This window comes from Ensifer sp. M14, assembly GCF_003355565.1.
Lineage (GTDB): Bacteria > Pseudomonadota > Alphaproteobacteria > Rhizobiales > Rhizobiaceae > Ensifer.
Genome location: NZ_QJNR01000004.1, coordinates 1,606,505 through 1,663,109, shown reverse-complemented (window position 1 = coordinate 1,663,109; position 56,605 = coordinate 1,606,505). Strand labels below are relative to the sequence as shown.

Annotated in this window: 48 protein-coding genes and 4 pseudogenes (2 of these 52 cut by a window edge); 32 read left to right on the top strand and 20 right to left on the bottom strand. The window is 62.1% G+C overall.

Annotated features, from left to right (window positions below):
• Positions 1-2,415, bottom strand: the 5' portion of a protein-coding gene (locus BLJAPNOD_RS07880) for an FAD-dependent oxidoreductase (RefSeq protein ID WP_115419418.1). Its footprint begins 27 nt before the window's first position; only the first 2,415 of its 2,442 coding nucleotides appear in the window; it begins with the start codon at positions 2,413-2,415; the stop codon falls past the left edge of the window.
• A 95-nt stretch (positions 2,416-2,510) separates the two neighbouring features.
• Here BLJAPNOD_RS07880 and BLJAPNOD_RS07875 point away from each other — a divergent pair, with 95 nt between their 5' ends.
• Positions 2,511-3,446 (top strand): LysR substrate-binding domain-containing protein, encoded by a 936-nt coding sequence (locus tag BLJAPNOD_RS07875; protein WP_077502610.1) that lies wholly within the window; start codon positions 2,511-2,513, stop codon positions 3,444-3,446.
• Here the strand turns inward: BLJAPNOD_RS07875 and BLJAPNOD_RS07870 are convergent.
• The 8 genes from BLJAPNOD_RS07870 to BLJAPNOD_RS07835 all read right to left on the bottom strand — a co-directional run bounded on the left by BLJAPNOD_RS07870 (position 3,443) and on the right by BLJAPNOD_RS07835 (position 10,699).
• Positions 3,443-4,726, bottom strand: coding sequence for an FAD-binding oxidoreductase (locus BLJAPNOD_RS07870; RefSeq protein ID WP_115419417.1), 1,284 nt, complete (start codon positions 4,724-4,726; stop codon positions 3,443-3,445). The genes BLJAPNOD_RS07875 and BLJAPNOD_RS07870 overlap by 4 nt on opposite strands.
• A gap of 78 nt (positions 4,727-4,804) precedes the next feature.
• Positions 4,805-5,695, bottom strand: a complete 891-nt coding sequence (gene purU, locus BLJAPNOD_RS07865) for a formyltetrahydrofolate deformylase (RefSeq protein WP_244610896.1) — start codon at positions 5,693-5,695, stop codon at positions 4,805-4,807.
• A 25-nt stretch (positions 5,696-5,720) separates the two neighbouring features.
• Entirely contained in the window at positions 5,721-6,860 is a 1,140-nt protein-coding gene (locus BLJAPNOD_RS07860; protein ID WP_115419416.1) for an aldo/keto reductase, read from the bottom strand.
• A gap of 41 nt (positions 6,861-6,901) precedes the next feature.
• Positions 6,902-7,636, bottom strand: a complete 735-nt coding sequence (locus BLJAPNOD_RS07855) for an aspartate/glutamate racemase family protein (RefSeq protein WP_077502614.1) — start codon at positions 7,634-7,636, stop codon at positions 6,902-6,904.
• Between the two features lie 86 nt (positions 7,637-7,722).
• The gene (locus BLJAPNOD_RS07850; RefSeq protein WP_115419415.1) at positions 7,723-8,562 is read right to left on the bottom strand and encodes a transporter substrate-binding domain-containing protein; all 840 of its coding nucleotides are present in this window, start codon (positions 8,560-8,562) and stop codon (positions 7,723-7,725) included.
• Positions 8,563-8,589: 27 nt separating this feature from the next.
• Positions 8,590-9,252: an amino acid ABC transporter permease gene (locus tag BLJAPNOD_RS07845; protein ID WP_077502616.1), complete on the bottom strand. Its 663-nt coding sequence runs from the start codon at positions 9,250-9,252 to the stop codon at positions 8,590-8,592.
• Complete coding sequence (locus tag BLJAPNOD_RS07840; RefSeq protein ID WP_115419414.1) at positions 9,252-9,896, bottom strand: amino acid ABC transporter permease; 645 nt, start codon at positions 9,894-9,896, stop codon at positions 9,252-9,254. Before BLJAPNOD_RS07840 ends, BLJAPNOD_RS07845 begins: the two co-directional genes overlap by 1 nt.
• Entirely contained in the window at positions 9,893-10,699 is an 807-nt protein-coding gene (locus BLJAPNOD_RS07835; protein ID WP_115419413.1) for an amino acid ABC transporter ATP-binding protein, read from the bottom strand. The genes BLJAPNOD_RS07840 and BLJAPNOD_RS07835 overlap by 4 nt, the downstream gene beginning before the upstream one ends.
• Before the next feature lie 726 nt (positions 10,700-11,425).
• On the opposite strand from BLJAPNOD_RS07835, the gene BLJAPNOD_RS07830 reads away from it, so the two are divergent.
• From BLJAPNOD_RS07830 to BLJAPNOD_RS07795, 8 genes are all read left to right on the top strand, one after another.
• The gene (locus BLJAPNOD_RS07830; protein ID WP_115419412.1) at positions 11,426-13,105 is read left to right on the top strand and encodes an EAL domain-containing protein; all 1,680 of its coding nucleotides are present in this window, start codon (positions 11,426-11,428) and stop codon (positions 13,103-13,105) included.
• 139 nt (positions 13,106-13,244) lie between these two features.
• On the top strand, positions 13,245-13,763 hold the full coding sequence (locus BLJAPNOD_RS07825) for a ubiquinone biosynthesis methyltransferase UbiE (RefSeq protein WP_077502619.1): 519 nt from the start codon (positions 13,245-13,247) through the stop codon (positions 13,761-13,763).
• A complete protein-coding gene (locus tag BLJAPNOD_RS07820; protein ID WP_115419411.1) occupies positions 13,760-14,938 on the top strand; it encodes a class I SAM-dependent methyltransferase in 1,179 nt (392 codons plus the stop codon). Before BLJAPNOD_RS07825 ends, BLJAPNOD_RS07820 begins: the two co-directional genes overlap by 4 nt.
• Positions 14,935-17,295, top strand: coding sequence for a SpoIIE family protein phosphatase (locus BLJAPNOD_RS07815; RefSeq protein WP_115419410.1), 2,361 nt, complete (start codon positions 14,935-14,937; stop codon positions 17,293-17,295). Before BLJAPNOD_RS07820 ends, BLJAPNOD_RS07815 begins: the two co-directional genes overlap by 4 nt.
• 4 nt (positions 17,296-17,299) lie before the next feature.
• Positions 17,300-17,860 carry an ATP-binding protein gene (locus tag BLJAPNOD_RS07810; protein ID WP_077502622.1) on the top strand — a complete coding sequence of 187 codons (561 nt, stop codon included), beginning with the start codon at positions 17,300-17,302 and terminating at the stop codon, positions 17,858-17,860.
• Between the two features lie 13 nt (positions 17,861-17,873).
• Positions 17,874-18,212 carry a hypothetical protein gene (locus BLJAPNOD_RS07805; protein ID WP_077502623.1) on the top strand — a complete coding sequence of 113 codons (339 nt, stop codon included), beginning with the start codon at positions 17,874-17,876 and terminating at the stop codon, positions 18,210-18,212.
• Positions 18,213-18,662: 450 nt separating this feature from the next.
• The gene (locus BLJAPNOD_RS07800) at positions 18,663-19,289 is read left to right on the top strand and encodes a hypothetical protein (RefSeq protein ID WP_115419409.1); all 627 of its coding nucleotides are present in this window, start codon (positions 18,663-18,665) and stop codon (positions 19,287-19,289) included.
• A 341-nt stretch (positions 19,290-19,630) separates the two neighbouring features.
• Positions 19,631-20,563: a substrate-binding domain-containing protein gene (locus BLJAPNOD_RS07795; protein ID WP_077502625.1), complete on the top strand. Its 933-nt coding sequence runs from the start codon at positions 19,631-19,633 to the stop codon at positions 20,561-20,563.
• A 161-nt stretch (positions 20,564-20,724) separates the two neighbouring features.
• On the opposite strand, the gene BLJAPNOD_RS35910 is transcribed toward BLJAPNOD_RS07795, so the two are convergent.
• Positions 20,725-21,330, bottom strand: coding sequence for a hypothetical protein (locus tag BLJAPNOD_RS35910; RefSeq protein WP_244610895.1), 606 nt, complete (start codon positions 21,328-21,330; stop codon positions 20,725-20,727).
• Between BLJAPNOD_RS35910 and BLJAPNOD_RS35905 the strand changes: the two are divergent.
• The 3 genes and pseudogenes from BLJAPNOD_RS35905 to BLJAPNOD_RS07775 all read left to right on the top strand — a co-directional run.
• Positions 21,265-21,402, top strand: a pseudogene (locus tag BLJAPNOD_RS35905) (helix-turn-helix domain-containing protein); the annotation flags it as partial. The gene BLJAPNOD_RS35910 and the pseudogene BLJAPNOD_RS35905 overlap by 66 nt on opposite strands.
• A 23-nt stretch (positions 21,403-21,425) precedes the next feature.
• Positions 21,426-21,968, top strand: a complete 543-nt coding sequence (locus tag BLJAPNOD_RS07780) for an MFS transporter (RefSeq protein ID WP_147294534.1) — start codon at positions 21,426-21,428, stop codon at positions 21,966-21,968.
• Between the two features lie 586 nt (positions 21,969-22,554).
• Positions 22,555-24,000 (top strand): MFS transporter, encoded by a 1,446-nt coding sequence (locus BLJAPNOD_RS07775; RefSeq protein WP_115419406.1) that lies wholly within the window; start codon positions 22,555-22,557, stop codon positions 23,998-24,000.
• Between the two features lie 335 nt (positions 24,001-24,335).
• Here the strand turns inward: BLJAPNOD_RS07775 and ggt are convergent, their stop codons facing one another.
• Positions 24,336-26,081 carry a gamma-glutamyltransferase gene (gene ggt, locus BLJAPNOD_RS07770; RefSeq protein ID WP_115419405.1) on the bottom strand — a complete coding sequence of 582 codons (1,746 nt, stop codon included), beginning with the start codon at positions 26,079-26,081 and terminating at the stop codon, positions 24,336-24,338.
• Between ggt and BLJAPNOD_RS35330 the strand changes: the two genes are divergently transcribed.
• The 3 genes from BLJAPNOD_RS35330 (at position 26,080) to BLJAPNOD_RS07755 (ending at position 28,208) form a co-directional block, all read left to right on the top strand.
• On the top strand, positions 26,080-26,244 hold the full coding sequence (locus tag BLJAPNOD_RS35330) for a hypothetical protein (protein WP_158556103.1): 165 nt from the start codon (positions 26,080-26,082) through the stop codon (positions 26,242-26,244). The two genes, ggt and BLJAPNOD_RS35330, sit on opposite strands and share 2 nt — an antisense overlap.
• A 254-nt stretch (positions 26,245-26,498) precedes the next feature.
• The gene (locus tag BLJAPNOD_RS07760; RefSeq protein WP_077502631.1) at positions 26,499-26,840 is read left to right on the top strand and encodes a GFA family protein; all 342 of its coding nucleotides are present in this window, start codon (positions 26,499-26,501) and stop codon (positions 26,838-26,840) included.
• 171 nt (positions 26,841-27,011) lie between these two features.
• A complete protein-coding gene (locus tag BLJAPNOD_RS07755) occupies positions 27,012-28,208 on the top strand; it encodes an aromatic ring-hydroxylating dioxygenase subunit alpha (RefSeq protein ID WP_115419403.1) in 1,197 nt (398 codons plus the stop codon).
• A gap of 103 nt (positions 28,209-28,311) precedes the next feature.
• On the opposite strand, the gene BLJAPNOD_RS07750 is transcribed toward BLJAPNOD_RS07755, so the two are convergent.
• Complete coding sequence (locus BLJAPNOD_RS07750; RefSeq protein WP_115419402.1) at positions 28,312-29,724, bottom strand: aminotransferase; 1,413 nt, start codon at positions 29,722-29,724, stop codon at positions 28,312-28,314.
• A 287-nt stretch (positions 29,725-30,011) separates the two neighbouring features.
• Between BLJAPNOD_RS07750 and BLJAPNOD_RS07745 the strand changes: the two genes are divergently transcribed.
• The 3 genes from BLJAPNOD_RS07745 to BLJAPNOD_RS07735 are packed head-to-tail and all read left to right on the top strand — an operon-like array spanning position 30,012 to position 32,837.
• Positions 30,012-30,935: an ABC transporter permease gene (locus BLJAPNOD_RS07745; protein ID WP_115419401.1), complete on the top strand. Its 924-nt coding sequence runs from the start codon at positions 30,012-30,014 to the stop codon at positions 30,933-30,935.
• Positions 30,932-31,756, top strand: a complete 825-nt coding sequence (locus BLJAPNOD_RS07740; RefSeq protein WP_115419400.1) for an ABC transporter permease — start codon at positions 30,932-30,934, stop codon at positions 31,754-31,756. The genes BLJAPNOD_RS07745 and BLJAPNOD_RS07740 overlap by 4 nt, the downstream gene beginning before the upstream one ends.
• Positions 31,757-31,763: 7 nt before the next feature.
• On the top strand, positions 31,764-32,837 hold the full coding sequence (locus tag BLJAPNOD_RS07735) for an ABC transporter ATP-binding protein (RefSeq protein ID WP_115421184.1): 1,074 nt from the start codon (positions 31,764-31,766) through the stop codon (positions 32,835-32,837).
• 42 nt (positions 32,838-32,879) lie between these two features.
• On the opposite strand, the gene BLJAPNOD_RS07730 is transcribed toward BLJAPNOD_RS07735, so the two are convergent.
• The 3 genes from BLJAPNOD_RS07730 to BLJAPNOD_RS07720 are packed head-to-tail and all read right to left on the bottom strand — an operon-like array spanning position 32,880 to position 35,512.
• Positions 32,880-33,962 (bottom strand): extracellular solute-binding protein, encoded by a 1,083-nt coding sequence (locus tag BLJAPNOD_RS07730; protein ID WP_115419399.1) that lies wholly within the window; start codon positions 33,960-33,962, stop codon positions 32,880-32,882.
• A gap of 40 nt (positions 33,963-34,002) precedes the next feature.
• Positions 34,003-34,662 (bottom strand): TetR/AcrR family transcriptional regulator, encoded by a 660-nt coding sequence (locus BLJAPNOD_RS07725; RefSeq protein ID WP_115421183.1) that lies wholly within the window; start codon positions 34,660-34,662, stop codon positions 34,003-34,005.
• 40 nt (positions 34,663-34,702) lie between these two features.
• Positions 34,703-35,512 (bottom strand): class I SAM-dependent methyltransferase, encoded by an 810-nt coding sequence (locus BLJAPNOD_RS07720; RefSeq protein ID WP_115419398.1) that lies wholly within the window; start codon positions 35,510-35,512, stop codon positions 34,703-34,705.
• 146 nt (positions 35,513-35,658) lie between these two features.
• Here BLJAPNOD_RS07720 and BLJAPNOD_RS07715 point away from each other — a divergent pair, with 146 nt between their 5' ends.
• Genes BLJAPNOD_RS07715 through BLJAPNOD_RS07700 form a run of 4 tightly spaced genes read left to right on the top strand, consistent with a single transcriptional unit; the run spans position 35,659 to position 40,300 of the window.
• A complete protein-coding gene (locus tag BLJAPNOD_RS07715; protein ID WP_115421182.1) occupies positions 35,659-37,278 on the top strand; it encodes an NAD(P)/FAD-dependent oxidoreductase in 1,620 nt (539 codons plus the stop codon).
• Positions 37,265-38,821 (top strand): NAD(P)/FAD-dependent oxidoreductase, encoded by a 1,557-nt coding sequence (locus tag BLJAPNOD_RS07710; RefSeq protein WP_115419397.1) that lies wholly within the window; start codon positions 37,265-37,267, stop codon positions 38,819-38,821. The genes BLJAPNOD_RS07715 and BLJAPNOD_RS07710 overlap by 14 nt, the downstream gene beginning before the upstream one ends.
• The gene (locus BLJAPNOD_RS07705; RefSeq protein WP_115419396.1) at positions 38,818-40,038 is read left to right on the top strand and encodes an aminomethyltransferase family protein; all 1,221 of its coding nucleotides are present in this window, start codon (positions 38,818-38,820) and stop codon (positions 40,036-40,038) included. The genes BLJAPNOD_RS07710 and BLJAPNOD_RS07705 overlap by 4 nt, the downstream gene beginning before the upstream one ends.
• 10 nt (positions 40,039-40,048) lie before the next feature.
• Positions 40,049-40,300, top strand: coding sequence for a hypothetical protein (locus tag BLJAPNOD_RS07700; protein ID WP_115419395.1), 252 nt, complete (start codon positions 40,049-40,051; stop codon positions 40,298-40,300).
• Between the two features lie 108 nt (positions 40,301-40,408).
• Here BLJAPNOD_RS07700 and BLJAPNOD_RS35155 read toward each other — a convergent pair whose 3' ends face one another.
• The 3 genes from BLJAPNOD_RS35155 to BLJAPNOD_RS07690 form a co-directional block, all read right to left on the bottom strand.
• Complete coding sequence (locus BLJAPNOD_RS35155; protein WP_147294533.1) at positions 40,409-40,750, bottom strand: hypothetical protein; 342 nt, start codon at positions 40,748-40,750, stop codon at positions 40,409-40,411.
• A gap of 8 nt (positions 40,751-40,758) precedes the next feature.
• On the bottom strand, positions 40,759-42,021 hold the full coding sequence (locus BLJAPNOD_RS07695; RefSeq protein WP_115419394.1) for a serine hydrolase: 1,263 nt from the start codon (positions 42,019-42,021) through the stop codon (positions 40,759-40,761).
• 224 nt (positions 42,022-42,245) lie between these two features.
• Positions 42,246-43,736, bottom strand: coding sequence for a sensor domain-containing diguanylate cyclase (locus BLJAPNOD_RS07690; RefSeq protein ID WP_077502643.1), 1,491 nt, complete (start codon positions 43,734-43,736; stop codon positions 42,246-42,248).
• A 262-nt stretch (positions 43,737-43,998) separates the two neighbouring features.
• Between BLJAPNOD_RS07690 and BLJAPNOD_RS07685 the strand changes: the two genes are divergently transcribed.
• From BLJAPNOD_RS07685 to BLJAPNOD_RS07665, 5 genes are all read left to right on the top strand, one after another.
• Positions 43,999-45,132, top strand: a complete 1,134-nt coding sequence (locus BLJAPNOD_RS07685) for a PspA/IM30 family protein (RefSeq protein ID WP_115419393.1) — start codon at positions 43,999-44,001, stop codon at positions 45,130-45,132.
• A 5-nt stretch (positions 45,133-45,137) separates the two neighbouring features.
• Entirely contained in the window at positions 45,138-45,785 is a 648-nt protein-coding gene (locus BLJAPNOD_RS07680; RefSeq protein WP_077502645.1) for an OB-fold-containig protein, read from the top strand.
• Positions 45,782-47,452 carry a flotillin domain-containing protein gene (locus BLJAPNOD_RS07675; RefSeq protein ID WP_077502646.1) on the top strand — a complete coding sequence of 557 codons (1,671 nt, stop codon included), beginning with the start codon at positions 45,782-45,784 and terminating at the stop codon, positions 47,450-47,452. Before BLJAPNOD_RS07680 ends, BLJAPNOD_RS07675 begins: the two co-directional genes overlap by 4 nt.
• A gap of 191 nt (positions 47,453-47,643) precedes the next feature.
• On the top strand, positions 47,644-48,450 hold the full coding sequence (locus BLJAPNOD_RS07670) for an alpha/beta hydrolase (RefSeq protein WP_115419392.1): 807 nt from the start codon (positions 47,644-47,646) through the stop codon (positions 48,448-48,450).
• Positions 48,451-48,593: 143 nt separating this feature from the next.
• On the top strand, positions 48,594-49,601 hold the full coding sequence (locus BLJAPNOD_RS07665) for an alpha/beta hydrolase-fold protein (protein ID WP_115419391.1): 1,008 nt from the start codon (positions 48,594-48,596) through the stop codon (positions 49,599-49,601).
• A 98-nt stretch (positions 49,602-49,699) separates the two neighbouring features.
• Here BLJAPNOD_RS07665 and BLJAPNOD_RS07660 read toward each other — a convergent pair whose 3' ends face one another.
• A complete protein-coding gene (locus BLJAPNOD_RS07660) occupies positions 49,700-50,260 on the bottom strand; it encodes a type 1 glutamine amidotransferase domain-containing protein (RefSeq protein ID WP_077502649.1) in 561 nt (186 codons plus the stop codon).
• A gap of 148 nt (positions 50,261-50,408) precedes the next feature.
• Positions 50,409-50,846: a hypothetical protein gene (locus BLJAPNOD_RS07655; RefSeq protein WP_115419390.1), complete on the bottom strand. Its 438-nt coding sequence runs from the start codon at positions 50,844-50,846 to the stop codon at positions 50,409-50,411.
• A 329-nt stretch (positions 50,847-51,175) separates the two neighbouring features.
• On the opposite strand from BLJAPNOD_RS07655, the gene hpaE reads away from it, so the two are divergent.
• The 5 genes and pseudogenes from hpaE to hpaH all read left to right on the top strand — a co-directional run.
• Positions 51,176-52,804, top strand: a complete 1,629-nt coding sequence (gene hpaE, locus BLJAPNOD_RS07650) for a 5-carboxymethyl-2-hydroxymuconate semialdehyde dehydrogenase (protein ID WP_343215795.1) — start codon at positions 51,176-51,178, stop codon at positions 52,802-52,804.
• Between the two features lie 40 nt (positions 52,805-52,844).
• Positions 52,845-53,722: pseudogene (locus tag BLJAPNOD_RS07645) on the top strand (VOC family protein).
• A 45-nt stretch (positions 53,723-53,767) separates the two neighbouring features.
• Complete coding sequence (locus BLJAPNOD_RS07640; RefSeq protein ID WP_077502651.1) at positions 53,768-55,180, top strand: pyridoxal-dependent decarboxylase; 1,413 nt, start codon at positions 53,768-53,770, stop codon at positions 55,178-55,180.
• A gap of 58 nt (positions 55,181-55,238) precedes the next feature.
• Positions 55,239-56,089: pseudogene (locus BLJAPNOD_RS07635) on the top strand (fumarylacetoacetate hydrolase family protein).
• Between the two features lie 2 nt (positions 56,090-56,091).
• Positions 56,092-56,605 (top strand): annotated as a pseudogene (gene hpaH / locus BLJAPNOD_RS07630) (2-oxo-hept-4-ene-1,7-dioate hydratase) (it continues 288 nt past the right edge of the window).

Sequence of the window (56,605 nt, the reverse complement as noted above, 5' to 3'; positions counted from 1 at the left end):
ATCGTAGGGCGATTCCGCGATGACGCGGGCCTTGCGCCGCACGCCGAGGATCGGGACCTCGAGTTCCGTGCCCGGAACGCCAAGCTCGACCGGCAGCAATGCGAAGGCGACGTCGTGGCCGAGCGTATAGGCGTAGCCACCCGAGGTGATGCGCCCGACAAGCTTGCCCTGATGATAGACGCCTTCGTAGATCAGCGAACTTGCGCCATCGGTGTCGATCGCGATGGTGAAGGAGCGACGGGCGATGCCCTCTTCCTTCGCCTTTACCAGCGCATCGCGACCGATGAAGCAGCCCTTGTCGAGGCGCACGAAGCGATCGAGGCTGCTTTCCCAGGCGCTGAGTTCCGGGTTCATGTCGCGGTACATCGCCCTGTAGGATTTCTCGAGGCGCAGCGATTCCAGCGCCTGCAGCCCGATCAGCCGGAGGCCATGTGCCTCACCGGCGGCAAGCAGCGCATCGAGCAGGTGCCGCTGGTAGCTGAGCGGATGATAAAGCTCCCAGCCAAGCTCGCCTTCGTAGTTGACCCGCAGCAGCCGGACGTCGCTTGCGAGCCCCACCGTGCCCGACTGCACGCCGAACCAGGGGAAAGCCTCGTTGGAGAGATCGATTTCCGTCAGGGATTGCAGCACCTCGCGCGCCTTCGGCCCGACGATGGTGAAGCAGCCGCGATCATTGGTGACGTTGCGAAGCTGGACGCTGCCATCCCCAGGCAGCAGCTTCGACAGATCATCGAAATTCCAGCGCTCAGCCCGCGGCGTCGAGATCAGATAGAACAATCCGTCATCGAGACGGGCGACCACATATTCCGCCTGCACCCCGCCCGTCTTCGTCAGGTGATGGCTGAGGTTGACGCGCCCTGTTTTCGGCAGGCGGTTGGCAAGGATGCCATCGAGCCAGGCTTCGGCGCCCGCACCGCTCACTTCGAACTTGGTCATCGGCGTCATTTCGACGAGACCGACGGCATTTCTGACCGCGTGGACTTCCTCGCCGACATATTTGCCCTTCTCGGTCCAGCGCCAGCTGTACTGGTCCTTGGCCTCCACACCTTCTGGCGCGAACCAGTTGGGCATTTCCCAACCGTTGAGAACACTCCAGACAGCGCCCTTTTGCGTCAGGCGGTCATAGGAGGGAGCCGTCTTCTGCGGGCGGGCAGCGGGCATATCCTGGCCGGGATAGTGCTGTTCGGCATGGGTGCCCCAGGCCTCGCGCACCTTTTCGCGTGTCCAGTTCTTGTTGGCGTAATCGCCGAAGCGGCGCGGGTCGAGCTCGGAGGTGTCGAGGCTGTTGCCGCCTTCGACGATGCGCTCGGAGAGGTAATAGCCGATCGCCCCGCCCCAGAGGATGCCGCCTGGCACGCCTTCGGCGATCCAGACATTGTCGAGACCCCAGGCCGGCCCCACCAGCGGCAGTTCGTCGGCGGTCATCTGGAAGGGACCACGGACATTGGCCTTGATGCCGACGCGGCCGAGCGCCGGGACGAGATCCATCGCCCGCTCCCAGTTCCAGGAAACGGAATCGAAATCCTCCTCAAGCAGGTCGGCGCCGAACCATTCCGGCACGCCGTTTTCGGCAAAGAGCTTCAGATGCTCGGTCTTCTCATAGGGACCGAACATCAGGCCGTCGCCTTCTTCGCGAAGATAGCCCTCGAACCCCTCGTCACGCAGGATCGGCATTTCGGGCAGGCCCTGGCGCTTGCGCTCGATCACCTCGGGAACGGCATCGGTGATCCAGTATTGGTGGACGATCGGGATCGCCGGGATTTCGAGGCCGAGCATCGCGCCGGTCTGTCGGGCATAGTTTCCGGTCGCCGAAATGATGTGCTCGCAGATGATCTCGCCCTGATTGGTCTTGATCTTCCACTCGCCGCTCGGCATGCGCTCGAAACCGCACACTTCCGTGTTGAGATAGATCTTCGCGCCGCGATCCCGGGCACCCTTGGCCATCGCCTGGGTGACGTCGGCCGGCGCGATGTGCCCGTCGTCAGGATGGTAGAGCGCGCCCAGCATCTCCTTGTTGTTCTCAAGCAGCGGCCAGAGGTCGCGGGCTTCGGCCGGCGAAACCAGTTCGGCCCGAATGCCCTGTACCTCGGCAACACTCATGTAGCTCTTGTACTCGTCGAAGCGGTCGCGGGTATTGGCGATGCGCAGCTGGCCGCATTTGTGCCAGCCGACGTGCTGCCCGGTTTCGGCTTCGAGACCCTCGTAGATCTCGATGGTCTTGGCGATCATCCGGCCGATATTGATCGAGCGGGCATAGGACGGGATGAGGCCGGCGGCGTGCCAGGTCGAGCCGGCGGTCAGCTGCGTGCGCTCCAAGAGCGCAACATCTGTCCAGCCGCGCTTCGTCAGACCGTAGAGAATGGCTGCACCGACGCAACCGCCGCCGATGACTACGGCCCGAGCATGAGTTTGCATGAAGAGGTTCCCTTATGTGGAATTTTCAGCAACTTACAAACGGCCGCCGCGCTTGTAATCTTGCTAAAAACTATCCGGGGGCATAACCTCAGTTTATGCATAGACTTCGCTCGCTCGTCCCCTCCGCCAACTATCTCTTCGTTTTCGAGGCCGCCGCCCGGCGGCAGAGCTTTACCGGCGCGGCAGAGGAGCTGAATGTCAGCCAGCCGGCCGTCAGCAAGACGATCCGGCTTTTGGAGGAGGCAACCGGGCTCAAACTCTTCCGTCGCGAACACGCCCGGCTGGAGCTGACCGCCGAGGGCAAGCGGCTCTACAAGGAAACCCAGGAAGCCTTCGATCACCTGCACATGGTGATCTCGTCGCTGAGGCAAAAACACTCGCGCGACATCGTGCGCGTCTCGTTCTCCGCATCTTTCGTGCAACTGTGGCTGCTGCCGCGGCTGAAAGCTTTCAAGGCCCAGCATCCCGACATAGCCTTGCGCATCGCCGAAAGCAGCCGCGACGATCAGGACCTGCTGGAAGAAGACATCGATCTCTCCGCCCGGCTCGGGACCGGCAAATGGCCGGGTATCCACGCCTGGCATTTCGTCACCGAGGAAGTGTGGCCGGTCTGCAGCCCCGCCTATCTGAAAGAGCACGGTCCGATCGAGACGCCGGCGGATTTGCTGAACCACACGCTCCTGCATTTCGAGGAACGGCATCGCTCACGCGTGGGCTGGCGGGAGTATCTCGAGCGCAACGAGGTCTCGGCCGCCAAGCTGACGCAGGACTTCGTCTTTACCGATGCGCTGAACTCGATCGAGGCGGCCGTGCACGGCCAGGGGGTCGCGCTCGGCTGGAAACATCTGGTGCACGACCATCTGAAGGCCGGCAAGCTCGTCTGCCCCATCCGGGCAAGCTATCTCACGGGACAGAGCATCCACATCGTCATGCCGGCCCAGCGCCCGCCGAAGCGGGGCACCGAGATCTTCCGCGACTGGCTGATGGAGCAGAATGCCGACGCCGATATTTTCGCGGACGCGGCTGTTTAGAAACGCTCGCCGACGAAGTGGGCGACCTGGGCTCCGGCCTCGTAGTAGGCCTCCTTCAAACGCCGCATCGGCGGATCGCGCGGGTCGCTGAGCGGTAACGGCAGCTCCGCCTCGGCGATCTCTCCCAGGATATGGCGCGCCAGAACACGGCCGAACACCGTACCAGGCGCAATCCCGCGACCGTTATAGCCGGAGAAGCCGACGACATTCGGCGCGAAGCGGTGGAAGCGCGGCAGCGCATTGGTGGTCATGCCGATCTGGCCGTACCATTCGCACTCGAAATCGACCTTGCCCAGCTGCGGGAAAAGCCGGGCGAGCGAGCGCCGGGCCCAGGCCTTGTGGACGGCGGCACCGCCATTGCGCAGGGCGCCGACGCTGCCGAACACCAGCCGGCCGGCCTTGTCCATGCGAAAGGACGACAGGATCTCCTTGGTATCCCAGACACCCTCGCGGTTGGGCAGAATGCTCGAGAGAAAGTCAGGCGCAAGCGGTCGGGTCGCGAGATTGAAATAGGGCAGATAGACCTGTTCGGTGCGCACCTGTTCCCATGGGCCGGTGCTATAGGCATCGGTCGCAACGATGATCCAGTCCGCCGTCACCGACGCCCTGTCCGTCGCCACCTTCCAGCGGCTGCCGACCCGATCCGTCGAGACGACCCGGCTCGATGTATGCAGGGTAACGCCGGCCCGCTGGGCCGCGTGCGCCAGACCGCGGACATAGGCAAGCGGCTGCAATGTGCCCGCCCGCCTGTCCAGCAGTGCGCCGGCATAGGCTGTCGTGCCGATGCGCGCAGCCGTCTCAGCCGCATCGAGAAGCTCGACCGGCGCACCGCGCTTTTGCCATTGCGACGCCCGGTCCGCGATCTCTTTCAGCCCGGCGTCACCGACGGCGCAGTGTAGCGTGCCGTTGCGTTCGAGTTCACAGGCGATGGCGTGCTTGTCGATCAGCTCCATCACCACGCGCGGCCCATTGCCGAGCATATCGAGAAGCCGCTCGCCGTGAACCTCCCCGAGTTCGCCCGGCAAATCGTCGGGCATCACCCACATGCCGGCATTGATCAGCCCGACATTGCGACCCGCACCACCAAAGCCGATCTCCGCCCCCTCAAGCAGGATGACCCTCCGGCCGGCCTCCGCCAGATGCAGCGCCGCCGAAATACCCGTAAAACCGCCACCGACGACCACCACATCGGCGGAAGCGTCCGTTGCGAGCGGGCCGGTCATCGGCGGCGGCGGCGCGGTCTTTTCCCAAAGTCCATGGGAGCGGGGATCATTCAGCATCGGTCCAGTCCTTCGTGCGGGTCCTGGCTTCGTCTCTGCCCGCAGATTCTATCGATCACGACAATGATAACGTCGCCGTCACTGTGTAAAGACCACGGTCCTGTGGCCGTTGAGCATTACGCGGTTTTCCAGATGCATCTTTACCGCTCGGGCGAGAACACGGCTTTCGATATCGCGGCCGGTGGCGACGAAATCTTCGGCGCTCATCGCGTGGGTGACCCGCTCCGTCTCCTGCTCGATGATCGGACCTTCGTCGAGGTCAGGCGTGACGTAATGGGCGGTCGCGCCGATCAGCTTGACGCCGCGAGCATGCGCCTGGTGGTAGGGCTTGGCCCCCTTGAAGGACGGCAGGAACGAGTGGTGGATGTTGATGATCCGGCCATAGAGCCGCTTCGACAAATTGTCGGAAAGCACCTGCATGTAGCGGGCGAGGATGACGAGGTCAGCCTCCGTTTCGCGCGCGAGATCGATCAGCCGCTGCTCCTGTTCGGCCTTGTTGTCCTTCGTCACTTTCCAGTGGTGATAGGCGATGCCTCCGAGGTCGGCGGTCCTGGCGCTGTCGTCGTGGTTGGAAACGATTGCAACGACCTCGGCATTCAGCCAGCCAACGCGGATCTGGTAGAGAAGATGCAGCAGCGCATGGTCGAACTTCGAGACCATGACGATGATTTTCGGCCGACGGGTCGCGTCGGCAACCGCGGCCCTCATGCCGAAGCGATCGATCGCCGGTTTCAGCGCCCGCTCGATGCCATCTCGCGACATGCCGGAGGGTCCGGTGAAGCCGATGCGCATGAAGAAGCAATTGGTCTCCACATCGCGAAACTGATTGCTTTCGGCAATGTTGCCGCCGATGGCGGCAAGCTCGGTCGTCACGGCCGCGACAATGCCGGGCTGGTCATCGCAGGCGAGCGTCAGGATGAACGAGGCGGCAGTGCCTGTTGATGTCAGATTGGCGGGCATCACGGTCATGCCTCTTTCCTTTCGCGGTAACGGTTCAGGTCTTGGATTTCGGCTGGCCGAAGACATAGTCGGCGACCCTGGGCAGAAAGGTCTCGCTATAGTACCCGCGCGGCTTCTCGCCGACGGCCACCCCGGCATTGAGAATGCCGGCCTGGTAATCGTCGGCAAAAAGCGAATAGGGGTAGACGGGTTCGACAGCGCTTGCCGAATTCAGGTGTTGGCGCAGTTCGAGAGGAATCGAAAAATCCAGTGCGGCCAGATTGTCGTCGAGCTGTTCGATCCGGCTGGCGCCGATGATGGCGGCGCCGACCCCCTGCTGGGTCACCACCCAATTCAACGCGACCTGCGCCATGCTGTGGCCGGTCTCGGCAGCGACCGCCTCGAGTGCGGCTACAATCCGCATGTTGCGCTCGGTAAAGAGGCCGAGCCCGCTGCCGGAGGCGTCGAGCGAAAGCCGCCCCGCCGCCTCTCGGCCGGCGCGATACTTGCCGGAGAGCAGTCCCATCGTGAGCGGGCTCCAGGCGGTGATGCCGAGACCGAGCGTCTGGGCGAGCGGCACGAACTCGTTCTCGATGCTGCGTTCGGCCAGAGAATAGGGAAGCTGCAGGCAGATCGGCGGCGTGAGCGCATGCGCTTCTGCCCAGGTCTGGGCGCGCGCCGCATACCAGCCGGGCACGTCAGAAAGTCCGGCATAGCGGATCTTGCCGGCGCGCACGAGATCGTCGAACGTCCGCATGACCTCTTCCACCGGCGTGATCCGGTCCCAGGTGTGCAGCAGATAGAGGTCGATGTAATCCGTCTTCAGCCGCCGCAGCGAGGCGTCGACGGCGCGCATCAGGTTCTTGCGGCCGTTGCCACCAGCATTTGGGTTGCCGGGCTGCAGGCTGTTGGAAAACTTGGTCGAAATCACCACCTGGTCGCGAACGCCGGCATCGGCCACGAATTTGCCGATCAGTTCCTCGCTGACGCCGGCCGCATAGGAATCCGCCGTATCGATGAAGTTGCCTCCGACATCGAGGTAGCGGTCGAAGATCTTGCGCGCCGCGTCCTCGTCCGATCCCCAGGAGCCGCCGATCCCGCGAATGCCGCCATTGCCGAAGGTCATCGTTCCGAGCGCGAGCCGGCTGACCCTGAGGCCCGAGCGGCCGAGAAGGTAATAGTGGTCCATGGACATGGGAATTCCTGATTTGTCTCGCGTCCTGCCCTGCGCCGCCGTCACATGTGGCCGTGATAGCTCTTGCGGGCGACGCCTTGCTGGACGTGGTTGATCATCGTGATGAAATCGAAGACCGGACGACCGGTCGCCGCCTGCACCGCGTGAGCATAGGGCGGAAGATCGCTGCATTCGAGCAGAATGGAGCGAACGTCCGGGTTATCCTCGACGAGCTTGCGGGCGACCTCGGTAACCTCCCGCTCGATCTTCGCACTGTCGAGCGTGCCCTTTTCTTCCAGTATGGCTTCGCGGAATTCCGTCTGCCCTTCCATGCCGGCGATGGCGAGCGGAATATGCCCTGGCACGTTGCTCGCCTCGAAGTGGCGCGGCGTCAGTCGGCTGGCATTGGCCGTGATGATGCCGACCCTGCCGCCGGCAGCCGCATGCATGAACGGGATCTGCATCAGGCTCGACAGGAACACCGGGATATCGACAGCCGCTGCAACCTCTTCCTGGAAATAGGCCATGAAACCGCAGGCCCCGGTGATCGCCTTGACGCCGCGGTTCTGCAACTCGACGGCCGCTTCGATGAAGACGTCGCGAAGGGCCGGATCGCGCTGGTTGAGCAGCCGGTCGATCGAGGCGCCGCGCACCTCCTGGAAGCGCACGGGAAAATCATAGGTCGTGGCGTTGCCGACATTGCCGGGCACGCAAGGATAGGCCGCGTCGAGGATGAGGATGCCGATCTGCTCCCCGTACCACGATTGAGTCCTCCGCGTGACTGTGTGGACAGTCATCGTCTTGTCTCCGATATCGAAATTGTTCTCAAATCGGCATGCCCGCCGAGGGGAATGGGAGCCGGTTGCGGCTCCCATAGCTGATGTTACTGAACCAGGCGCGGCGCGCCGGTTGCGGCCGCCGTCCCATCGAGGCCGTAGGACTTCAGGACGTTGACGATGGTGCCGTCGGCGTGCATCGCCTCGATCTGCGCATCCAATGCGACACCGAGTTCCTTGGCGTTGAAGGAATAGGGAAACGCCGCCTGCGCGGCTTCCTTGGTGGCCCTGACCCGATCGTCGGAGGCTGCGACCTTGACCTTGACGTCCTTGAGAGCGCCGCTCTTTTCAGCAACGACGCCCGTCGAATAGCCATCCACGGCGACGTCGATACGGCCGGCGAAGAGGTCCTGCTGCATGTTGACCGAGTTCGGGTAAAGCTTCAGCTTGGAACCGAGCATGGCCTTCAGGTCGGTGACCCAGAGATAGCCCTGCACCGTTCCGACCTGCTTGTCTTCCAGGTCGGCGACATTGGCAAAGCCATCCTTGGAATAGATCGCCATCTGGTCCGTATAGAGCGGTGCCGAAAGGTTCATGACCTTGGCGCGCTCGGCGGTGCGATACCAGTCGCCGGTGGCGATATCCGCCTGTCCCGACAGCACATACTGGATGGCGGCGGCCGGATCGACGGCAACCGCCTTCACCTTCAGGCATTCGCGCTTGGCGAATTCGGCGGCGATATCGCCGTCGATGCCCTTCATGTTGCCGGCGTCATCAAGGTAGGAATGCGGGACATAGGTTGTCACGGCAACCGTCAGCGTGCCCTCTTCGATGGTGCTGAAGGTGTGTTTCGGGGTGCAATCCTGAGCAAGCGCCACCTGGCTCGAAACGAGGATGCCGGCGATGCCGGTCAGCAGAAGGCGGGTTTTGGTCGCAAATGTGGTCATGCCTGAATGCCCTTTCGTGGTGTTGGTTCAGCGTTGCGCGTAGGAACCGGCGCGCTTTTCGACATGGCTGACGAGGAGAGCGGCGGGGATGGAGATCGAGGCGTAGAGAACACCGGCGGCAAGCAGCGCCGGGAAATAGCGGAAGGTGTTCGAGCCGATTTCATAGGCGCGGCTAACGAGTTCCGGCAGCGCGATGGTGAAACACAGCGACGTGCCTTGGAAAATCAGGATCGAGAAAGCGAGCAGCGCCGGAAGGGCGACACGCAACCCCTGCGGCAGCAGGACATAACGCAAGGCGTCCAGTCGATTGAGACCGATCGCAACCGCCGCCTCGCGCTGGCCATGCGGTATCGACTGCAGGCTGGCGCGGATGATCTCGCTGGTATAGGCGCCGGTATTCCAGGCAAGCGCGATGACGGCTGCCGTGAACGACCCGAGCGTCAGGCCGGTGGTCGGCAAGCCAAAATAGATGAATTGCAACAGCACCAGCGCCGGCGCACCACGGCCGACCTCGACCAGGAACAGCGCGACGATTTTGGTCAGCCGGCTTTTGGCAAGGACCCCAAGGGCAAGCAAGAGCCCGAACGGAATGCCGATCAAGAGGCTGAGCGCCGTCACCTGCAGGCTGATCGACAGACCCGACAGCAGATCGGGCAGCCAGGCGGAGAGTTCTTCAAGGCTCGGCAACATCAGCGGGCCACCTTTGCTTGCAGATAGCCGTCGGCGACGCGCGACAGCCAGGCAACCGGCAGGCTGAGCAGGATGTAGAACATACCGACCAGAGCGAAGACCTCGAGACCTCGAAACGTCAGCTGCGACAGCTGGTTGCCCTGGAAGGCCAGTTCGCTGACACCGATGGTCGAGGCGACGGCCGTCTCCTTCATCAGGCCGATGAGATAGCTCGCGGCCGAAGGCAAAGCCACGCGAAAAGCCTGCGGCGCAACAACATCCGTCAGCGTGGACCAGCGGCCGAGGTTTAGCGCCGACGACGCCTCCCATTGCCCGAAGTGGATCGAGGTCAGCGCGCCACGGTAGATTTCCGCCATGTTCGCAGCCGCGATCAATCCGAGCCCGGCCAGCGCCGCATTGAACGGACTGATCGGAAAGACGCTCATTCCAAGGCCGAAGAAGATGATGAATAGCCAGAGGATCGGCGGAATGCCGCGCACGATCTGGATGAAGATCATGGCGAGGAACCGCAGCGGCAGGATGCGACTTTGCCTGGCCGCAACCAGCGGGACGCCGAGGACGGCACCGGCCAGAAAAGCGCCGAGCGTCAAGGCAACGGTCCAGGGAAGCCCGCGCAGGATGGCGAAGAGGTCTGCCGTGCTCATCGGTCGTGCACCGCCCGAAGGAACCGCTTCGTGCGCTCCTGCTGCGGATTGCGCATGACGTCGGCCGACGGCCCCTTCTCGATGATCTTGCCATCGGCCATGATCATCACCGTGTCGGAGACGTTCTCGGCAAAGCTCATTTCGTGGGTGACCACGATCATCGTCATGCCGGTTTCTGCCAGTTCGCGCATGACGGCGAGCACTTCGAGGCCGAGTTCGGGATCGAGTGCCGAAGTCGGCTCGTCGAAGAGCATGACATCAGGATCGAGCGCAAGCGCCCTCGCAATGGCGATGCGCTGTTGCTGCCCACCGGAACAGCGGCCGGGATATTGCTCCGCCTTGTCGGCCAGACCGACGCGGCTCAGCAACTGCATCGACCGTTCGTCGGCGTTTCTGCGGCTGCGGCCAAGCACACGCTCCTGCGCCAGGCTGACATTTCGCAGCACCGTCATATGCGGAAAGAGGTTGAACGACTGGAAGACCATGCCAACGCTGCGGCGCAAGGTCGAAAGCTCCGATCGCTCGGCGGGTGCGGCCGCGTTGAGCGAAATGTCGCCGATGGTGACATGACCGCCATCCGGCGGCTCGAGGTAGTTGATGCAGCGCAGCAGCGTGCTCTTGCCCGATCCGCTCGGACCGATGATCGCCAGCACCTCACCCGGCATCACCTCAAGGTCGATACCGTCGAGCACCGTATGGTTGCCGTAGTGTTTGCTCAGCTTGTCCAGCTTGATGAGGGGTTTTCGCGCCTGACCCTTTTCGGAAGGCGCTCCTTTGGCGGCCAGAGCATCGTCCTCAGTCATTGTCGGTTTGCCACCCCTCATGTGCAAGACAGCGCCATCCATGACGATTTCGCCCCATTGCAGGCACGGCTCGGCTCCACGCCGGGCAAGCCGCGTCCTGTCGCTGAAAATGTTTGATGTCTGCCGTGCGCCCCAAGGCGAACGACTGTCGTTCCCGTTCTTTTGTTGTGGATCACCATAACGATTCGATACGTGCTCGGCAGACGACAAAAATTGCAGGGCGGCATAACCTGGAGTTATGATTTTAGAGGGTAGATCTTGGCGCCTGCCATGGAAGCCAGACGAATGCCTGCGGTTTGAAATGTTTGCCGAACGCCTCGGGCGATAGAAGCAACCCGCCGATCCAACCAAAAAAGGTTAATGCCGGCGATCAGCGCTGTCGGCAAGATAACACTATTTTAGCCATGACCGATGAGTAAAGCCATCGGATCGCTAGATATCGCTATGCTTACCGAGTCGCTCAAAAATTGCCTGCCTCGCCCGCGAGTGATAGAAAGAGCTATAAAATTGCAACCGAACAGAGAAGATGCCTGTGCTCGTACACTCGGTTCGAACTGCCGGCCTTGATGGCGGGCCGCACCACTTACGGCGACGCTTTGTACGGCAGCCGTGCAAGAGAACAGACTGAAATTGAGGGCGATGCCATGCTTGCAGTCCAAACGGTTCGGGCACAGCAATGTTCGCAAGCGGTCCGGACAAAACCGCAACGGAAAGGGAAAGGCTAGGATGTCAAGCACTGACTCGACGTTGTCTGCTGCATCTCCCGTGGACGATACCGTCCTTGGCAATACTGAAGAGGTCATTTCGGTTTACGACGAGGCCCTGCATCTGGTCGCTTCCTCGGTTGCTCTTCAACGGGCCTACGAAGTGGCTGGGCTGGTCGATGCAACACTCTGGCATGTCTATCCCGAACTGCTTGAGCCAGCCTCGAAAGCGATGGCCGAGTCCGTTCTTGCCAATGGCGTTCCCCGCAGTATCGAAATCTTCGACGCGCCCAATCGGTCACGGCGAACCCTGCTGGTCTTTCGCGCCGGCCAGGGCGTCGGCGTCATCGAAACAGATGGCGCGTCAGTGAGACGGGAAGTCGCGAGCCAGGGCGAGAACGAGCGCGCACTGCTGCTTCATCAGGCGACCCACGATGCCCTGACCGGTTTGCCCAACCGCCGCCAATTCAGCGAGGACCTGCGAAACGTGTTGCCGGCCGTTCATGAGAAAAAGCCGGCGCTGATGCAGATCGACCTCGACGATTTCAAGCCGATCAACGACACGCTTGGACATGGGGCCGGAGACGCGGTGCTGCGGATGGCGGCCGAACGCATACGCGGCGTTTTGCAAGACGGGGAAGTTGCCTACCGGCTGGCGGGCGACGAATTCGCGATCATCCAGCGCGACGCCGAGCAGCCGGCCGAAGCTGAGCGGCTCGCCAATGCGGTGGTCAACGCCTTCAAGGAGCCGTTCACGGTCGATGGCATATCGGCATTCGTCGGTGCAAGCATCGGCATTGCCATCGCGCCGCCCGATGGCAACGAGGGCGAGCAACTGATGAAGGCGGCCGACATCGCTCTTTATGCGGCCAAAAAAGAAGGCCGCGGCCGCGCCAAAACCTTCAGCAGATCGATGCTGATCGTGCTGGAACAACGGGAAATGCTGCGCCGCAGCCTGCGAACCGCGCTCAGGGAAAACCAGTTTTCCATCGAGTATCAACCGCTGGTGAAGCCCCCTTTCACCATTGTCGGCTTCGAGGCGTTGGTGCGCTGGCGTCATCCGCTGGTGGGCATCATTCCGCCCAATGTCTTTGTGCCGATGGCCGAAGCCGATGGGTTGATGAGCGAGATCGGCCAATGGGTGCTGGAGCAAGCCTGCCGCCAGGCGACCACATGGCCCTCGCATTTCACCGTGGCCGTCAATCTGTCTCCGGCGCAGTTCCTTCACGACGGCTTCACCGACCGCGTATCACAGACACTCGATATGGTCGGCCTGCGGGCCGACCGGCTCGAACTGGAAGTCACCGAATCGGTTCTGCTCGAGAAGACCACCAACAATCTCGACACGCTCAATACGCTGAACGTGCTCGGCATTCAGATCTCGCTCGACGATTTCGGGACCTACTATTCTTCGCTGAGTTATCTCAAGAACTTCCCGTTCGACACGATCAAGATCGACCGCTATTTCATCAAAGATCTTGAGAATGACGAGAAGAGCCAGGTGATCGTCCGCTCGATCATCGCGCTCGCGCACGGACTGGGGATGGCGGTGACGGCGGAAGGCGTCGAAACGCGGGCCCAGGCCCTGTGGCTGGAACGCGAAGGCTGCGATCGCTTGCAGGGCTATTTCCTCGGCGTCCCCATGCCGCCCAACGCGATCGACGCCTATTTGCGTCAATCATCGTCAATGGAAGTTTCGTAAAAACGCTGAGAGTGAGGCTGTGGAGTTGGCCGCAGGCGCAAGGGCCGCCGGTCTCTCCCCAGTTTGTGTGCCTGATAAATCAGCCTAGAAAGTGCCTGTGGGCCGTGGCAAAGTTCCACAGATGGAGGACAAAGCAAGTATGGAAGTCGGTAACAGTGTGCCAGCGGAAGCGGCCTTCGAGCCCTTGCTCCAGTTTGAAATGGAGATGGGGACGTTCCTTTCGGAGTGGCAGCATTGCGACCATCTCTCCACCTATCTCGCCCGCATGATCAGCCACAACAGGGCTGATCCGGTCCGTCATTCGAACTTCTTCTCCTCGGCGCTCAACGAATTGCTCGAAGTGTCGTTTCGCGGCGGCACCTCCAGCGGTCAAATCGGTCTTTCGATCTACCGCCATGGACCGGTCGAGCGGGTTCAGATCACCTTTCCATGCCCGGCCGAACAGGTCCCGTTCTACCGCGAGGCCGTGTCGAAGATCGATCGCAGCGATGCGCATGCCCGCTATCTCGATTCGATCTCGACCGACATGGCGCCGAGCCGCGAATCCATTCTGCTCGATCTCGCCATCAATTTCGACGCGAGCATCCGCATCGAGGAAAGCACATCACCCGCAGTCACGCTGATCGTCGACTTGCCTCTGGAAGGGCTCGTGAGTTGAGCGTCACAGGCCTTTCCCCCAACTTCAAGGTGGCGTTCGACGCCAACAGCCAGGTGTTTTCGCTTGCCGGTGTCGTCCGGCCGCGGTCCGTTGACGAGATCGCCGATAGCATCGCCATGCTCAAGCAGGCGATCGACGACGTTCGCGGCGTGCTTTACGTCGACGTGAAACGCCTGATCCAGATGAACAACACCGCATTCCATGCCTTCGTGCGGGTTGCCCTCGACGCATGCCGGTCACGCGCGGACCTGCGCGTGGTGATCGTGACGTCGAGCGTCGTCGGCTGGACCACACGGATGTTCGGACATCTCAACCAGATCGAACCGCAGATTTCGGTCGAGGTCTACGATTCGACCTTCTATCCCGGGCAGAGCTTCGTCGAGGACACGAGCTTCATCCCAATTCTGAGAACCCAGACGAAGATGACCTGGCGCCACGAGCGTTCGATCCTGCCGCGGCACGGCCTGCGGCCAGGTATCGCCATGGCCGACGTCTGCTGCGGCATCGGCGACTTTGCCGTTCTCGTCCAGAAGGAGTTTCAGCCGGCGCGGATCGTCGCCCTCGACCACTCCAAGGCGAGCCTCGCCTATGCACGCGAGGTGGCGACCAACTTCGGCATCACCGATATCGAGTACACCTACGGCGATGCGTCGGAAATGCTGCTGGAGGACAATCAGTTCGATTTCGTCAGCTGCCGCCACTCGCTGCAGATCTTCAACGAACGCGAGCTTCTCCTGAAGGAACTCTACCGGATCTGCAAACCGGGCGGACGTGTCTACATCACCAATGAAAAGAACTCGCACTGCCTCGGCGAACCGCGCGCCCAGAGCATCCAGTGGACCTATAACGAGGTCGCCAAGCTGTTCAGCCATTTCGACATGGACGTCGAACTCGGACCAAAAAGCCGCCGCTACCTCGCCGATGCCGGCTTCGACGACATCCTGGTGGAATCCTTCATGGTGACGAACCTCGACGGCGACCCGCAGGACTTCGCCGACGTGATCACCGCTTGGGAAAACGTCTATGCCGGCGAAATGGCTGTCCGGCGCGGCGACACGCCCGAATTCATCGAGCGCTTCCGACAGGGCTTCCGGGACCATATCTTTGCCGCCCTTCATCCCAAGGGTTACGCCGGCTGGCCGATCTGGGTCGCATCGGGGCGCAAGCCGACATGAATGAACAGAGTGCATCAAGTTCCCGCCTCGGCTTGAGGTCCTTCCGCGCCAAGTTCGTGCTCGTTGTCGGCGGCGCCGTGCTGTTCGATTTGCTTGTCACAGGCGGCCTTGCGCTTTGGAATGTGCAAAGACTGTCGCGGGATGCCGCGACGGAAGTCGGCCAGGGCCTGCAGAAGGCCAACCAGGACTATATGCGGTCCTACGCAGAATCGACCGCCGCCCGCGTCAACCTGCTTCTTGGCCAGGTCCACACCGACGTCGCAACGCTCGCAGGCGTTCTGCAGTCGCAGATTGATCGGCCGGTGCGCAAGTTCCAGGTCGGCGAGGCTCTTGCCCGGGGCGCGCCTGGTTCTGTCACCGTCGTCTACGACGAGAAAGGCGGATGGGCGCAGAACCTGCCCGGCCCGCCTTCGGTCGTCAGCGTCTGGGGTTATCTTCTCGGGCCGGAGCGTCATCCGCTTCCCGACGTCCAGACCGAGATCGAGAACAGCGCAGTGCTTGACCTCGTTGCGCCGAGCCTGCTGGAGAGCGGCCGGTCCAAGCTGCAGATGTATTACATCGGCCCCAAGGAGCGGCCGATTTTCAGGACAGCACCCTATACGGACCAGGCACAAACCTTCGACCGGCTTTATCCCGGCCACAACGAAGCCGAGTTCTGGACGTTCTTTTTCCCCGGCATCTACGAATCCTGGGAGCAATGGGCGAAGGATCCGAGCCTGAGGCCGGTGCCGAACGATGTGACGCAGACGGCGCCCTACACCGATGCGATCACCGGCAAGCTCATCGTCAGCTTCTTCCAGCCGCTATGGTCGCGCGACCGAAAGGCTGTGGCAGGGGCTGCCGGCGCCGATATCACGCTCGACCAGCTGGCCGAGGTGGTACAGAACGTCAAGGTCGCCGAAAGCGGCTTCGGCTTCCTGGCAATGTCCGATGGCAATGTGCTCGCCATCAACCCGGACGGCGAAAAGACGATCGGCCTGCAGACATCAAGCGATACCAGCACGCAAGGCGTGACCGGTGCCGACCGGTCGCTTCGCAAGAGCGCCCAGCTTGCCATTGCGCAACTGCCGCTCGGACAGGATGGAGTGATCCAGCGCGTCATGCTCGACGAGGCCGGCGAGAAGGTGCCTTATCTCGTTCTCCTGAAGCAGTTGCAGCCCGAGAATTTCTGGATGTCCGGCCCGGTGCGCAAGGAAACGATGTCGCTTGGCATCGTGGTTCCGGAACGCGAAATCTATGCGTCGCTGTTTGCCGCGCAAGCCGGCATCTCGCAGGCGACGAACCGCATCCTCGCCTATCAGATCCTGGCGCTGCTTGCGTCGTTGCTGTTCGTGACGGCGGCGGTGTTCGGCATCTCCAAGCGCGTGACCGCCGGCATCAGTGCGCTTGCCGGTGCCGCCAAGCGCATCCAGGCGAAGGACTATTCGGTCCGGGTGCCGATCTCCACGCGCGACGAAGTGGGCGAAGCCGGCACGGCCTTCAACCGGATGGCCGAAGAGATCAGCTTCCACACCGAAAACCTCGAGCATCTCGTCGAGGAGCGAACGAAGCAGATCGAGGAAGCCAACCAGCAGATCTCCGCACTCAACATGCAGCTGCGCAGCGAAAACCTGCGGCTCGGCGCCGAGCTGGCGGTCGCCCGGCAGATCCAGATGATGGTATTGCCGAAGGCTGGCGAGCTCGACGAGATCGCAAACCTGGAGATCGCCGCCTATATGCGGCCCGCCGACGAAGTGGGCGGGGACTACTACGATGTGCTGAGTGACGGCACGCGGTTGAAGATCGGCATCGGCGACGTCACCGGGCACGGCCTCGAGAGCGGCGTCCTGATGCTGATGGTGCAATCGGTCGCGCGCGCCTTGCAGGAGGCCGGTGACATGGATCCCAATCAGTTCCTCAACCGTCTCAACCGTGCAATCTACAAAAATATCGTGCGCACCAATACCGACAAGCATCTTTCTCTGGCATTTCTCGACTATGATGGTTGCCGCCTGACGCTTTCGGGGCAGCACGAGGAACTGATTGTCGTTCGCAACGCCCAAGAGGTGGAGCGCATCGACACGATGGATCTCGGTCTACCGATCGGCTTGGAGCCCGATATTTCGCGGTTCGTCGCCACGCGCGAAGTCGCTTTTGCCCAGGGTGATATGATCATCCTGCACACGGACGGGGTAACGGAAGCCGAGAACGCGGCTGGCGAACTGTTCGGCATCCAGCGGCTCTGCGACAGTGCGCGGCAGTTTTATGGACGCAGCGCCGAAGAAGCAAAATCAGGGATACTCGAGGACCTGATGGCACATATCGGCAAGCAGAAAATTCACGACGACATTACCCTCGTGGTCATGAGACACAGGTGAGCAGATGACGACTTTGTACGGAACCGCGGACCTGACCAGGGGCGCCAATGAAAGCGTGACGAGGCTCCGTCTTTACGACGGCCAGCTCAACCTCAGCTGGAAACATTGCGCTATCGCCTCGGACTTTGTCGCCGAGTTGATCGCCATGCGCTACCGCGGCTCGCGCAACGCCTATAAGGAAGTCCGGCACAATATCGGCTACTTGACCAACGAATTGGTCGAAAACGCGGTGAAGTTCCGCGCCGCCGGCGGCATCGTGGTCGAGGCTTCGATCGACGACAGCAACTTCCGTGCGAAAGTATCGAACTTCGTCGATGGCGAGACGGCTGCACGCTTCCAGGATCTGCTGTCCGAGATCACCACGGGTGACCCGGGCGACCTTCTGATCGAACGCATCGAAGCCAATGCAATCGGCACCGGCAAAAGCGGATCGGGACTTGGTCTTTTAACACTGATGAGCGATTATGGCGTCCGTTTCGCATGGGTTTTCGGACCCAATAGCGATAGCGGAGACGTCGCGCTTGAGACTTATGCCTCGATCCCCGTCCCCGATATCTCGAACTGATGAGCAGGTGAATATGGAAATCAAGGACGAGGACTACCGCGTTTGGTCCGAGGGCAACGACATCCACTTCGAAGGAACCATGCGGCTTCCCGGCACGGAAGCCTATGCCCCGATCTTCACCCTGGCCATGGGCGTGCTTGAGGCCGAGCCCGACCGCATGACGATCGACCTGGGGGAACTGCAGTTCCTGAACTCGTCGGGGATCAACCTGCTCGCCAAGCTGACGATCGAGGCCCGCAACCGGCCGAACGTGCAATTGACGGTGCGTGGAACCTCCGAGATTCCGTGGCAGTCAAAGTCTTTGCCCAACCTCAAGAAGCTCCATCCCGGCATCGACCTCAGGCTGAACTGAGGCGACATCCACGACAGCAGACGCGCAAAAGTGTTCGGCAGTTTTGCGCGCTATGCGCAAGAACAGGGGTTTGACGCGCATTTGGAAGATCGCGACGCGGCTTACACGTCGCATACCACGCGCGGCGCTGCCGCATCTTGAAACGCTTGCATGATTTCGTCCCTGGACCGGAACCGGTTCAAGGACGAAATTGTATGGGCGGCGCGACTTTGGCCCATCTTGCTTCAAGTCATCCCGTCAATCGGTTCGACGCTTTCCGAAAGCCATCGCCTTCCTGAACCAGGTTTTCCGCGTCAGTCGCCCGAGCCGACAACGTCGGAAGGTTTCACGCCGAACCTGCGACCGATGGCGAACGCGCTTGCCCTCGGCGGATCACAAGATTTCGATTTTACTCCTGTTCGGGGTGCCCCTAGGCTTCACCCGGTTCAAACCGTACCGGGAGGAAATGCCATGAAACGCAGGCTTATACTTGTCGCGGCCGCTCTGGCCTTGTCCGCCGTCGTGGCCCACGCCCAGGACACGTCAATGAGCTTCTTCGTCACCAGCGCAAATCCGGGCAAGGGTGGCGATCTTGGCGGCCTTGCCGGCGCCGACACCTACTGCAGCACGCTGGCCTCGGCGAGCGGTTCCACGGGCAAGACCTGGAAGGCCTACCTTTCCACCGATTCGGAAAACGCCAAGGACCGTATCGGGGCCGGCCCCTGGTACAATACCAAGGGCGAGAAGATCGCCGACGATGTCGCCTCGCTGCACAGCGACAAGAACAACCTGACGAAGCAGACGGCGCTCAACGAGAAGGGCGAAGTGATCAACGGCCGCGGCGATACACCGAACCGGCACGATATCCTCACCGGCTCCAAAGCCGACGGCACGGCCGCGCCGGAGACCTGCGGCAACTGGACGCTCAGCGGAACGGACGGTGCGGCGATCGTCGGCCACAGCGACCGAACCGGCCTCAACGACAGCGCCGAGGCGAAATCCTGGAACGCATCGCACGCGACGCGCGGCGGCTGCACCCAGGAAGCCTTCAAGGGAACGGGCGGCGACGGGCTCTTTTACTGCTTCGCCGCGAATTGACGGTATCCACACAACCGGGCCGTCGCACCTGCGCGGCCCACGACAGTTTGAGCCGGCTCCCTTGGTCCGCGCGCTTTTTACGGCCGGAAGCGACGGGTCGTACAGCTGTTGCCGGGCTGGTCTGGCTGCCGGATGCCATCGGCTCCTTTCGCGGCGGTCGCCCGGCGTCCGACGTGCGGCCCTTTCGGCTGCCGACGGCCGCCTGAGCAAGCTTCGTTCATTCAGCGTCTCCAGTGTCGCTCCAAATGCCTTGAAAACAGAATAAATGTTTGATCTACTCCTAAATCAGAACATACGTTCTCCGACCAGCAGTTGCGCTCGGACCATGGGAGAGGATTGAGATGAAGAGGTTTTTGATTTCCGCAGCGGTTTGCGCATTGGCGGCAACAACGGCGCACGCCGAGAACATCGGGATCGCCATTGCCCGTTCCGACAGCGCCTTTCTGACGATCCTGCGCAGCGGCATGGAGAGCCGCGCGGCTGAACTCGACAAGGTTACGGTGCAGGTCGAAGACGCCCAGAACGATCCGAGCCGACAGCTCGATCAGGTACAGAACCTGATCTCCGCTGGCGTCGATGCCATCGTCGTCGTTGCAGTTGACGGCGACGGCACGCCGGCTATCACCAAGCTGGCAACCGAGGCCAAGATCCCGGTCGTCTATGCGAACCATCCGCCCGCCGATGTCGACAGCCTGCCGGAAACTGCCGCTTTCGTCGGTTCAAACGAACTCGACTCCGGGACGATCCAGACGAAGGAAGTCTGTAAGCTGCTCGGCGGCAAGGGCGATCTCTTCGTCCTCATGGGTCCCCTGAACAACCATTCCTCGCTGACCCGCACCAAGGATATCCACGACGTCATCGCCAGTGACGACTGTAAGGGCATGAAGGTCATCGAAGAACAGAGTGCAAACTGGGATCGCCTCGAGGCTACCAACATCATGACGAACTGGCTGTCGGCGGGCACCAAGTTCGACGCCGTCATCGCCAACAACGACGAGATGGCAATCGGTGCGATCCAGGCGATGAAGTCCACAGGCGTCGACATGTCGAAGGTCGTCGTCGCCGGCATCGATGCGACGCCGGATGGCCTTGCCTCGATGGCGCAGGGCGATCTCGACGTGACGGTGTTCCAGAATGCCGTCGCTCAAGGAGCAGCCGCCATGGATGCGGCGGTGGCACTGGCACGCGGCGAAAAGACCGAGCGCCACATTTGGGTACCCTTCGAACTGGTGACGCCTGAGAACATGCAGGATTATGCAAAGGCCAATCAGTAAGCCTGCCGGATTCGCCTGACGCGTTGAAAAAGTCGAGGGCCATGGATGGCAACGTCCGTGGCCCTTCTGCGTTGGTCCATCCCGCAGCATTGGACACATGCATCTGCATGCGCGCGGATCAAACTGCTTGTCGCGGCGTGAGGTGCCAACCATGAGCGATATCAGCTTGGCACGTCATCCTGCGCGTTCGCGCCCACACGTCGTTCGTCACCGCCAAGCATCTGCATGAGCGCAAGCTCGCTGCGAACACCGCGCTGATAGATCTGGATAAGCGAGGCGCCGAGCGTATCCGCCTCGTCACTCTCCGGCTCCAAGTCATTGCTGGAGCAGGCGTGTCGGAACACGCGCTGGAGCATTTTCAGTTGATCTTCATCGATTGCAAGGTCTCGAAAATACCGATCCATCTGCCTCTGATCCTCCAACATCAAAGCAGGTTGAGATGATTTTTCTGATATTGGGAAAGATCGCGAATTTTTCCAGAGGCGGATGCATTTCACCTTCGCAGGCGCCGCGCCATGCGAGAAAGAGGGCGCATTCCTGAGGGCTTGGTAACAGGACGAGCGCGCCGGTTTCAGGTGCAATCCGTAGCGCGCGCATCCCTGCCGGCGAGGCAGGGCGGTGTCGTGAACCGCATCAGCGAACACATCCCTTGACGCGGTCATAATATCTATTAATCTGGAGATTTCGATATTACACAAGCGATAACGGCGCTTGCCGCCCTTGCCCAATCGACCCGGCTCGATGTTTTTCGACTGCTGGTCAAACACGAACCCAACGGCCTGGCGGCCGGTGAACTCGCACAGGCGATCGACGACCCGCAGAACACGATGTCGGCGAACGGCTCAAGGGAGCGCGGCACGTCATGGCTGGGCCGGTGGACACCCGGCCGTCCGACGGGCCCGTCACGCCGCCCGCTCACGGGACCGCGCTCTTCACTTTAATGCTGCTCGGGTTTGTCCTTGAGGGCCTGGTTCTCTCTGCCGTTCTGATCCACATGGTGACCTTGACGGTCGAACTCGATCTGGGGTCGTCAGGTCTCCTGGTGGCCAGCCTGTTCGGCCCGGCGCAGGTGGCAAGCCGCCTCGTCAACATGCTCTTCGGCAAACAGATCACCCAGACCTCGCTTGCCATCGTCGCCGCCTGCCTGTTGGTTCTCGGGCTTGCCGTCCTGACCGCTACGGCGCCATGGCTGCCGGGCGCGATCACCTTCGCCATCCTGTTCGGCATGGGATCGGGCCTGATCAGCATCGTCAGCGGCACCTTGCCGCTCGAGCTTTTCGGCAAGCACAATTACGGCGCGCGGCTTGGCTGGGTTACCGCCGCCAAACAGCGTCGTCCGCCGCAGCGCCATTGTCGCTTGCCTTGGCCTTCGCCTGGCTCGGGGTGCTGCCTTCCCTATGGATAACCGTTGCAACAGGTGCCGCCGGAGTATTCGCCTTTGCTGCCATCGCCGTCTTCAACCGCCGCGACCGGCTTCGAGCGTCAGGGGCGGGCAAGGGTCTGATCGAGGTCTAGGCGCATTCCGGTATCTATTGGACCAACCAGTCGACGCGTCGCGTTCACAGGCGACAACCTTTTCGAAGGCACTGTCGGAGGACCGGCGCCGGCCAGTGGACCAGCGCCCACGTGCATCGCGCCAGTGTCGCAATACGACTGGACTTTCGGCTTGTTGCCGTCGACTTGCGCATGACCTGAGCGCGCGCCCTTCAGCCGCTTCACGCTTTTCCCATCATCAAAGCTTCGCAAAACCTCCGCCGATCGCAAGAAGGGAATCGACACAAGTCCGCTTGAAGGCGCATAGAGGCGCTGAGGCCAGTCACCAAGGCTTGCTTGTTTTCATCGCCGATCCCGGCTGAAGCGTGCGGGTCGGCGAAACCGTGATCCATTCTGAAGTGCTCCGATGATTTCGTTTCCGACAGCAATCCAGCTTTCGCCTCACGTTTTGGCCGGCAGCCGCATTCTTGATTGCAATGCGGGCCAGCAGTGACGGTATGACAGCGATCCCGACCGAGACGCAGGCCGAAGACGCCTCCTCCGCCCGCAATTCCCGTGTCGTCGCGCTGGTCGTTGCCATCGCCTTCTTTATGCAGATGCTCGACGGCACGATCGTCATTACATCGTTGCCGCAGATGGCCGCGTCCTTCGGTGTGCAACCGGTCGCCATGAGTATCGGCATCACCGTCTACATGCTGACGATGGCGGCCTTCATTCCGCTCTCCGGCTGGCTTGGCGACCGTTTTGGCGCGCGCAACGTCTTCCTGGTCGCAATCGGCATTTTCACGTTCGCCTCGCTGTTTTGCGGGCTGTCAGGCAGTCTCGGCGAGTTCATCGCGGCACGCGCCGTGCAGGGCATCGGCGGCGCGCTGATGACGCCGGTCGGCCGGATCATCGTCTTGAAGAATGCTCGCAAATCGGAGCTTGTCGGTGCGGTCGCGCTCATCACCTGGCCGGCGCTGATCGCCCCGGTCGTCGGCCCGATCCTCGGCAGCGTGATCACCACGTGGTTGAGCTGGCACTGGAACTTTCTCATCAACATCCCGATCGGCCTCGTCGGCCTTGCGCTTGTGTTGCGCTTCGTGCCCGATCAGCGCGAGGACGACGCGCGCCGTCTCGACATCAAGGGCTTCATCCTATCGTCAACCAGCCTCACTTTGGTGCTCGCCGGGCTCGAAGCCTTCGTGCACGGGACAGTCAATGCACCTGCAATCGGCCTGTTGCTGGCAGGGGGCACGATCATCGGCATCATGGCAACGCGTCACTTCAGGGTGATCGCCAATCCGCTTCTCGATCTCTCTGCTCTGAAAACCCAGACCTTTGCGATGTCGACGCTATCGGCCGGCACCGCCTGCCGCATCGCCATCAACGCGACGCCGTTTTTGATCCCTCTCACGTTCCAGGTCGGGTTCGGCCTCGATCCGATCGAGACCGGGATTTATGTGCTCGCCTACTTCGCCGGCAATCTGGCGATGAAAACGGCGACGACGCCGTTGCTGCGCCGTTTCGGCTTCCGCACCATCCTCGTCGGCAACGGCCTGCTCGCCTCGCTGGCGATTGGTGCCTGTGCAGCGGTATCGACAGATACGCCGCAGTTGCTGACGCTCCTGCTGCTGTTTGCTGCCGGACTGTTCCGCTCGATGCAGTTTACGGCACTCAACACGCTCGGCTTTGCCGACATCGATGCAAGCCAGCGCAGTTCAGCATCGACGCTCTCCAGTATGTTGCAGCAGGTGGCCATGCTGATGGGCGTCGCCGTTGCCGCTGCCGTTCTCAATCTGTCGCAGGCGCTTCGCGGCGCTGAAACCGCGGCGCTCGCGGACTTTCGCTGGGCGTTTCTCGCGGTCGCGACGATCGGCATCCTCTCGGCCTTGCGTTTTCTGAGCCTGCCGCACGATGCAGGCGTCGAAGTTTCAGGGCACAAATTCGAGCCGCGGAAATAATCGGTTACGACCGGCATCGGCCGTGACCCGGAAGTCACTCCGATGCCGCTCGGATTTCTACGCTCACCGCTTGTTCATGCGGCGACGCCATGGCGCGTCCTGCTGCCAGTCGCCGGCCATGATGCAGCCGTAGGCGAGCTGCCGGCAGATTGGCCTCACCGATCTGCTCGGCCACCCGTTCGTCGGCCTCGCGCAAGGCAGCGCCCCCGCAGGACTCCGCTCGTATCGGCCGGCGAATAAGCTATCGATTGCGGCTGCGCAGCTTCGAAAGCATCTGCCGCCTGGCCGCGCAGGATGTCGGTGTCGGCATTGCGCCACAGGCAGCCGCGCCCCGATCAGTACCCCCTGGCTGCACCCGCGCCGATGCGGCTGTCGACCGCACCATTGTAGCGCGCGCCACCGCCCTCAGCGATTTCGGCGAGGCTTTCACCGCCGACGAGAATGCCGGTCGCCTGCCCCCAGATGCTCCAGCTCTTGTCGATCTGCACGTCATGGCCCATCGCCGAGAGAAGCTTGCGCGTATCGGGCGACAGCGCGTAGGGCTCCATGAACACCTTGTCGGGCAGCCACTGATGATGGATGCGCGGCGCATCGACCGCCTCCTGGATGTTCATGCCGTGATCGATGACGTTGAGGATCGCTTCCAGCGTGATCGTGATGATGCGTGCGCCGCCGGGGCTGCCGATCACCATGAACGGCTTGCCGTCCTTGGAAACGATGGTCGGGCTCATCGACGACAGCGGCGTCTTGCCGGGCGCGATCGCGTTCGCCTCGCCCTGGACGAGCCCGTAGAGATTGGGAGCGCCGGGCTTGGCGGTGAAATCGTCCATCTCGTTGTTGAGCAGAATGCCGGTCCCGGGCGCAACCACGCCGGCGCCGAAAGAGCCGTTGAGCGTATAGGTCACCGCAACCGCATTGCCCTCGTCGTCGATGATCGAATAATGGGTCGTCTCCTTGCTTTCTGCGAACCCCTCCGGCATCAGCGCCTGCGAAACGCCGGCCTTGAACGGATCGATCTTGCCGCGGATCTCGGCCGCATAGCCCTTGTCGAGCAGCTTGGCGACCGGGTTCTCGACGAAGTCGGGATCGCCGAGGGTCGTGTTGCGGTCGACATAGGCATGGCGCATCGCCTCGATCATCGCATGCACGGCCTCGGCCGAGCCGTAACCGAGATAGGAGAGCGGATAACCTTCGAGTACGTTGAGAATCTCGCAGATGATGACGCCTCCGGAAGACGGCGGCGGCGAGGAAACGATGTCATAGCCGCGATAGTTGCACTTGACCGGCTCCAGTTCGCGCACGGTGTACTTCTCGAAATCCGTCCTGGCGAGTATGCCGCCCTTGTCGGCGCTTGCCTTGACGATCGCATCGGCGATCGCGCCCTTGTAGAAGGCGTCGGTTCCCTTCTCGGAAATGCTTGAAAGCGAGGCGGCGAGGTCCGCCTGGACCAACGTCTCGCCAACGGCGAAGGGTTTGCCGTCGGGCTTCAGGAAGATCGCGGCGGCTGCCGGGTCCTTCGCTAGCCTCTCGGTTTCGCCGTCGAAGGAGTCGATATCGCCCTGTTCCAACAGAAAGCCATCCTTGGCGAGCGCGATGGCAGGCGCGATCAGCTCTTTCAACGGCCGCGTGCCATAGCGGCTTCGCGCCACTTCGAAACCCATCACCGGCCCGGGAACGCCGACGGCCAGATAGCCTTCGGTGCTCAGGCCATCGACCAGTTGTCCCTTGTCGTCGAGATACATTGCCTTGGTCGCCGCCGAAGGCGCGCGCTCGCGAAAATCGAGGAAGGTGGTCTTGCCGTCCTTGAAGCGGATGGTCATGAAGCCGCCGCCGCCGATATTGCCGGCTGTGGGATAGACGACCGCAAGCGCATAGCCGACGGCAACGGCAGCATCCACGGCATTGCCGCCTTTTTTCAAGACATCGACGCCGATATCCGACGCCAGATGCTGAGCGGTGACGACCATGCCGTGCTCGGCCTTGACCGGCTCTGGCGACGCGGCCCTGACAGCCGATGACGAGGCCGAACTGAGTGCGGCAACCAAGGTGAAGGTGAGGACATTCAGGCAGGATGTGCGCATGCTTTTCTCCCGCGACAAGAGGTTTGGCTGGCAAACGGCGCCCTCGGTCGAGAGCGGCGGCATCGAAGTTCGCGAAGGCACCTCGCACCAACGGGCGGGCAAGGGTCCAGCCATCGGGCGGGCGCAGGCTCGCTTGGAAATTGAAGCCTTGGGCGAAGTATAAGCACGCGCGACCGGCACGGGCAACCGCCACCCGACACCCTTGGGCAGCAAACAAGCCGAATACGAATACGGTCGGCAGGCAGGTGGCGGCAATGGTCGCTGCTCCGTTGCCGTCCAGCACCGGATCGCAGCGCTGTGGCCCCACGCGATTTTCGCCATTGCCACGACCGGCCATCGCTGTGACAGTTTCGTCCTGAGCGTGGCAACATCCACCACCGGATGTCCAACGCAGAATGCCAACGGAAGGAATGCCGAATGATCGAAGGCCATTGCCACTGCAAGTCGGTTCGTCTTTCCGTCCGCGTGCGGCCCGACACGCTCGGCAGCTGTAATTGTTCGCTATGCTCAAGACTGGGCGCGCTTTGGGGCTATTATAACGCGGAGGAGGTGTCGATCAGCGACCCACAGGGCAAGCTGGTCGGCTACGTCCAAGGCGACGCCACCTTGACGCTCCACCATTGCGGCACCTGCGGCTGCACCACCCATTGGTCGCCGATCGGTACCGATGCGACACGCATGGGCGTGAACATGCGCCTGTTCGACCGCGCCGTCTGGGTGGACATTCCTCATCGGCTGATCGACGGCGCCAGCTGGTAGTCCGGCAAAGCAAACTCTTCGCTAAAGACGCCTTATTGCCGACGACCCTCTGAGCGGTCAGCGGTGCTTTGCTGTGCGCCTTCGATCGTCGTCCGCCCCTTTGGTCGGCTTGTCTGTGCATTCGAAACAGATTATATTGAATGAACGTTCAGCAAAAATGGAGACATTGGAATGAACGAAATGATCCGCGACATTTCCGTCCCCAATGATTGGGACCGCCGTGGATTGCCCGGCTGGTGCTATCATAGCGACGCACTGCTCGAACTGGAGCGCGAACACGTCTTCCGCCGTCACTGGCAGATCGCCTGTCATATCTCCGACGTTCCTGAGGCAGGCGACTACATCACCATGGATGTGGTCGGCGAACGCGCGCTTATCCTGCGCGACCAGCATGGGATCATCCGCGGCTTTCACAACATCTGCCGCCATCGCGGCTCCCGCGTCGTTGCCGACGATAAGGGAACATGCCGCAATGCGCTCGTCTGTCCGTTTCACGGCTGGGTCTACAATCTCGACGGCACGCTTCGAGGTGCCGCGCGACCGCGCTCGTTTCCGCCGCTCGACAAGAAGGAATTCGGCCTGGTGCCGCTTGAACTGGAAATCTGGATGGGCTTCGTGTTCATCCGTTTCCGGCCCGGCCCGCAGCCTTCGGTCGCGGAACTGATGCAGCCCTTCGCCGAAGAGTTCGGCCACTACGGCTCGGAACGCATGCTGCCGACCAGCGGCGTCTGGACGCAGGAAAGTGCGGTGAACTGGAAATCAGTGCGTGACGTCGATAACGAAGGTTATCACGTTGCCATGGCGCATCCGGCGCTGCAGGATCTCTATGGCTCAACCTACTACGACGAGCCCTTCGTCAATGGTCTCTGCCGATCCTATGCCACCTACAATCCGCATGCGGGCCGCCGCTGGAGTGTCCGGCAATATGTGGGCATCGCGCCGGAGGCGACCCATCTGCCCGAGCGCCTGCGCAAGGCCTGGATCTATTTCGGCCTGTTCCCCAACGCCGTCATCGCGGTCACTCCGGAAACGGTACAGTTCTACCAGGAATTTCCGCTGTCGACCGGCAAGACGCTGTTGCGTGGCGCGATCTATCGCTATCCCGAGGAAACGCGCCAGCAACGGCTTGCCCGCTATCTCGCCTTCCGCATCGACCGGGACACCCAGGCCGAGGACGTGCAACTGACGATCTGGTCGAACGAATCCATGACATCAAAGGCGTTCAACGGCTTCTATCTGTCGGATCTCGAATATGGCGTGCGCACGCATCACGATCACATTCGCGCCGTGCTGCCCGTCGTCACCCTCGACGTGGCCCCGTCTGAGGATCAGATGGCGGCAGTCAACGACGAACTCTCCAAACGATAGGCGTAAAAAGAGGGGCCGGCGCAAAACCGGCCCCTTCGAAAACGGCCCCGCCGGGGAATGCTGGCGGGGCCGAGGCGTTTTCAGGGTCGATCAGTTGATCAGTTCAGCCTTTCCACAGTCCCTCTCGCACGAGTTCGTCCATGGTGCGGCGGATGCTGGCGTCGAGAATTGCGACCATATCGTCGATCTGGGCGGTGCTGATCGTCAGCGGTGGCGACATCACGCACATGTTGATCAGCGGTCGCACGAGCAGGCCAAGCTCCTGGCAATGGCGGTCGATCCGCTTGCCGACCTCTAGATCGAGCGTCAGAGGATTGTTGCTGACGCGGTCGGCGACGCATTCGACGCAGGCCATCAGCCCCATCCCGCGCACTTCGCCAACCAGCGGCAAACTCTCCAGGCTCTTCAGCCTTTTCTGGAAATAGCCCGAGATCGCCTTGACGTGGTCAAGCAGACCATCCTCCAGAATGTCGAGATTGCGCAGGGCCACGGCGCAGCCGATCGGATGGCTGGAATAGGTCAGCCCATGCGCAAACATCGCGTCGGAATGGTTGGATTGCCGCAGGCTCTCCAGCAGGCGCGAGGAGATCATCACGCCCCCCAACGGAAAATAGCCCGACGTCACCCCCTTGGCGAAGGTGATCATGTCGGGTTCCAGCCCGAACACCGTCTTTGAGGCGAAGACTTCGCCGAGCCGGCCGAAGGCCGTCACCACCTCGTCGGCGATGAACAGGATGTCGTGCTCGTTGCAGAGGGCGCGCATGCGGCGCAGATAGCCTTCCGGCGGCACGATGACGCCACCCGATGCCATAATCGGCTCGGCGATGAAGGCGCCGATACGGCCCATCCCTTTTTCCTCGATCAGTGCCCGAAACTCCTCGACCAGCGCATCGCAGAACTCGGCCTCGGATTGACCTGTGGGCCGCCGGAACGGGTTGGGGCAGGAAAGCTTTGTCACCTGATCGGTGGCGCTGTCCATCCAGTCGTGGTCGCGCGGGCGACCGTTCAGCGACGCAGAGAGATAGGTGGAGCCGTGGTAGCCGCCCTGGCGCGAGACGATCAGCTTTTTTTCCGGGCGGCCGCGCACATTGTTGAGGAACTGCATGAAGCGCAGCGCCGTTTCGACCGCCGAAGAACCGCCGGTGGTGTAAAATACGTGAGAGAGATCGCCGGGGGCATGGGCGGCAAGCCGCTCGGCAAGCAGCGCCGAGGGTTGATTGGTGGTGTACCAGGGCGAGTTGTAGGACAGCGCCATGGCCTGGTCGCGCAACACATCGGCGAGTTCCGTCCGGCGATGGCCGACATTGACGCACCACATGCCGGCGGGACCGTCGATGAGCCGGCGCCCCTCGCCGTCGACAACATAGATACCGTCGCCGCTTTCGATCGACCCGCGCGCCTCGGCACCGATGCTGCCCGCGACGGGCCAGGGCTGGACGAGATGCTTTTCGGCAAGAACGGAAGTTCCTCCTGCGGAGATTTCATGCACTGTTGCACGATCGAGCTTCGCGGCCATTACAAATCCCTCCAACCAATACAAACCGTATTCGCAAAACAACCATCTGATAAAACTACGAAACACATCATTTCATTGAATGGCTGTTCAATCAATATTGCAGAAATAGCGCTTGCGTTCAATGCCGAATTGAGTTTTGCTAATTCAAGGGAAGCAAACGGCGAAAATCGCCATGGGATGGATCGAATGAAGCGTTCGCTGCATTTCCACTGTCGACTCAATCGACATGAGCCAGGACATCATTGGCCTGAGCAGGCGCGCCATTTACATGAGCCGGGGTATCGCTGATGGCGGTGCTATCGGGCACCGAGGTGGAGCAAAGGCCCGCGTATCCACCAAAGAACCGGGTTCGCTGGACGGCCAGCGAGGAAGCAAGCGGACTGGCACTGATCTCTCCGACATTGCTCTATGCCGTCGCCCTGCTTTTCCTGCCGATCCTGATCGTCGTCGCCTACAGCTTCTGGACCCAGGACTACCTGACGATCGACCGCACCTTTACCCTTCAGAACTACCGAACAGCACTTGGCGAGCCGATCTACCAGGACCTGCTGTTACGCTCGCTCGCCATCTCGCTGGTCGTCAGCGTCGTGACCGTCACCGTCTCTTATCCGATCGCCTGGTTCATCTCCTTCCATGGCGGAGTTCACAAGAACCTCTGGCTGTTCCTCATCACAGTGCCCTGCTGGACCAGCTATCTCTTGCGGGTGATGTCCTGGAAAGTGATCCTCGGCTATGGCGGAGTCATGAACACCGGCCTCCTGTCGATCAGCATCATCGACAAGCCGCTGACGTCGCTGCTCTACAACTCCAATGCCGTCGTCATCACGCTCGTCCATAGCTGGGCGGCCTTCGCCATCCTGCCGATCTTCGTTTCCCTTGAAAAAGTCGACCGCTCGCTGATCGAGGCGGCCCACGATCTCGGCGACAACAAGCTGATGAGCTTCCTGCGCGTCACCCTGCCGCTCTCCCTTCCCGGCGTGATCTCGGCCTTTCTGATCGTGATGATCCCGACGGTCGGCGACTACGTCACGCCCAAGCTTGTCGGCGGCAAAGATGGCGTGATGATCGCGACCGCGATCCAGGCGCAGTTCGGCAAGGGCGCCAACTGGCCGCTCGGCGCTGCCCTGTCGGTGACGACCATGGTCATCGTCTCGGCGATGGCGGGCCTCGCTGTTCTTGCGCTGAAACTGCTGGTGAGGATGGCGAAATGAGCGGACGCCATGGCATTCCGAAATCCCGCTGGCTGCCGGCCTATGTCGCGATTTATCTGGCGTTTCTCTACCTGCCGATCCTGCTCTTGCCGATCTTCTCCTTCAACAACGCCGCCACCACCACCTTCCCGCTCGCCGGCTTCACCACGAAGTGGTACGCGTCGCTCTGGCACAACACCGCGCTCCTCGAAGCCGCCCGCAACAGCATGATTGTCGGCGTCTCCGTCGCCATTCTCTCCACCGTGCTCGGCATCTGTGCCGCTCGCGCCATCACCCGCTATCGCTTCCGCGGCCAGCGCGCGGCGACCGGGCTGATCATGGCGCCGTTGTTCCTGCCGGAAATCATCTTTGCCGTTTCGCTGCTGATGATCATCCTGCAGCTCGGGGTCGAGCTGTCGCTCGTGACCGTCATTCTCGGCCAGGTGATCTTCTGCCTGCCCTATGCCATGTCGGTGCTGATCTCCGGTTTCGGCGGCTTCGACCGGTCACTCGAGGAGGCTTCGCTTGATCTCGGCGAAACCGCGATCGGCACGTTCCGCCGGGTGACGCTTCCCGTCGTCGCCCCGGCGCTCGTCTCCAGCCTGCTGGTCTCCTTTACCGTCTCGCTCGACGAGTTCATCCTCGCCTTCTTTCTCTCCGGCACCGAGCCGACCTTGCCGGTCTATATCTGGGGCCAGCTGCGCTTTGCCGCCAAGCTGCCCGGCGTCCTTGCGCTCGGAAGCGTGATGATCCTGATATCGATCCTGCTTCTCACCCTTTCGGAAATCATACGCCGTCGCGCCGAACATCGGCTGAGGGCGCAGGGAGCACTGCATGCCTGAAACACCGATGATCACGATCGAGGCGGTCAACAAGTTCTACGGCATCTACAAGGCGCTCGACGACGTCTCGCTCGACATTGCCGCCGGCGAGTTCTTCTCGCTGCTCGGGCCATCGGGCTGCGGCAAGACCACGCTGCTGCGCTCGATCGCCGGATTCGATACGCCGAGCACCGGCGATATCCGCATCGACGGGCAATCGGTGATCGGCACGCCGCCGAACCGCCGTCCGACCAACATGGTCTTCCAGAGCTACGCGATCTTTCCGCATCTCGATGTCGAGGAAAATGTCGCCTATGGCCTGAAGCGTTTGAAGCTTGATGCAGCTGAGGAGAGACGGCGCGTAGGGGCTGCCCTCGAACAGGTCCGGCTCGGCCACCTCGGTAAGCGCCGGGCACATGAGCTTTCCGGCGGCCAGCGCCAGCGCGTCGCGCTTGCCCGTGCGCTGGTCATGCGGCCAAAAGTCTTGCTGCTCGATGAACCGCTTTCGGCGCTCGACAAGAAACTGCGGGAGGAAATGCAGGTCGAGTTGCGCTCGTTGCAAAAGGCTGTCGGCATCACCTTCATCCTCGTCACCCATGATCAATACGAGGCGCTCGCCCTCTCGGATCGGATCGCCGTGATGTTTGGCGGACGCATCGCGCAGGTGGCAACACCGAAGGAAATCTACCAGCGCCCCACCACCCGTCAGATCGCCGACTTCCTCGGCGGCATGAACTTCATGAAAGCGCGCATTACTGGTGAAACGGCGACGCGGCTATCGGTGGAAACCCCGCGCTTCGGCCATGTCACGCTCGACAAGCCGCTGGGGTTCAACGCCCGCAACGGCACCGCGACGATCGGCATCCGGCCGGAACGGCTGCGCGTGCTTTGGGACGACGCCAGGGCCGATTTCGAGCTCGCAGGCCGGGTTGTCGACCGCCACTATTTCGGCGAGATCACCCATCTGATCGTCGATATCCCCGGGATGGAGCAGCCGCTTTCCGTTTCGGAGACCAACAACTTCGGCGCAGATGACATTCCGGTCGGCGACGCGGTTCGCCTCGCCTATGATCCGGACGCGCTCGTGGCGCTTTCGGACTGATGATGAGGGGCAGCCGCAACAAACGACTGCCCGTATTCCAGGTCAGTAGCCAGCCTTGATCTTCTCGAATTCGGCAATCATCTTCTGGCGCAGTTCCATCGGCATTGGCGCCTGGAACAGTGTGTTGTCGAGGAACTTCGAGACGTCCGCATAACCCTTGTCGGCCAGGATCTTCGGATCGACCTGCGCCATGCCGCGGGCATTGGCATGGCCATAGCCCCAGGATTCCACCATGTAAGACGTGATCGCCGGATCGGTGATCGAATTCAGGAAATCGTACTGCTGGTCTTCGGGTGCAGCAGCGCCCTTGAGCCGGACGTAGCCGCACACCCAAGTCGATAACCCTTCTGCCGTATCCTTCTTGATCGCCGCCGGCACGCCGTCGGCCTGCAGCGTCGTCGCCGTTTCATTCCAGGCCCAGGCGAGGTCGACCTCGCCGCTGGCGATCGCCTGACTGAGATCGGTGTTGTCGGTCCAGTAGAGGCGGACGTTCTTGTGCACCTCGCGCAGGAAATCCGACGCTTGGCTGAACTGTTCGTCGGTCATCGTCGTCCAGTCCCTGACGCCGATCGCAAGGCTCGCAAGTGCATAGGCATCATCGACATTGTCGCCGATCGATACCCTGTCCTTGAATTTCGGATCGGCGAAGGCTTTCAGCGAGGAAATCTCCTCGGGCTTCACCGTGTCGGTGCGATACGTCAGCACCGTGTTGCCCCATTCGAACGGCAACAGCCAGGCCTTGCCATCAGGCGTGGTCATCAGCCCCTTCATCGCAACGATGCCCGGATCGGTGTCGTTCCAGTAGGTCAGCTTCGATGTATCCAGCGGCTCGATCAGGCCGGCCTCCCGCCACTTCGCAACGCTTTGCGAACAGGGATGGGCGAGATCAGCCTTGAAACCGGAGCGCAGCTTCTGGAAGGCCTCCTCCTCGTCGCCAAAGAAGCTGAAATCCGGTTCTGTCCCGTACTTGGCGGTATAGGAAGGATGAAAGGCCGGGTCCTCGTAACCCGACCAATCGAAGACGGTCAGATTTTCGGCGGCAAGCGCCGGCAGGGCGGTGGTCGAGACAAGCGAGGCGATGAAGACGCCCCCCAAGATTTGCCTGCACACGTTCACCAATATCATGCCAACCTCCTCTATCCGGCCGTTCCGGCGTTGTTGTTCCCTATTTCGGCCCTTCCCGGGTGAAATGCTTGGGGAAGGCGACGAGCAGATACTCGACGGCCGCCGCATGCGCCTTCTCGCGCGTCAGGCCGTCGCCCATCATCAGTCGCAGCCACAGCCCTTCCATCGATGCGCAGAGCGCCAGCGTCATCCCCTCAGGCTCGTAGGCATAGCCGCCCTCGTCCTTGAGCTTCTGGCAAAGCGCCAGAAAGATCTCCTGGTACTTGACGTCGCGTGCGCCGCAGAGCGTCTGGTAGGTCGGGCGCGACTTTGCCTCGCCCCAGAAAGCGCACCAGGCGGCAAGCTTGCGCTTGGTGCAGATCTTTCGATCGAAATCGCAGGCAACGAGCGCCCAGAGCTGGGCCGCCGCCTTGTCGCCGGCCTTATCCAGCGCCGCCCCCCAATTGGCGGCATATTCGTCCGCCATGTATTGCAGCGTGGCGATCAGCAGCTTTTCCTTGCTTTCGAAATGGAAGTTGACGATGCCGCGCGACAGACCGGCGCCGTCGGCGACGTCGGCCAGCGTCGTCTCGGAGTAGCCGCGCTTGGCGAGCGAATCGATCGTCGCCTCGATCAACTGCTGTCGTCTGGTTTCCTTGGACGCCTTGCGCCCGCGCTTCTCGGTGTCCGTTGCGTCCTGTGCCGCAGAGGTGAGTTTCATCCGTACCGCCGTGCTGTTCTTCTTGAGGCGCAGGTGCATATCATGCTCCGCGCGGCATCGGCTTGATGCCACGCAGATGAGTGGGACAATGCTCACCACTGTCAAGCACCTTCTGCATCGCAGTCCAGGTCCGGATATTCTTCGCCACATAGGCTTCGCCGACGGCGGCCACAGCATCGGCGTGCAGCGCCCCTTCAAGCCTTGAAAGCTCAATCCGGGCGACATCCCGGTACCAGGCGTTCCGACTGACCGAACGCGCATCGACAAAGCCGGCTGCCGTCATGGCTGCGATATAGGTCTCCGCCGGCGCCATGCCGAAACTGAGACCTTCCGCCGCGAGATAGGCCTGCATGTCGGCGGAGGGTTCACCGTCATGGGAGATCAGCCAATCGGAGGCGGCAAAGATGCCGCCTGGGACAAGCACACGGAAGATCTCGCGGAAGATCGCAACCTTGTCCGGCACATGCACCAGTGCATCCTTGGAAAAGACCACATCGAAACTGCCATCAGGGAACGGCAGGCGACCGGGCGCCGACTGGATGAAGGAGACGTTGGCCAGTCCCGAACGCGCCGCGGCAAGCCTGGCGCGCTCTATCACCGGCACCTCGACATCGAAACCTGTCACCTGCGCCGGACCGTGGGTCTTGGCAATGTGCAGCGTCGCGCCACCGGCCCCGCAGCCGAGATCAAGGACACGCTTGCCGCCAAGTTCCAGCCCTTCGAGAACACGGTCGACTTCTCCGGCACCGCCAGGCGAAAGATACCCTTCTCCCCAGAGCACGGCGAGAAAGCGGATGGCCGCATCGTCATATTCCGCCAGCGGCTGCACTTCTCCATCGATCGACGACATCGGACCTCCGATCCGGCGTTGCACCTCGACAGAAATCCTATCGCGTTATCAGAGGATTGCAACATATTTGCTGAACACTCATTCAAAATATATGGACAACATTCTGCTTTCCATGCCATTTTTTGATCAACGACAAGGGGAGCCACATGAAACAATACGACGTGGTGATGATCGGAGGCGGCCATAACGGGCTGGTAACGGCCTGCTATCTCCAACGGGCAGGACTCGATGTCATCGTCCTTGAAAAGAACGCCTGGGTGGGTGGCGCCGCCACCAGCCGGGAGCTGACCCCCGGCTTTCTCTACTCCAACTGTTCCTACGTCTGCTCGCTGTTTCGGCCGGAGATCATGCGCGACCTCGAACTGCCGAAACACGGGCTGCAGGTCATCTCCTACGAGGGCGGCGCAGTCTTCACGCGGGATGGCGACTACCTCGCCTCCTATCGCGACCATGACTCCCACCGCCGCGAGTTCGCCCGCTTTTCCAAACGCGATGCCGAAGCCTATGACCGCTACGCCCGCGACGTGACGCGGCAATGTCGCTTCATCCAGCCGCTGCTGATGCGCACCGCGCCTGATCCCTTCAGCTTCAAGCCGCGCGACCTTCAGGAAATGCTCTATCTCGCGAAGAAGTTCGGCGACTTCTCTCCGTCGGAAATGGCCGCAACGTTACGCTTCTGGACCATGTCGATCTCCGACTTCCTCGACGAATATTTCGAGACCGACGTGGTCAAGGCCTATCTGGCGCTATCGGGGATCATCGGCACGGCGCTCGGGCCGATGTCGCCGGGAACGGCTTATGTGCTGTTGCATCACTATATGGGCGAGGTCGACGGATCGGTCGGCGCCTGGGGTTATGCCCGCGGCGGCATGGGGGCGGTCACCTCAGCCCTCGCCTCCTCCTTCAAGGCATCCGGCGGCACCATTCGGACCGGTGCGGATGTCGCCAAGATCATGACCCATCGCGGCAAGGCGACAGGCGTGGTATTGGCCGATGGTGAAGAGGTCCTCGGCAAGCTCGTCGTCTCCAATGCCGACGTCAAGCGGACCTTCCTGAAGCTCGTCGACGAGAGCGCTCTGCCGGAGCGCTTCGTCCACCGCGTGCGCCATTTCAAGATGCGCGGCTCCTCGGGCAAGCTCAACATCGCCCTCGACAGCCTGCCGGAATTCCCGGCATTGCCATCAGGATCCTCCTGCATTCGCGGCGACCTGCACTTCACCGACACGATCGAGCGCATGGAAAGAGGCTATGACGACTGGAAGGCCGGACACTGGTCGACCGATCCCTTCGTCGACATGATGATCCCGACGACGCTCGACCCGACCATGGCGCCGCCCGGCAAGCACTTCGTCTCCTGCTTCGTGCAATACTGTCCGCCGAAGGTCGAAGGCAACGACTGGACCGATGCGGACCGCGACGCCTTCGCCGAGACCGTGATCAAGCAGATCTCCGACTATTCGCCGGGGTTTCGCGAGCGCATCCTGCACATGGAGGTGCGCACGCCGCGCGAGATCGAGCAGGAAGTCGGCCTGACCGAAGGCAATATCTTCCAGGGCGAACTGACCTTCGACCAGTTGCTGTTCAACCGGCCGGTGCCCGGCTATGCGCAATATCGAAGCCCCGTCCGCGGCCTCTATATCTGCGGCTCCTCCACGCATCCGGGTGGCGGCGTCATGGGCGCACCCGGCCGCAACGCCGCCGCCGAGATCCTGCGCGATCTGCGGCATACTCCCTCGCACATGAGTTCGGCCCATGACGTCATTTGATGCCATCGTCATCGGCGGCGGTCACAACGGCCTGACCGCCGCCACGCTCCTCGCCCGATCCGGGCGCAAGGTGGTGCTGATCGAAGCGGACGACGCGCTCGGGGGGGCCGCCCGCAGCTTCGAGTTCCATCCAGGCTTCGTCAGTCCCGGCCTTGCCCATGTCATCAATCGCCTCGACCCGGATGTGTTGTCGGCGCTCGAGATTGACCATTCGACAACGCCCACGGCGGCCCCGACAGTGGCCCTTTCGTCAACCGGAGTGCACGCGGTGCTGCGCGGCGCTTACGGAGAAACGATCGATGGCGTCTCGGAAGAAGAGGCTGCGCGTTTTGCGGAGTTCCGCAAAAAGCTCCTCTTCCAGGCCGGCATATTCAAGCGCTTCCTCAAGCGGCGCCCGCCCGAGGTCGGAGAGATTGCATTTGATGATCTGAAGTCCTTTGCCACCGCGGGCCTGCATCTCCTCAGCAAAGGGCGCGAGGAAGGTCGAGATTTCCTGCGGATGCTGCTGATGAATGTCGCCGATGTCGCCGACGAGTTCTTGACGGACGACCGGCTGAAGGGCCTCGTCGCCTTCGATGCGACGCTCGGCATTCACCTCGGACCTCGGTCGCCGACATCCCTGCTCGGCCTCTATTACCGCCTGACCGGTGAGGTGGCGGGCGCAACGGGCGCGCAGTTCGTAGCAAAGGGCAACAGCCACTCGATTGCTGCTCTCTTCGATGCGGCGGCGACAAGGGCGGGCGTTGCGATCCGCACCGGCACGCGCGTCGAGAAGATCATCGCCGATCGCGGTCGCGCGACGGGCGTCGTGCTGTCGACCGGCGAAACGCTGGCAGCGCCGGCAATCATTTCGGCCATTCACCCGCAGGCGACGTTCATGGCCTTGACTGATGCTGCCGAGATCGGCACCGGCTTTCGCCGCGCGATCGGCAATATCCGCACCAAAGGCGACGTCGCCAAGCTCGACCTGGCACTCGACCGGATCCCCGAGTTCCCGGGTGTGGCACCCGCCGACCTTGCCGGCAGGCTGGTTATCGCGCGATCGATCGACCATGTCGAACGGGCCTTCAACCCGGCCAAATACGGACAGTTTTCGAACGATCCGGTGATGGAGATAACGCTTCCGAGCCTCACCGACCCGTCGCTTGCGCCCGACGGCGCCTGCACGCTTTCGGCGCTCGTCGAGTTCGCCCCCTATGCCCTTGCGGATGGTTGGGAAAAAGGAAAGCCCGCCTTCCTGAAGATCGTACTCGAAACCGTTGAACGCTATTGCCCAGGGATTGGCGCCAGCATTGTCGCCACCCACTTCCTGACGCCTGCCGACATGGAAGAGCGCTACAACCTGCCCGGCGGCCACTGGCACCACGGGGAACTCCAAGCCGACCAGCTCTTGATCAACCGCCCGGTCAATGCAGCCACCGGTTACGCAACGCCGCTCGAAGGTCTTTACCTCGCCAGCGCGGGTTCGCATCCGGGTGGCGGCATCTCTGGCCTGCCCGGCCTGCTGGCGGCCCGCCAGATCCTTTCGGAGAAACGCGCATGATGCACCTGACCGCCCTGCGGCGTGCCGAACAGGGACATATCCTGACGCCTCGCCTCGAGACGCCCTTTCACGACCGGCTGGCCGCACTCAGCGAGACCAACGACTGGTACAGCTGGGCCGGCTACAAGGCGCCGCATTCGATCTTCGACACCGAGCTCGAATATTTCGCCATTCGCTCGACGGCCGCCCTCTTCGATATCTCGCCGATGGTGAAGTACCGCATCCGCGGCACTGACGCGGCGCGCTATCTCAACCGGCTCACAGTGCGCGATGTAACCAAGCTCGGCATCGGCCGCGTCCACTACACCGCCTGGTGCGACGATCACGGCCACGTGCTCGACGACGGCACGCTTTTCCGGCTGGCAGCCGACGACTTCCGGCTTTGCTGTCAGGAGCGGCATCTGCCCTGGCTGCTTGACAGCTCCGGCGGGTTCTCGGTCGAAATCAGCGAGGAAACCGCCGAGATCGCTGCGGTCGCGTTGCAAGGGCCGACCGCTTTTGCGGTGCTCGAAGCTGCCGGCTTTGACGGCATAGAAACACTGAAGCCGTTTCAGCTGGCGGAGTTTCCGCACGCCGAGGGCAGCGTGACGATCTCGCGCACCGGCTTTACCGGCGACCTCGGTTACGAGCTTTTTGCCTCTGCAAATGCGGCGCTTAGCCTCTGGGATCGGCTCTGGGCGGCGGGAAGCGGTTTTGGGTTGAAGGCGATCGGCTACGACGCGCTCAACCGCGCCCGCATCGAGGCCGGTTTCATCGTCGCCAATGCCGATTTCATCACCGCCGAGGCAGCACTGCGCGCCGACCGCGAACGGCTGCCCGACGAGATCGGCCTCGACTGGCTCGTCGATCCGGAAAAGCCGTATTTCAATGGTCGCGACGCAATCCTGCGGGCACGGGCAAAAGGCACGCTCAAACACGTGCTGGTCGGCCTTGAGATCGAGGGAAACATTCCGGCCGAAGGCGCGATCGTCTATCACCGCGGCAAGAAGGAAGTGGGGCTGGTAACGGCCGCCATCTGGTCACCGCTCGCCAAGCGCAACATCGCAATCGCCACGCTTTCCTGCCCCTTTGGCGCGAGCGTTACCGACAATCTCTGGGTGGAAATCTACGCCATGCGAGAGCTACAATACCAGAAGCTGATGAAGCGCGCCCGTGTCGTGCCGCGGCCCTTCGTCAAGCTCGACCGTCGCTCGGCCACTCCGCCGGGGCGCTTCTAGGGTCCAGAGGATGGACGAAGAAACAAAACGACACTGGACGCTGATCAGAACTCCACCGGGCATAGAATGGTCCGGCCGCACGCGCTACGCGGCTGCGATGTTCTTTTACCAGCGCGGCGAGATGAGCGCGGAAACGCTGGAGATCTATCGCATCTGCTCGCGCCTCGACGCGGAGGATCCGGTTGCAGTGTTGCGCCGCCATCACATCGGGATCGAGTGGACAACGCGGATGGAGGCCGAACCGGATCGGCCATGCAACTGACGCCACCGTAGCCTGCGCCGTCCTAGAACGTTGCGGACTGCGCCGCCGAGATAGAACCATGCTCAACGTGACGTGCAAAGCCGGTAGCAGCCGGTCATATCGGCGCCTTCATTTTCGCGACGCAGCGTGAACTCTCGCCTGCCGTGCACTTGCAACGTGCTCGAGAATTCGTTGACGGCGGTCGGAAACACACTCCAGGAACGACGGCGGTAGGCGCAGCCGATCAAGCGAGCAGTTCGTCTTTTCGTGAGAGAAGCCGGTGCCGTCATAGACAAACACCGTCGCCTTGCCCGGGCTTTCACACGCCACCCCGACGTCAAAATACCGTCCGCGCTCCAGTGGCAGCACGTCAGCGCCAAGGGCCGAAACGGGCGCGAGCGCCGCCAACACAATCAGGGCGCGGCAAAGCCTATAGGTTCCAAACTTAGATGCAGACATGCTGATTGCCATGCATGCGGTCATCGCATCAGATGTCGCGCAACCGCCTCATAGGCCGGCAGCGAAATCGGGTCGTTGACGGTGTTGCTCGCCGAAGGGTTGGACGAAAACCGGGCAATGACCATGCGGGCAGCCGGGTCGACGTAGATCGCCTGCCCGTGAACGCCGCGCGCCATGAAGGCGCCGTTGGCGTTGCCGGTGTTCCACCACATGCCGCGATAGCTCCAGCCCTTCAGCAGCGCATAGCCCGCCTTTGCAAACGCGGCCTTGTCGCCGCCGGCGCGAATGCGGTCGATCGCGCCGGTGGGCACGAGCTGTTTGCCGTTGATCACGCCACCGCCAAGCATCAGCTGGCCGATTCTTGCCATGTCGCGAAGGCCAGCGTTCAGCCCACCGCCAGCATAGGGCGTTCCGATGGAATCGACGGTGAAATACGCGTCCTGCTCCGCGCCCATCTGGCTCCAGATCCGCTCCGACAGGAGATCGGCAACCGATTTTCCGGTCGTGAGCGCGATGATCCAGCCGAGCGTGTCGGTGTTGACGGTCTTGTAGCCGAAGGCGATACCGTGCTCGCCTTCCTTTTGCACCGTCTGCAAATATTCGAAATAGGTTCGTGGTCCGGTGTAGTCTGCCGGCTTGGGCAACGGATTGCCAGCAGCCGAGTACCTCCACACATCGGCATTCGGATCGCCATAGTCTTCGCTATAGGCAAGCCCCGTCGTCATATCGAGGACCTGCCTGACGGTTGCGTCTCCAAAGGCGCTGTCAGCAAGGTCGGGAACCAGCGCACCGACCTTTGCTGTTTCATCCAGCGTTCCCTCGGCCACCAGCATCTCGCCCATAAGCCCGATCAATGACTTGGTCACCGACATCGCACCGTGCTGTCCGGCGTCGTCGAGGCAGCCGGCATAGCGTTCATAGACGATCTTGCCCTCGTGAAGGACCACAATACCGTCCGCATAGTTGGCCGAAAACGACTCGGCAAAGCTCATGTCTTTGCCTCCGCTGAGCGGCGTGAACGTGATCGCATCGATCGACGGATCGATCTTACGCTCGAACGGCACCGGCGCGCCGAGACCGCGGCTGACGCCGACCGTCGGCGTCAATTGCCGGAAATGGCAGACCGTCCAACGCAGTTTCGGAAAGCTGAAATAGTCGCTGTCGGTCGACCGGATGATCTTGTGCGCCGGCGGCGGCGATCCGAGCATCCATTCGAGTTTTCGCGGATCGGATTGATCTGCCGATATCGCAGCGTTCTCCTGAGCTTGAGCGATCGTCGGCATGGCACCCCCAAAAGCGCTCGCCAGGATCAGCGCATGGGCAGCCCTGCGAAGTTTAGCGTCAGAGCCGAAGGCCGCACCGGCACGAGAAATTGAGAACGACAATGAAGACTGCTCCTGTCCAATAGGGCGCGACTTCGTTTGCCACGCCTTTCTGTCCGCGCAGGGAATCCCACGATGGACAGCGGGGCGCATAAGACATGCGCCGTGTCTGCGCCGCTCCGCCGCTAAGCCGCCGATGCGGCGCTGCCACGCCCGCCGACAACCTTGCCGTTTTGCGTATCACGGCTCTCCTGCGCGGCGTATCGCGCCCGCTTCTGCTCGTACATGCTGAGGTCCGCGCGCTTGACCAGCGCCTCCATCGTTTCACCGATTTCGCTGGTTGCAGCGCCGAGAGATATGCTGAGCGGCGCATTGGAGTAGAACTGGTTGTTGATCTTCAATAACTCGTTGATCGTCTCAACCATCGTGGCCGCCGCTTGCCGGTCGGCGCCGGGCATCAGGATGGCAAATTCGTCGCCGCCGATGCGGGCGGCATGGTTGGGTTGCGACACCGCACCGTTCAACACTTCGCCGAGCCGGCGCAGAAGCGCATCGCCGGCATCATGGCCAAGCTGGTCGTTAGCGGCTTTGAGGCCGTCAAGGTCGAGGACGATGGCCGAAACCGGCCGAAGCGACTTGCGCTCCAGCCTGTTAAGCTCGTCCATGTAGAAGGCGCGGTTGTGCAGCTTGGTCAGCACGTCGTGCTTGCCGAGATACTCGAGATAGGCCTCGGCCTTCTTGCGTGCGGTGATATCGGTCAACGCCACCTGCACCAGAGACCAGTCGCCTTCATGGCCTGGAAGCACGGAGAATTGCAGCAGGACGTGGCGCTCCGACCCATCGAGCGCATAGTTCACCACCTCGCGGTGGTGCAGGAGATTGCCGTTCCACAGCTCTATCAGTTGCTCGCGGAAGTGCTTCTCCATTTCGTTGCGGAAGATATCGCCGAGATGCTGGAGCAGCGTGTTCCGATCCGGCGCGCAGAACAGATCGAGCGTCGCCTGGTTGATGTCGATGACCCGGATCTCGCTCATGCATTGGCGCACGAACTCCGGATGAACGTCGGTGAAGACGCGAAAATCGACGATGCCGCGCTCGCGGACGTCTTCGAGCAGCAGCTTGATGCGGCTGAAGTCCTCCACCCACAGCGACACGGGCGAATGTTCGAAGATGCCTTCGGCATACTGCCGGTTGGCGCGCTCGTTGCGCCGCGCCTCCTCGCGCGCGGTAACGTCTTCCGTCGTCAGCAGCAGCCGCCCGAGCGTATTCTCGTACCCTGGCAGCACGGAGCCGCGCAGCTGGATGTCGAGCCGGCGCCCGGACAGCGTGTAGTTGACCGCGCTGCTGCTGAACTCGGTCTTGCCGTCCCACAATTCGGCAAGCTCGTTGACATGGCTTTCGAGCATCTCGTCGCGAAAGACTTTCGACAGGTTCGCCGACAGATGATCGAGATCGCGCGCTTCAAACAGCTCCAGTGTCCGGCGGTTGACCTGAAGCACACGAATTTGGCTGGAGCAGGCGGAGACCCGCGTCAGATCTTCGCTGAGATAGGCGCGAATATCCACCACGCCCTCGGCCCGCCAGCGCTCGAACTGCGCTTTGACCCCACTGAAATCCTCAATCCACATCGCGATCGGCGCCAGATCAAAAATGTTGGTGTCGGAAGAACCTGTCATTACTGTTCCATCTCGGTTGGCGGGGAGAGGGTTCGGTGCAAGGGCATCGCCTTTGAGCGCATTCTAACGGTCTTTAAGTAAAGATACGTAAATCCTCAACCGCGGATCACCATTGATCGGAACGATCCGTTCAACATCGGGAGCGGTCGGTTGATCCGTCATCTGCTTCGCCAACTCGACGATGCACCGACTGGTAGAAAAAATTGCAACCTGTGGTCATCAGCTCCTTGAAAGCACCAAATCGGTGCTTTACATCAGATGCATGATGCAAACGGCCCACACAGCAATCCTTCGCTACCGACTTGCGCCTGACGACGAGGCCCTGCGCGCGCTGGAGGAAACGTTTGCTGCCTATGCGGCGATGTTTGCCCTGCTCGAGGAGCTGACGGCGGAAAAAGGCGGGGCCAACCTCGTGACCCTGCACGAGCTCGCCTACGAAACCGTCAGGGATCGGACCGGCCTTCCGGCGCGCTTCGTGACGCTCGGCCTGCGCGATTTTGCGTCAAACCGCGGGCGGCCGAGCGAGCCGCCGCGGCTGCCACTCGACGAAAAATTGTTTGCGATCAAGGGCCCGGCTGACCTGACGGTCGCGACCGTACGCGGCCGCGTCGCCATTCCCTTCGATGTGGCGGGCTACTCGCGCGGCACGCTCAGTATTTTTTCCGCCCAACTCGTCGCCGAAGCCGGCGGCTATGAAATTCACATCGGCGTCACGCCGCACACAGATCGAACGGAGGAACATATGATGATGAACGAAGGCATTCTTTCGCGCATGGGCAGGCTGATCGCCGGCATCGCCAACGCCGCCGTCGACAAGGCGGAGGGCACCAACAAGGTCGCCGTCGTCGAACAAGCATTGCGGGAAATCGATGCCGCAGCCGAAGAGGCAAAGGCTGACATCGGCAAGGCGCGTGCCGAGGAGTACCGCATTCAAAGCCGGCGTGAAGAAATCGCGTCCGATCTGAACATGCTGGAAGAAAAGATCCACACTGCGGTCGCATCCGGCCGAGACGATCTCGCCAAGGCCGGTGTCGCCCGCCAGATAGACCTGGAATCGCAGGTCGCAGCCCTCGACAAGGCGCTGGCCGATGCCAGGATCTATCTTGACGAGGGACAGCAGGCATTGCAGGCCGTGCTTGCCACACGCCGCGAAGCCGAAGCGAGGCTGGCCGATCTCAAGCGGAGCTTGGCGCAATACCCGGATGAACCGGCCGCAGCACGCGCGCGCAACAACCCGGCCGATGGTGCCGCGCGGGCTGCCGCGGCGGTCTCGCGCGTCACCGGCGTACCGGCCGGCAACAAAGCGACGAGCGCCGAACTCGACGAGCTCGACCGGCTTCACCGCGAGCAGGCCATCGAAGCGCGGCTGGCAAAATTCAAAGCCGGAAAGGCCTGACCCAGATGGAGCTTTTTTTCGCTCCTGAATGTTTACCTTTTGCGATTGCCGCCATCATGCTGGCAGTTTTGACCGCGATCGAGATGCTGTGCCTGCTGATCGGATTTTCGCTTGGCGAGGTGATCGACAAGGCCGGGCTCGACGAGCACAACGGTTTGGCCGGTCTGCTCTCCTGGCTCAACGTCGGTGGGGTCCCCATCCTCATCCTCGTCATGCTGTTGCTCGCACTGTTCTCGATGGCCGGGTTCGTCATCCAGAGTATCGCCCACAGCTTATGGCTGCCGCTGCCGGCTATGGTTGCCAGCGTGCCGGCACTGCTGTTGAGCCTTCCCGCGGCCAGGGCATCGAGCCGGGCGGTGGCACGGATCGTACCGCGCGACGAAACCTATGTCGTCGACCTCGCAGAATTCGTCGGTCGGACAGCCGAAGTGGCCGTTGGCCCACTCGACCAGGGTCTGCCAGGGCGCGTTCGCCTCAAGGACAAACACGGCAACTGGCACAATCTGCGCGCCAAAGCCGCCAAGGACGAGCCGGCCATCGCCATCGGCACACAGATCCTCATCGTCGATCGCGCCAAGGATGTCTTCATCGCCATTCCTGCACCCGCAGACCTCATCTCCACGCCAAACACCACCTCTACGGAGCAACAATGATCCTTGATCTTCTCCTGCCCGCCGGCATCGGCGTCGTCCTGATCCTCGGCATCGGCTTCGTGCTCGCATCGCTCTATACGCGATCGAGCCGCGACGAAGCCTATGTTCGCACCGGCCTCGGCGGCCAGAAGGTTGTCTTGGACGGCGGCTCGATCGTCCTGCCGATCTTCCACTCTATCGCCCGGGTCAATCTGAAGACCCTGCGTCTCGAGGTTCGTCGCGGCGAAGGCGACGCACTGATCACCAAGGACCGCATGCGCGTCGATATCGGCGCCGAGTTCTATGTCCGCGTGAAGCCGGACGCCTCCTCGATTGCGCTTGCCGCCCAGACGCTCGGTGACCGCACCAACGATGCCGAGCAGTTGCGCGTGCTGATCGAGGCGAAGTTCGTCGATGGCCTGCGCTCGGTTGCCGCCACCATGAGCCTCGACGCCCTGCAGGAGCAGCGCATGGATTTCGTCAAGGCGGTGCAGGAAGCGGTTGGCGCCGACCTCCAATCGAACGGTCTCGAACTGGAATCCGTGTCTTTGACGCGGCTCGACCAGACCGACATCAAGCACTTCAACGCCAACAACTTCTTCGACGCCCACGGTCTTGCCGCCCTGACGCGCATCACCGAAGGTCGCAAGAAGGAGCGCAACGAGATCATGCGCGACACAGAGGTCGCGATCGCCCAGAAGGACCTCGAGGCCCGCCAGCAGTCGCTGGCGATCGAGCGGACCAAGCGCGAGGCGGAGCTGAGCCAGGAGCGCGATATCGCCAACAAGTCCGCGGCGACCCGCGCCGAAACGGCCCAGCAGGAACAGGCGGCCAAGCGCGCAGAAGAAGAGGCGCGCATCGCCACCGAACAGGCCATTGCCGAGCGCGAGGCTGCCGCCAAGCAGGTGCGCGAAAGCGCCAACATCGAGGCGACCCGCACGGTCCAGCAGCGCGACACCGAGGCCAAGCGCGACCTGCAGATCGTGGCCCAGGAAAGCGCCATCGCCGTTGCCAACAAGAGCCGCGAGGAATCCGAGGCCAAGGCAAAGGCCGAAACGGCGCGCGCACTGGCAATCGCCGCGGAAGAAAAGGTCGGCACGGCAAAGGCCGTCGAGATCGCCGAGCGTGAACGCCAGATTGCCGTCATCGACGCCCGCAAAAACGCCGAAACCGAAGCAACGGCCGTGACGGTCGGCGCCGAAGCCGAAAAGCAGGCGGCCCTTGACCAGGCCGACGCGATCAAGACGCTCGCCACCGCCGAGGCCGAAGCTGCCATCATCAAGGCCAAGGGCGTGCTCGAAACCGGTAAGGCGGCGGCCGAGAGCGAAGCGCGGCTCAACGAGGCGCGCAACAAGCTGAGTGCCGCCATCATCGAGTTCGAAATCCTGCGCGAGCGCATCCGCATCATTCCCGAAGCCTTGGCCGAGGCAGTCAAGCCGATCGAGAAGATTTCGGATATTCGCATCTTCGACACCGGCGGCATGCTCGGTCGTGGCGGCAACGGCGCGGGCGGCACAAGCGGTATCGGCATGGGCGAAGGCCTTGCCGGGCAGCTTCTCGCCTACCAGGCCAACAAGCCGATCCTCGATCGCCTGCTGAAGGAAGCGGGCTTCGAGGGCGACAATGCCGTATCCTCGCTGCTTGCCAATCTGCAGGGCGATGAGCCAGAGGAACTCGAAAAGAACTGACTTTTTCCAAGCGCGCCGGCCACCTGACCTGTGGCCGGCGCATCGTTTCCATGCCCACATCCAACGAAGGCGCCAACCGACGCCCGCGCGACAAGCCGACCCTCGATCGGTACAAGGATACCGCCACCCTTGTCGCAAGTGCGGCGATCTCTATCTCATGGCGTTCATCGGCAAGAGGAAGAGAAATGCCCATGGTCTTTCGCGACATTGATCTGACCCACCTCGAACGCCACGGCATTCCACCTCTGCCCGAGCCTGACGAACAGGGTTTCGTCGAGACCCGTGGCGCGCGCATCTGGTATGGGAGCCATGGTTCCGGGCCCGCGGTGATCCTTTTGCACGGCGGCATGGGAAACAGCGGAAACTGGGGCTACCAGGTGCCGGCGATCATCGACGCCGGCTATCGCGCTGTCGTCGTCGACAGCCGCGGCCATGGCCGCAGCACACGGGATGCACGTGACTACAGCTACCAACTGATGGCAGCAGACACCCGCTCCGTCATGGAACGGCTGCAGATCCACAAGGCCGCGATCATCGGCTGGAGCGATGGCGCCGATACCGGCCTGATCCTCGCCCAGGAAACGCCCGAGCGCGTTGCCGGCATCTTCTTCTTCGCCTGCAATGTCGACAATTCGGGAACCAGACCGTTCGAGTTCACGCCTATCATCGGCCGTATCTGGCAACAGCACCAGAAGGACTATGCCGCACGCTCGGCGACACCTGGAGACTTCGATGCGCTCTCCGCAGCGGTGGAAGCAATGCAGCGCACGCAGCCGAACCTGCCGGCCGCCGAGCTTGCGGCGATCGCAGTGCCCATCGCCGTCGTCCTTGGCGAACACGACGAATTCATCAAGAAGGAGCATATGGCCTATCTCGCCGAGACGCTGCCTGACGCAGCCCTTCATATCCTTCCCGGCCTCAGCCACTTTGCGCCGCTGCAAAGCCCCGATGTCTTCAATGATGCGATGCTCGCCTTCTTGAGCGGCGTCCTGCGCTAGCGCTGACTGTTCGGTCGCGAGAGCTCTGCGGGCCGGCCGTTGATTTCCGATCGCGTTTTCGGAAAGCACGTCTTCAAACCACCGAAACCGGTGGCCGGTGTCGGTTGCGCGCTATACAACCGAGGAGAGATCAGGAGGAAAAAATGCAGAAGTCCGACTACCCCAGGGGCACGGTTTCCCGTCTCAGCATCGACAGCGATGTGCTCAAAAGCAACAGGCTCGGGGACCCGACCCGCCGCGACGTCGATGTCTATGTCCCCGCAAACCACGAGGTTGCGGGCCTGCCGCTGCTCGTCGACCTCGTCGGCTTTACCGCTGGCGGCCCTCTGCATACGGCATGGAAGCCCTTCTTCGAGAACGTGCCGGAACGCCTGGACCGGCTGATTGCGACCGGGCACATGCCGCCGGTGGCCGTCGCTTTTCCCGATTGTTTCACCTCGCTCGGCGGCAACCAATATGTCAACAGCTCCGTCGTCGGCCGCTGGGAAGATTTCCTCATCGACGAAATGCTTCCGGCCGTCGAAACCCGCTTTGGCTGCGGCGGCACAGGGAGACGTGGCGTTTTCGGCAAAAGCTCGGGCGGCTACGGCGCGTTCTCCCATGCCTTCCGGCGGCCCGACATCTGGGCGGCGGCCGCAAGCCATTCGGGAGACGCCGGCTTCGATCTGATGGCAGCCGACTTTCCCATGGTTCTGCGCGCGCTCGCGCGGCATGGTCTCTCGATCGAAAACTGGTTTCGGGTCTACGAGAAGCGGCAGAAGCATGCCGACGAAGACATCCCTGTCCTGCTCGTTCTGGCCCAGGCGGCGAGCTACGACCCCGATCCCGACCCGGACGTCTTCAAGGGGCTACGGCTTCCGGTCGATCCGGAGACCTGCGAACTGATAGAGGAACGGTGGAAGAACTGGATGGCCTGCGACCCCGTCGAGCTGGCAAAAACCCATGGACACAACATCGGCAAGCTCAAGGCCTTCTACATGGATTGCGGCACCGTGGATCAGTACAACCTGCTCTACGGCAATCGCCGCATCCACCGGACGCTGAAGGAACTCGGCATCGAACATACCTATGAGGAGTTCGAGGACAACCACAATTCGGTCGATTACCGCATGGATGTCAGCCTGCCCTTCCTCGCCAAGGCGCTGCAGTAACAAGGACCAGGGGCGCGACCGGCAGGCGTTGCCGGCCGTGATGTCTTGCCAGATGGGAATGAGGGATGCTTGATGAAGTCATCCCACCTGCTCCAATCTCAGGCCGCACGCCGGTCGTGGCGTCCCTCTTCGATCTCCTCGACGATTTTGGCAACGAAGGCGTCGAGATCGTCGGGGGAGCGGGAGGTGATGATGCCGTGGTCGTTGACGACCTTGGCATCGACCCACTGCGCGCCGGCATTTTCGACATCCTTGCGGATCGAGGCATAGGAGGTTGCCTTGCGCCCCTTCAAAGCGTCGGCCTCCACCAGCAGCCAGGGCGCGTGGCAGATCGCCGCCACCACCTTGCCCGATTGCACGAAGTCGATGACAACCCGCATGGCGTCAGCATCCTTCCGCAGGATATCGGGATTGATCTGACCACCGGGCAATACAAGCGCATCGAAGTCGCGAACAAACACGTCCTTCGCCGTGAGGTCGACATCGACGGTGTCGCTCCAATCCCCCTTGTCCCAGCCCTTGATGGCACGTTTTTCCGGCGATGCTATGGTCACTTTGGCGCCGCGTTTTGACAGTTCGTCGCGCGGCACACGCAACTCCGAACGCTCATAGCCGTCGGTTGCAAGAATGAGAATTCTGGCGGTGTCGATCGATGGCATAACCAAGTCCTTTCCCGGTTTGTGAGCCCGCAGGAAGAACCGGCTGCAGTTGGAATGGTTCCCTCGTCACGCTTGCGTCGTCGTGAAGCGCATCATGCGCCGGCAACCAGCAACGCCGTCTTGAAGGTCCAACCTTCGATAAACGCCTTCATGGCGTTAGCAGCCAGAACACCGATCCGGCAAGAAGGATGAATAGGGCAACAAGCTTGCCGAAGCGCTGCATGCCGTGAGACGTGTCGTCTCCCAGGATGGAGTTCCAAAACGCTCCGCCGGTGGCATCGACATCGGCGGTTGCCGCCAACACGGTCGGCGGGTTCACGGATGTCGCCGCACTGTAATCATGAGGGCGTGGCTGCCGGTTCGCCTTGGCGGTTTCGTCGTCATAGATGCTGGCGCTGACAACCCAGCCATCGCCCGCATCGGCCACCTGAGCTTCGCGCGATACGCGATCTTCCGGCTCCGGTCGCCCCATGAGCACATCCAGCCACGCGCGGCGCGCCTGCGCCGCTGCCGCATGTCGAGGCCATTGCGCGGATGCTGAAAGGATCGCCGAAGAACGGCTGGTTTTGGGATGACGGAGTGACATCGCGGGCCTCCTTTAACTCGGAATGCCGCTGAAGCGCGTTTGTTCCATCACCTTCATCGAACGCGCAAATAAAAAGGGCGCTCAACCCTTGACGAGGAGCGCCCTTTTTGACCCGGACAGCTTCGAACGCGCGGCTGTCGCCGCTGCAGGAAGCCATCGATACGGGTAGTGATGCCTAGATAGTTGAGCGCATCCGGATTTCAAGGCCTATTTCCACTTCTTCCGTTCATTGCCCTGAGAACCGGCCGAAGCTGTGCACGCTCAGTCAAAACTGATTTCACAGTTGGACGCGACGGCGGCCGACACGTCGGCAATCATGCCTCTCACCGATGAGAGGAGACATCATGCGCTTCAAGAACAAGACCGCCCTGATTACGGGTGGCGGAACCGGAATTGGTGCGCAGTCGCGCGCCGCATCCGCGCGCCGCATCCGCGCGGGCGGGGGAAATGTCGCGCTCGGCGGCCGACGGCCGGAGCCTCTTCGCGAGGTGGCCGACGAGATCGGGGCAACGGTCGTCGCGGCGGATGCGGCCGACAGCGCCAGCATGAGGGCTGCCGTGGCAAGGGTCGCCGAAACGCTCGGCGGATTGGACATTCTCATCGCCAATGCCGGCGGCCATGGCGTCGGGCCGACGATCAGCATGTCGGATGAAACGTGGGATCTCGCCGTCCGGCTGAACCTCAACACGGCCTTCGTCAGCGCTCGGGAATCCCTTCCGCATCTGGTCGAGAGCAAAGGCAACATCGTCGTTCTCGCGTGCATGGACACGGGACAGTCGCTGAAGTTCGTGGCCAAGGCGGCGCTGCGCGGTGCGGAGAACTTTCGTTTCTTCTCCGACCGCGCACCGGAGGCTCGCGACGGCAAGGTGCTGCGCGCGACCAACCAGATCAACGTGACCACGCGGGTGCCGATTGGTCCGGTCGGCATCATCACACCGTGGAACACGCCGTTCATGCTGTCGACCTGGAAGATCGCTCCGGCGCTGGCCGCCGGCTGCACCATCGTACACAAGCCGGCCGAGTTCTCGCCGCTGACGGCGCGGCTGCTGGTAGAGATCGCAGAGGAAGCCGGCCTTCCGAAGGGTGTCTGGAACCTCGTCAACGGTTTTGGCGAAGACGCCGGCAAGGCGCTGACCGAGCATCCCGCCATCAAGGCCATCGGCTTTGTCGGCGAGAGCCGCACCGGCTCGCTGATCATGAAGCAGGGCGCCGATACGCTGAAGCGCGTGCATTTCGAACTCGGCGGCAAGAACCCGGTCATCGTCTTTGCCGACGCCGATCTGGAGCGGGCTGCCGACGCCGTGGTTTTCATGATCTATTCTCTGAACGGTGAGCGTTGCACCTCCTCGTCCCGACTGCTGGTGGAAGAGAGCATCTACGACCGCTTCACCGCGTTGGTGGATGAAAAGGCCAAACGCATCAAGATCGGCCATCCGCTCGATCCTGAAACCGTCGTCGGGCCGCTGATCCATCCAGAGCACGAAAGGAAGGTGCTCGAATACATCGGCATCGGCCGGAAGGAAGGGGCTACAGTTGCAGCCGGCGGCGCAAAATTCGACGGCCCCGGTGGCGGCTGCTACGTCGAGCCGACACTGTTCACCGGTGCCAACAATTCCATGCGGATCGCGCAGGAGGAAATTTTTGGGCCGGTCCTGACCGCCATTTCGTTCAAGGATGAGGCGGAAGCGCTGGCCCTCGCAAACGACGTTCAATACGGCCTGACCAGATACCTCTGGACCTCCGACGTCACGCGCGCCTTCCGTTTCACCGACCATCTCGAAGCAGGGATGATCTGGGTCAATTCGGAGAACGTCCGTCACCTGCCGACGCCTTTCGGCGGCGTCAAGAGCTCCGGCATCGGCCCCGACGGCGGCGACTGGTCGTTCGACTTCTACATGGAAACCAAGAACATCGCGTTTGCCAGCTCGCCGCATGCGATCGCCAAGCTCGGCGGCTGAGCGCGAGACAATCGCGCCGCCCAAACTGGAGGAGACAACAATGCCCTTACCGACACCGAACCTTCACCAGCCCTTCAACATCGTGCGGCTGAGCCATGTCGAACTCGCCGTCACCGATCTCGCCAAGTCGCGGGCGTTCTATGTCGACGTGCTCGGCCTGCAGGTGACCGACGAGACCACCGACACGATCTATCTGCGCGCCATGGAAGAACGCGGCCATCACTGCATCGTGCTGAAGAAGGCGGCGACTGCCCCTATCAGTCGCGCACCTTCCGCACCTGCGATCCCCAAGGCATCCCGCTCGAATTTTATTCGAAGATGGACCGCTTGCCGCCGATCCACCAGAAATATGCGCTCTATCGCGGCGTAAAGCCGTTGCGCATCGACCATTTCAACTGCTTTTCGCCCAATGTCGATAACGCCGTCGCCTTCTACAACGAGATCGGCTTCCGGGTGACCGAGTATACGGCAGACGAAGAGACCGGCCGGCTCTGGGCCGCATGGACCCACCGCAAGGGCGGCGTGCACGACATCGCCTTTACCAATGGTCGCGGGCCGCGACTGCACCACACTGCCTTCTGGGTGCCGACACCGCTCAACATCATCGACCTGCTCGACCTGATGTCGACTTCCGGCTGGCTCGCCAACATCGAGCGCGGTCCCGGGCGCCACGGCATCTCCAACGCCTTCTTCCTCTATGTCCGCGATCCGGATGGCCATCGCATCGAGATCTAGTGCGCGGATTACCAGACGGTCGATCCCGATCTGCAGCCAATCAAATGGGATCTCAAGGACCCGCAGCGCCAGACGCTCTGGGGTGCGCCTGCTCCGCGCTCCTGGTTCGAGAAAGGCAGCCAGTTTGCCGGCGCCGAGACGGTGGAACCGGCCTTGAAGGCGCAACCTATCATCGCCCCGTAATTCGGGGCATGAAAGGCAGCAGGTGAGCGCAAGGGGAGGAACGTCGTGGATCAGAAGACTTTTGGAGAATGGTCGCAGAAGGCGGCGGAATGGGGATCGGCCTATCGGGCATCGCTGCGCGACAGGCCCGTTCGCGCCCAAACGGCGCCCGGCGCGATTGCCGCCCAGATCCCCACCAAACCGCCCCAGACCGGCGAGGATATGGCAGCGATCTTTGCAGATTTCGAAAACATCATCCTGCCGGGCATGACCCATTGGCAGCATCCGCGTTTCTTCGCCTATTTTCCCGCCAACGCCGCACCGGTTTCGGTTATCGCCGAATATCTGGTGACGGCGATGGCCGCCCAATGCATGCTGTGGCAGACCTCGCCTGCAGCGACCGAGCTTGAAACCCGGGTTCTCGACTGGCTGCGCCAGGCAATCGGCCTGCCCGACGGCTTTTCCGGCGTCATCCAGGACTCTGCCTCCTCCGCCACGCTGTCCGCCGTGCTCGTCATGCGCGAGCGCGCCTTGGGCTGGAAGGGCAACAAGCAGGGGCTCAGCGCGCACGCTCCCTTGCGCGTCTACTCCTCGGATCAGGTACACACTTCGATCGACCGAGCCATCTGGGTCTCCGGCATCGGCGAGGAAAACCTCGTGCGCATCCCGGTGACCGGGCCGCTGCAGGGCATGGACGCCGAAGCGCTCGAAGCGGCAATTCTACGGGATAAGGCCGCAGGCCTGCTGCCGGCCGGGGTCATCGCCTGCACCGGCGGTACCAGCACGGGCGCCTGCGACGATATCGCCGAGGTCGTTCGCGTCGCCCACAAGCATGGCCTTTATGTCCATGTGGATGCCGCATGGGCAGGATCGGCGATGATCTGCGAGGAATTCCGCTCTCTCTGGACGGGCGTTGAGGAGGCGGACTCGGTCGTCTTCAACCCGCACAAATGGCTCGGCGCCCAGTTCGATTGCTCCGCCCACTTCATCCGCAATCCGGATGACCTCGTGCGCACTCTGGCGATCCAGCCGGAATATCTGAAGACACACGGTCGCGACGGCATCATCAACTATTCCGAATGGACGATCCCGCTCGGTCGGCGCTTCCGCGCGCTCAAACTGTGGTTCCTGCTGCGCTTCCACGGGCTCGATGGTCTGAAGACGATGATCCGCAACCATGTCGCCTGGGCGAGCCGCCTTGCCGAACGCCTTGGCGTCAACGACGACTTCGAAATCGTCACCGCGCCGCGGTTCTCGCTGTTCTCCTTCCGCCATCGCTGCAGCGCCGACAGTGACGCTCACAACATCGCGCTCGTCAATGCCATCAACGACGATGGCCGGATCTATCTGACGCAGACACGCGTCGATGGCCGCGTCGCCATCCGCTTCCAGGCCGGCCAGTTCGACATGACCGAGGCGGATGCGGATATCGCCTTCGACGTCATCACCGAGGTCGCGGCAAGGATGGCGAACCAATGATCTCTGAGGTCGAACATGTTTGCCCGCCGGCATCGCCGGAGCGGGACGGAGGATTGAAATGACGCTTGCAAAGTTCGCCAGTTTTTCCGCGGCCGGCGGCCAGGGATATGGCCTGGTCACCGACCAGGGCATCATCGACCTGTCCCGGCGCCACAGTGCGAAATGGCCGACGCTACGAGAAGTCATCGCCGACGGCACCCTGACAAGACTGGCGGACGAGGCTGCCTCCCTCGCTCCGGACCTGTCGCTGGCCGATATCCGTTTCGAAATCCCCGTCCCCGCGCCTGAAAAAATCGTCTGCGTCGGCGTCAATTTTCCCGATCGCAACGAAGAGTATCGGGACGGGCAGGCAGCTCCCGCCAATCCCCGCGCTCCTTCACGGGTCATGAACAGCCGCTGATCCGTCCGCCCGAAAGCCCGCAGCTCGACTACGAGGGCGAGATCGTCATCGTCATCGGCAAGGGCGGCCGGCGTATTCCCGAGGCTTCGGCGCTCGATCACATTGCAGCGCTGTCGCTTTGCAACGAAGGCACGATCCGCGACTGGGTCCGGCACGCCAAATTCAACGTGACGCAGGGCAAGAACTTCGACCGCACCGGGTCGATCGGGCCATGGATCGTTCCCTTCACCGACGAGACGCAGATCGCTGACATCAAGCTGGAAACGCGCGTCAACGGCGAAGTTCGGCAACAGGACCGCACAAGCCGGATGATCTTCTCGTTCCGCAAGATCATCAACTACGTCTCCACCTTCACGACGCTGGTGCCCGGTGACGTCATCGTCACGGGGACCCCGACCGGCGCCGGCGCCCGCTTCGACCCGCCGATCTGGCTCAAACCCGGCGACATCGTCGAGGTCGAGGCGGACGGCATCGGCCTGCTACGCAACCCTATCGCCGACGAGGCCTGAGCATGCTGAACACGACCGAAATCGCCGACGCCGCGAAAGCGCTCGATGACGCGGAAAAGAGCCGCATCCAGACGGGTCTTCTCTCCCTCAAACATCCCGAAATGACGATGGACGACGCTTACGCCGTGCAAGCGGCCTGGGTGAAGCAGAAGATCGCGCGGCCGCCAGGTGATCGGCTGGAAAATCGGGCTCACGTCGAAGGCGATGCAATATGCGCTCAACATCGACATCCCCGATTCCGGCGTGCTGTTCGACGACATGATGTTCGAGGACGGCGCGACGATCCCTGCGGATCGCTTCATCCAGCCGCGCATCGAGGCTGAGATCGCCTTCGTGATGAAGGCACCACTGGCTGGCCCCAATGTCAGCGTCTTCGACGTGCTCAACGCCACCGACTACGTCACCCCGGCGCTCGAAATCCTCGATACGCGCATCCTGCGTGTCGATCCGGAAACGAAGAAGACCCGCACCATCGTCGACACCATTTCCGACAATGCCGCCAATGCCGGCATCGTC

What these genes read in the sequence shown, in the direction of transcription:
- BLJAPNOD_RS07780 (WP_147294534.1), top strand. Translation starts at nt 21,426, where the DNA reads ATGGCTGGGCCGGTGGACACCCGGCCGTCCGACGGGCCCGTCACGCCG.
- BLJAPNOD_RS07750 (WP_115419402.1), bottom strand. Translation starts at nt 29,724, where the DNA reads ATGGCCGCGAAGCTCGATCGTGCAACAGTGCATGAAATCTCCGCAGGA.
- BLJAPNOD_RS07860 (WP_115419416.1), bottom strand. Translation starts at nt 6,860, where the DNA reads ATGTCCATGGACCACTATTACCTTCTCGGCCGCTCGGGCCTCAGGGTC.
- BLJAPNOD_RS07685 (WP_115419393.1), top strand. Translation starts at nt 43,999, where the DNA reads ATGATGCAAACGGCCCACACAGCAATCCTTCGCTACCGACTTGCGCCT.
- BLJAPNOD_RS07735 (WP_115421184.1), top strand. Translation starts at nt 31,764, where the DNA reads ATGATCACGATCGAGGCGGTCAACAAGTTCTACGGCATCTACAAGGCG.
- BLJAPNOD_RS07730 (WP_115419399.1), bottom strand. Translation starts at nt 33,962, where the DNA reads ATGATATTGGTGAACGTGTGCAGGCAAATCTTGGGGGGCGTCTTCATC.
- BLJAPNOD_RS07805 (WP_077502623.1), top strand. Translation starts at nt 17,874, where the DNA reads ATGGAAATCAAGGACGAGGACTACCGCGTTTGGTCCGAGGGCAACGAC.
- BLJAPNOD_RS07740 (WP_115419400.1), top strand. Translation starts at nt 30,932, where the DNA reads ATGAGCGGACGCCATGGCATTCCGAAATCCCGCTGGCTGCCGGCCTAT.
- BLJAPNOD_RS07845 (WP_077502616.1), bottom strand. Translation starts at nt 9,252, where the DNA reads ATGTTGCCGAGCCTTGAAGAACTCTCCGCCTGGCTGCCCGATCTGCTG.
- BLJAPNOD_RS07855 (WP_077502614.1), bottom strand. Translation starts at nt 7,636, where the DNA reads ATGACTGTCCACACAGTCACGCGGAGGACTCAATCGTGGTACGGGGAG.
- BLJAPNOD_RS07755 (WP_115419403.1), top strand. Translation starts at nt 27,012, where the DNA reads ATGAACGAAATGATCCGCGACATTTCCGTCCCCAATGATTGGGACCGC.
- BLJAPNOD_RS07680 (WP_077502645.1), top strand. Translation starts at nt 45,138, where the DNA reads ATGGAGCTTTTTTTCGCTCCTGAATGTTTACCTTTTGCGATTGCCGCC.
- BLJAPNOD_RS35330 (WP_158556103.1), top strand. Translation starts at nt 26,080, where the DNA reads ATGCTTTTCTCCCGCGACAAGAGGTTTGGCTGGCAAACGGCGCCCTCG.
- BLJAPNOD_RS07675 (WP_077502646.1), top strand. Translation starts at nt 45,782, where the DNA reads ATGATCCTTGATCTTCTCCTGCCCGCCGGCATCGGCGTCGTCCTGATC.
- BLJAPNOD_RS07660 (WP_077502649.1), bottom strand. Translation starts at nt 50,260, where the DNA reads ATGCCATCGATCGACACCGCCAGAATTCTCATTCTTGCAACCGACGGC.
- BLJAPNOD_RS07810 (WP_077502622.1), top strand. Translation starts at nt 17,300, where the DNA reads ATGACGACTTTGTACGGAACCGCGGACCTGACCAGGGGCGCCAATGAA.
- BLJAPNOD_RS07745 (WP_115419401.1), top strand. Translation starts at nt 30,012, where the DNA reads ATGGCGGTGCTATCGGGCACCGAGGTGGAGCAAAGGCCCGCGTATCCA.
- BLJAPNOD_RS07840 (WP_115419414.1), bottom strand. Translation starts at nt 9,896, where the DNA reads ATGAGCACGGCAGACCTCTTCGCCATCCTGCGCGGGCTTCCCTGGACC.
- BLJAPNOD_RS07815 (WP_115419410.1), top strand. Translation starts at nt 14,935, where the DNA reads ATGAATGAACAGAGTGCATCAAGTTCCCGCCTCGGCTTGAGGTCCTTC.
- BLJAPNOD_RS07700 (WP_115419395.1), top strand. Translation starts at nt 40,049, where the DNA reads ATGGACGAAGAAACAAAACGACACTGGACGCTGATCAGAACTCCACCG.
- BLJAPNOD_RS07775 (WP_115419406.1), top strand. Translation starts at nt 22,555, where the DNA reads ATGACAGCGATCCCGACCGAGACGCAGGCCGAAGACGCCTCCTCCGCC.
- BLJAPNOD_RS07800 (WP_115419409.1), top strand. Translation starts at nt 18,663, where the DNA reads ATGAAACGCAGGCTTATACTTGTCGCGGCCGCTCTGGCCTTGTCCGCC.
- BLJAPNOD_RS07725 (WP_115421183.1), bottom strand. Translation starts at nt 34,662, where the DNA reads ATGAAACTCACCTCTGCGGCACAGGACGCAACGGACACCGAGAAGCGC.
- BLJAPNOD_RS07830 (WP_115419412.1), top strand. Translation starts at nt 11,426, where the DNA reads ATGTCAAGCACTGACTCGACGTTGTCTGCTGCATCTCCCGTGGACGAT.
- BLJAPNOD_RS07825 (WP_077502619.1), top strand. Translation starts at nt 13,245, where the DNA reads ATGGAAGTCGGTAACAGTGTGCCAGCGGAAGCGGCCTTCGAGCCCTTG.
- BLJAPNOD_RS07690 (WP_077502643.1), bottom strand. Translation starts at nt 43,736, where the DNA reads ATGACAGGTTCTTCCGACACCAACATTTTTGATCTGGCGCCGATCGCG.
- BLJAPNOD_RS07795 (WP_077502625.1), top strand. Translation starts at nt 19,631, where the DNA reads ATGAAGAGGTTTTTGATTTCCGCAGCGGTTTGCGCATTGGCGGCAACA.
- BLJAPNOD_RS07670 (WP_115419392.1), top strand. Translation starts at nt 47,644, where the DNA reads ATGGTCTTTCGCGACATTGATCTGACCCACCTCGAACGCCACGGCATT.
- BLJAPNOD_RS07760 (WP_077502631.1), top strand. Translation starts at nt 26,499, where the DNA reads ATGATCGAAGGCCATTGCCACTGCAAGTCGGTTCGTCTTTCCGTCCGC.
- purU (WP_244610896.1), bottom strand. Translation starts at nt 5,695, where the DNA reads ATGACCGTGATGCCCGCCAATCTGACATCAACAGGCACTGCCGCCTCG.
- BLJAPNOD_RS07875 (WP_077502610.1), top strand. Translation starts at nt 2,511, where the DNA reads ATGCATAGACTTCGCTCGCTCGTCCCCTCCGCCAACTATCTCTTCGTT.
- BLJAPNOD_RS07695 (WP_115419394.1), bottom strand. Translation starts at nt 42,021, where the DNA reads ATGCCGACGATCGCTCAAGCTCAGGAGAACGCTGCGATATCGGCAGAT.
- BLJAPNOD_RS07715 (WP_115421182.1), top strand. Translation starts at nt 35,659, where the DNA reads ATGAAACAATACGACGTGGTGATGATCGGAGGCGGCCATAACGGGCTG.
- ggt (WP_115419405.1), bottom strand. Translation starts at nt 26,081, where the DNA reads ATGCGCACATCCTGCCTGAATGTCCTCACCTTCACCTTGGTTGCCGCA.
- BLJAPNOD_RS07850 (WP_115419415.1), bottom strand. Translation starts at nt 8,562, where the DNA reads ATGACCACATTTGCGACCAAAACCCGCCTTCTGCTGACCGGCATCGCC.
- BLJAPNOD_RS07835 (WP_115419413.1), bottom strand. Translation starts at nt 10,699, where the DNA reads ATGACTGAGGACGATGCTCTGGCCGCCAAAGGAGCGCCTTCCGAAAAG.
- BLJAPNOD_RS07705 (WP_115419396.1), top strand. Translation starts at nt 38,818, where the DNA reads ATGATGCACCTGACCGCCCTGCGGCGTGCCGAACAGGGACATATCCTG.
- BLJAPNOD_RS07710 (WP_115419397.1), top strand. Translation starts at nt 37,265, where the DNA reads ATGACGTCATTTGATGCCATCGTCATCGGCGGCGGTCACAACGGCCTG.
- BLJAPNOD_RS07655 (WP_115419390.1), bottom strand. Translation starts at nt 50,846, where the DNA reads ATGTCACTCCGTCATCCCAAAACCAGCCGTTCTTCGGCGATCCTTTCA.
- BLJAPNOD_RS07870 (WP_115419417.1), bottom strand. Translation starts at nt 4,726, where the DNA reads ATGCTGAATGATCCCCGCTCCCATGGACTTTGGGAAAAGACCGCGCCG.
- BLJAPNOD_RS35155 (WP_147294533.1), bottom strand. Translation starts at nt 40,750, where the DNA reads ATGGCAATCAGCATGTCTGCATCTAAGTTTGGAACCTATAGGCTTTGC.
- hpaE (WP_343215795.1), top strand. Translation starts at nt 51,176, where the DNA reads ATGAGAGGAGACATCATGCGCTTCAAGAACAAGACCGCCCTGATTACG.
- BLJAPNOD_RS07665 (WP_115419391.1), top strand. Translation starts at nt 48,594, where the DNA reads ATGCAGAAGTCCGACTACCCCAGGGGCACGGTTTCCCGTCTCAGCATC.
- BLJAPNOD_RS07720 (WP_115419398.1), bottom strand. Translation starts at nt 35,512, where the DNA reads ATGTCGTCGATCGATGGAGAAGTGCAGCCGCTGGCGGAATATGACGAT.